Genomic DNA, 57,671 nt, shown 5'->3' with positions numbered 1-57,671 from the left:
GCCGCCTCCGGGATCACCGGATTGACCTTGCCGGGCATGATCGAACTGCCCGGCTGCAGCGCCGGCAGCTCGATCTCGCCGAGCCCGGCCAGCGGGCCCGAGTTCATCCAGCGCAGGTCGTTGGCGATCTTGATCAGGGCCACGGCCAGGGCATTGAGCTGCCCGGACAGCTCCACCGCGTCGTCCTGCGCGGCGATCCCCTCGAACTTGTCGTCGGCGGAAACGAACGTGGTCGGGGTGAGCCGGGACAGCTCGCGCGCCATCTTCCTGCCGAACTTCGGGTCGGCATTGATGCCGGTACCGATCGCCGTGCCGCCGATCGGCAACCGGCGCAGGCGCCCGAGCGCATCGGTGATGCGCGCCTGCGCCGACGCCAGCTGCGACGACCAGGCGCCGAATTCCTGGGCGACGGTCATCGGCATCGCGTCCATCAGGTGGGTGCGCCCGGTCTTGACCACCTTGCCGAAGCTGCGCGCGCGACGATCGATGGCCTTGCGCAGGTGCGCCAGCGCCGGCAGCAGGTCCTCGACCACGGCCAGCTGCGCGGACACGCGGATCGCGGTGGGGATCACGTCGTTGGAACTCTGGCCGAGGTTGACGTGGTCGTTGGGGTGGACCTTCGCCCCGGCCCGCGAGGCGAGCCTGGCGATCACCTCGTTGGCGTTCATGTTCGACGAGGTGCCGGAGCCGGTCTGGTAGATGTCGATCGGGAATTGCGCGTCGTGGCGGCCCGAGGCCACCTCCATCGCGGCGGCGTGGATCGCCTTCGCGGTGGTCTCGGGCAGCAGGCCGAGCTCGCCGTTGACGGTCGCGGCCGCGGCCTTGACCAGGCCCAGCGCGCGGATGAAGCCGCGCGGCATCGGTTGCCCGGACACCGGGAAGTTCTGCACCGCCCGCTGGGTCTGCGCGCCCCACAGGGCGTCGGCCGGCACCTGCAGTTCGCCCATGCTGTCGTGCTCGACCCGGAACCGGGCGTTCGTGGCCGGCGTCTTCGACTTGCCCATCGCTCGGGACTCCTCTCGCGCGGACGGCTGCATGCGCGCCCGTTCTCCGTGCAGGATAGCGGCGCAGCCGTGGCGGCGCTGCGAGCGTGGCCCAGGCAGATGCGGACGCGCCGCGGGAATCGCATCGCGCGCGACCTGCCCATCGATCGCACACGCCGCGCGCAGGCCCGCGTGTCGCGGCGTGCCCCACCGCTCCGCAGCCTCTAGAATATGGGCCCCGCCCGCGTCCGCCAGGCCTCCATGCCCGCCACCGCACTGCAAGACGCCACCCTGCTCGCCCTCTCGCCGCTCGATGGACGCTATGCCGGCAAGGTCGACGCGCTGCGCCCGATCTTCTCCGAATACGGCCTGATCCATGCCCGCGTGCGGGTCGAGGTGGAGTGGCTGATCGCGCTGGCCGCGGAACCGGCGATCACCGGGCTGCCCGCCTTCGACCCGACCCAGACGGCGGCGCTGCAGGCCCTGTGGCAGGGCTTCTCGGTGGCCGACGCGGCGCGGGTCAAGGAGATCGAACGTACCACCAACCACGACGTCAAGGCGGTCGAGTACTTCATCAAGGAGCGGCTGAAGGACGAGGCGTCGCTGGCGCAGGCGCTGGAGTTCGTGCATTTCGCCTGCACCAGCGAGGACATCAACAACCTCGCCTACGCGCTGATGCTCGGCCAGGCCCGCCAGCAGGTGCTGCTGCCGAAGCTAGATGCGCTCATCGGCAAGCTGCGCGGCATGGCCCACGAACATGCCGCGCTGCCGATGCTGGCGCGGACCCACGGCCAGAGCGCCTCGCCGACCACGGTCGGCAAGGAGATCGCGAACGTCGTCGCGCGCCTGCAGCGCCAGGGCGAGCAGCTGGCCGCGGTCTCCATCACCGGCAAGGTCAACGGCGCGGTCGGCAACTACAACGCCCACGTCGCCAGCTATCCGGATGTCGACTGGCCGGCGTTCGCCCGGCGCTTCGTCGAATCGCTCGGCATCGAGTTCAATCCCTGGACCACCCAGATCGAGCCGCACGACTGCATCGCCGAGCTGTGCGACGCGCACAAGCGCATCGGCACCATCGCGATCGACCTGTGCCGCGACGTCTGGGGCTACATCTCGCTGGGGTACTTCCGGCAGTCGGTGGTGGCCGGCGAAGTCGGCAGCTCGACCATGCCGCACAAGGTCAACCCGATCGACTTCGAGAACGCGGAAGGCAACTTCGGCATCGCCAACGCGCTGTTCGAGCACTTCGCCGCGAAGCTGCCGGTGAGCCGCTGGCAGCGCGACCTCACCGATTCCACCGTGCTGCGCGCGCTCGGCACCGCGTTCGGGCACGCGCTGATCGGTTTCGACGCGCTGCTGCGGGGGCTGGACAAGCTCAGTCCCAACCAGGAGCGGCTGGCCGCCGACCTCGACGCCGCCTGGGAGGTCCTGGCCGAGGCCGTGCAGACGGTGATGCGGCGCGAGGGCCTGCCCAATCCCTACGAACAGCTCAAGGCCCTGACCCGCGGCCAGGGCATCACCGAACAGTCGATGCGGCGCTTCATCGAATCGCTGGAGCTGCCCGCCGACGACCGGCGCCGGCTGCTGGCGATGACGCCGGCCGACTACACCGGCCTGGCCGCGAGGCTGGCCGGCGAGGTCTGAGCGTGCGGCTGCTGCTCAACATCGACGTTCCCGACCTCGCCGCCGCGGAGGCGTTCTACGTCGCCGCGTTCGGCCTCGCACCGGCGCGCAGGTTCGGCGACGCGGTGGTCGAGCTGACCGGCGCCGAGGCGCCGGTGTACCTGCTGCGCAAGGCCGCCGGCAGCGAGGGGGCCGGCGGCCGCCTCCGCGACTATGGGCGGCACTGGACCCCGCTGCACTGCGACGTCGTGGTCGACGACCTCGATGCCGCCCTGGCGCGCGCGCCTGCCGCCGGCGCGACCTGTGAAGGCGAGGTGCGCGAGGCGGCCTGGGGCCGTATCGTCCAGCTCGCGGACCCGTTCGGGCACGGCTGGTGCCTGCTGCAATTCCTCGGCCGCGGCTACGACGAGATCGCCACATGAACACCCGCTCCCTTTTGCTCCCCGCCGCCGCCTGGCTGCTGCTCGCCGCGTGCACGCCCGCCGCCCCGCCCACCGGCGTGGCGCACGCGTCCGCAACCGCCCCGACGGCAGGCTCGGTCGTCGAACCACCTGCCACGCGCTGCAACGACAGGTCCGGCTGGAACGATCCGGCCGCACCGCTGCGGGTCCACGGCAACACCTGGTACGTCGGCACCTGCGGCATCAGCGCCCTGCTGGTGACTTCTCCCGACGGCCACGTGCTGGTCGACGGCGCCACCCCGAAGGCCGGCGGGCTGATCGTGGACAACATCCGCAAGCTCGGCTTCGATCCCGGCGACGTGAAGGCGATCGTGCTGTCGCACGAGCATTTCGACCACGCCGGCGGGCTGGCGGCGCTGCAGGAGGCGAGCGGCGCGCCGGTCTTCGCCCTGGCGCCCGCGGTGGCCACGCTGCGGCGCGGGACCAGCGACCGTACCGATCCGCAGTTCCTCGCGCTCGAATCGTTCCCGCCGGTCGCCGACGTGCGCGTCGTGGCGCAGGACGGCGTGGTCCGCGCCGGCTCCGTCGAACTGCAGGCGATCCCGACGCCCGGGCACACGCCCGGCGGCACCAGCTGGACCTGGCGCTCCTGCGAAGGCGAGGACTGCCTGCAGGTGGTCTACGCCGACAGCCTGACCGCGATCTCCGACGACGAATTCCGCTACGACGACGACGCGGCGCACCCGGGCTACCTGGCGGCGTTCCGGGACACGCTGGCGCGCGTGGCCGCGCTTCCCTGCGACATCCTGGTCACTCCGCACCCCTCGGCCAGCGGACTGTGGGATCGCATCGGGCCGGATGCGCAGCGGCCGCTGGTCGACGACGGCGCCTGCCTGGCCTACGCGCAGGCGGGGGCCGAACGCCTCGAAAAGCGGTTGGCCGACGAGGCCGCCAGGGCCGCGGCCACGACGCCGTGAACGCCCTCCCGATCGAGGTCCGCGGCAGCGACGGGCAGATGCTCGGCATGCCGCCGGCGCGGTTCCTGCGCGACTACTGGCAGAAGCGGCCGCTGCTGGTGCGCGACGCATTCCCCGGCTTCGCCTCGCCGATCGCGCCGGAGGATCTGGCCGGCCTGGCCTGCGAGGAGTTCGCGCTGTCGCGCCTGGTGCGCCACGACCGCGAACGTGACGCCTGGCAGGTACAGCACGGGCCGTTCCCCGAAGCCCTGTTCCCGACCCTGGGCGAGCGCGACTGGACCCTGCTGGTGCAGGACGTGGACAAGTGGGACGCCGACGTCGCCGCGCTGCTGCCTCGCTTCGACTTCCTGCCGCGCTGGCGGATCGACGACATCATGGTCAGCTTCGCCGCCACCGGCGGCTCGGTCGGCGCCCACGTCGACCAGTACGACGTGTTCCTGCTGCAGGCTTATGGCCATCGCCGCTGGCAGGTCGACGCGGGGGACGCGCCTCCACTGGCGTTCCGCGACGACGTGGAACTCCGGCTGCTGCGGCAGTTCGACCCGACCCACGACTGGGTGCTCGGCCCCGGCGACATGCTCTACCTGCCGCCGGGCGTGCCGCACCACGGCGTGGCCGAGGATCCCTGCCTCACCTTCTCGGTCGGCATGCGCGCGCCGTCCGCGGCCGAGCTGATGGGCGACTACATCGACACGCTGGCCGCGGATGCCGACGAGGCGATCCGCTACGGCGATCCCGACCTCGCCCCGGCGAAGGATCCGAACGAGATCGACGCCGAGGCCATGCGTCGCGTGGTCGAGGCGCTGAACGTGCTGCGCTTCGGCGATCCCGACCGGCTCGGCGACTGGTTCGGCCGCTTCATCACCGGCTACCGGAACGCGGAAGTGGCGTCGGACGAGGGACAGGCACGCTCACGGATCGAAATCGAGTGGTCGCTCGACCACGACGGCGCGGTGCTGCACCGGCATCCGTTCTCGCGCACGGCCTGGCGGCGCGCGGCCAGCGGCGCGCGGCTGTACGTGTCGGGGCAGGACCATCCCCTGCCCGTGCGCGACGCACAACGCATCGCCGCCGGCGAACGCCTCGACGGCAGGGCCTACGCGGCGCTTTCGGCGGCCGGGCGCGACGCGGTGTACGCCCTGCTCCAGGCCGGCCACTACCGCCTGCTGCCGCCGGAGGACGCTTGACCGACCCCGCCGGCCCGTTCCAGGTCGCTGTCGTCGACTACGCCACGGCGCTCGAGGACTTGCGCGCGGTACGCGATGCGGTGTTCGTGCAGGAACAGCGGGTACCACGGGAACTGGAGCGCGACGACCTCGACCCGCGCTGCCGCCACGTGCTGGCGCGCGATCCCGCCGGCATCGCGATCGGCACCGCCCGCATCAGCCCGGAAGGCAGGATCGGCCGCATGGCGGTACTGGCCGACTGGCGCGCCCGCGGCGTCGGCAGCGCGCTGCTCCACGCGCTGCTGCGGGTGGCGCGAGAGGACGGCCTGCACCAGGTGACGCTGCACGCGCAGGCCGGGGCGATCGATTTCTACCGCGTCCACGGCTTCGCCCCGGTGGGCGAACGCTTCGTGGAAGCCGGCATCGAGCACCTGGCCATGCGGTTCCGGCTCGACCATCCGGTCGCGATCGAGGATCGTGCCACCGCGGTCGCGACCACGGCCGCGATCGTCCTGGTCGCGCGCCGGCGGCTGTGGATCTACAGCCGCGAACTCGACCCGGGCCTGTACGACCAGCCACGCGTGATCGAAGCCCTGCGCAGCTTCGGCACCGCCGGCGTCGGGGGCGAGGCGCGCATCCTGCTGCAGGACGCCGCCGCCGCGCAGCGTGCCCATGCGCCCCTGATCGGGCTCGCACAGCGCCTGCCCAGCGTGTTCGCCCTGCGCGAGGTCGAGGATCCGGTGGACCGGACCTACCCTTCCGCCTTCATCGCCAGCGACGCCGGCGGCTACTACTTCCGCCCGCTGGGCCATCGCTTCGACGGCGAGGCGGAAAGCCACGCGCGCGCCCGCGCACGACAACTCGCGGAAGGCTTCGACCGGGTATGGGAGCGCGCCAGGCCCTGCAGCGAACTGCGCGCGCTCGGGCTGTGACCGCCGCCGCAGCCGCCTGTCCGCCCGCCGAACGCGGGGCCTGCATCCGCCCAAAGCATGATGCATCGCGACAAACGCAACGGCTATAATGCGCGACTCCCCATATGCCCGCTGCCGGACGCCGAATTCCCGTTCCGGATCAGTCGCTTGCCTCCCTAATTGAGTCCGATGTGCCCGACGTGGACAGTCTCCTGAAGCAGTTTGCGCAGTCCTCCCAGCTCGGCGCCAACGCCGCCTACATCGAGGACCTCTACGAGCAGTACCTGGTTTCTCCAGACAGCGTCGGGCCGAAGTGGAAGGCATGGTTCGACGGCTTCCAGGGACGCGAGGCCGGCGACGTCCCGCATTCCCCGGTGGCCGCGGCCGTGGCCGAGGCCGGCAGGCGTGCGGCGCGCGGCGCAAAGTCCGGCGACACCGGCGGCAGCGACGAACGCGAACGCAACGTCGGCCGGCTGATCACCGCCTACCGCTCGCGCGGCCATCTGGGCGCGAAGCTCGACCCGCTGGCGCTGACCCCGCCGATGAACCCGCCCGACCTCGGCCTGCCGTTCCACAACCTGTCCGAAGCCGACCTCGATGGCGAGTTCAGCACCGGCGGCGTGGCCGGGCAGCCGCGGATGAAGCTGCGCGACCTGCTGGCGCGGCTCAAGGCCACATACACCGGGCCGATCGGCGCCGAGTTCATGCACATCCCCGAGGTCGAGCAGCGCCAGTGGCTGTACCAGCGCCTGGAGACCGCGGCGGGCGACTACGACCTGAGCGCCGCGACCCGTACCCGCGTGCTGGAGCGGCTGACCGCCGCGGAAGGGCTGGAGCGCTACCTGCACACCAAGTACGTCGGCCAGAAGCGCTTCTCGCTCGAGGGCGGAGATTCGCTGATCCCGCTGCTCGACAGCGTGATCCGCCAGTCCGGGCTCGACAAGGTCAAGGACATCGTCATCGGCATGGCCCACCGCGGCCGCCTCAACGTGCTGGTCAACACCCTGGGCAAGAGCCCGCGCAAGCTGTTCGACGAGTTCGAGGGCAAGTTCGAACACGACGAACGCGCCCACGCCGGCGACGTGAAGTACCACATGGGCTTCTCCGCCGACATCGCCACCCCGGGCGCGCCGGTGCACATCGCCCTGGCGTTCAATCCCTCGCACCTGGAGATCGTCGACCCGGTGGTCGCCGGCAGCGCGCGCTCGCGCCAGGAACGCCGCGGCGACGAGGAGCGCCGCCAGGTGCTGCCGATCCTGATCCACGGCGACGCCGCGTTCGCCGGCCAGGGCGTGGTGATGGAGCTGCTGCAGATGTCGCAGGCGCGCGGCTTCGCCGTCGGCGGCACGCTGCACGTGATCATCAACAACCAGGTCGGCTTCACCACCAGCAACAAGGAAGACGCGCGTTCCACGCTGTACTGCACCGACGTGGCGAAGATGGTCGGCGCGCCCGTGTTCCACGTCAACGCCGACGATCCCGACGCGGTGGTGTTCGTGGCCAGGATGGCCTACGAGTTCCGCCAGCAGTTCCGCAAGGACGTGGTGGTCGACCTGGTCTGCTACCGCCGCCACGGCCACAACGAGGCCGACGAGCCGGCGGCCACCCAGCCGCTGATGTACCAGACCATCCGCAAGCACCCGAGCACGCGCGAACTCTACGCCGCGCGGCTGGCGGAGGCCGGGGTGGTCACGGCCGAGGCGGCGAAGGCGATGATGGACGGCCTGCGCGACAAGCTCGACGCCGGCGAGGTCACCACCGAGCTCGCAGGGTCCAAGCCCGAGGACTACGAACTGACGATCGACTGGTCGAAGTACCTGACCGGCACGCTGTACGACAAGGTCGACACCCGGGTGAAGAAGGCCACGCTCAGGCAGCTCGCCGAGGCCATCAACACCATTCCCGCCGGCGTGCACCTGCACCCGCGCGTGGCCAAGATCTACGAGGACCGGCGCAGGATGACCGCCGGCGAGGTCGGAGGCGACTGGGGCTTCGCCGAGAACCTGGCCTACGCCACCCTGCTCTCCGAAGGCCACGGCCTGCGCCTGGTTGGCCAGGACGCCGGTCGCGGCACGTTCTTCCACCGCCACGCGATCCTGCACGACCAGAAGACCGACAGCTATTACCTGCCGCTGCGGCAGCTCGCCGAAAGCCCGGAGCAGTGCACGATCATCGACTCGCTGCTCAGCGAGGAAGCGGTGATGGCGTTCGAGTACGGCTTCTCGACCACCGACCCCAACACGCTCGACATCTGGGAAGGCCAGTTCGGCGACTTCGCCAACGGCGCGCAGGTGGTGATCGACCAGTTCATCGCCTCGGGCGAGGCCAAGTGGGGTCGCATTTCCGGGCTGACCCTGCTGCTGCCGCACGGCTACGAAGGCCAGGGCCCGGAGCACAGCTCGGCGCGCCTGGAGCGCTTCCTGCAGCTCTGCGCGCTGGAGAACATGCTGGTGTGCGTGCCGACCACGCCCGCGCAATGCTTCCACATGCTGCGCCGGCAGATGAAGATGGCCACGCGCAAGCCGCTGATCGTGATGAGCCCGAAGTCGCTGCTGCGCCACAAGCTGGCCGTCTCCACGCTGGACGAACTGGCCGACGGCGAGTTCCAGCACCTCATTCCCGATGCCTCGGTCGATCCGAAGAAGACCAGGCGCGTGGTGCTGTGCTCGGGCAAGGTCTACTACGACCTGCTCGAGGACGCGCAGAAGCGCGAACTCAGGGACGTGGCCATCGTCCGCATCGAACAGCTCTATCCGTTCCCGCGCGAGCTGCTGGCCGCCGAGCTGAAGAAATACGGCAAGGCCGCCGACGTGGTCTGGTGCCAGGAGGAGCCGCAGAACCAGGGCGCCTGGTACCAGATCAAGCACCACCTGCAGGGCTGCCTCGCCAAGGGCCAGGCCCTGAGCTACGCCGGCCGTAGCCGCTCGCCGTCGCCGGCCGTCGGCCATTTCGCCGACCACGTCGAGGAACAGCTGAAACTGGTCGCCGACGCGCTGGTCAATCCGCCCGGCGACCAGATCGCCGAATAACACCGCCCCGCCTTCAACGCCCCAAGGACGCCATCCCATGGCCACCGAAGTCAAAGTTCCGGTTCTCCCCGAATCCGTCTCCGACGCCACCATCGCCGGCTGGCACAAGAAGGCGGGGGACGCGGTCAAGCGCGACGAGAACCTCGTGGACCTGGAGACCGACAAGGTCGTGCTCGAGGTCCCCTCGCCGGTCGACGGCGTGCTCAAGGAGATCAAGTACAAGGAAGGCGACACGGTGACCAGCCAGCAGGTGCTGGCGATCATCGAGGAAGGCGCGGCCGCGGCCGAGCCCGCTCCGGCCGCGAAGGCGAAGGACGACAAGCCCGCCGCCGGCGCCGAGGAAGTGCAGGCCAAGCAGGGCGCTGCCAAGGCCGAAGCCGCCGCTCCCGCCTCGACCAAGCCGGCGCCGGTGTCCGGCGACACCGGCGGTACCGGCGAACTCCCGCCCGGCGCCCGCTTCACCGCGCAGAAGGAAGGCATCGACCCGGCCCAGGTCGAAGGCACCGGCCGCCGCGGCGCGGTGACCAAGGAAGACCTGGTCAACTACGCCGCCGGCAGGACCTCGGGCGTTTCGGGCGGCGCGCGCCCGGAACAGCGCGTGCCGATGACCCGCATCCGCAAGCGCATCGCCGAGCGGCTGATGCAGTCGAAGGAATCGATCGCGATGCTGACCTCGTTCAACGAGGTCAACCTGGGCAAGGTGATGGCGCTGCGCAAGGAACTGGGCGAGCAGTTCCAGAAGGACACCGGCGTCAAGCTCGGCTTCATGAGCTTCTTCGCCAAGGCCGCGGCCAACGCGCTGCAGCGCTACCCGGTGGTCAACGCCTCGGTCGACGGCGACGACGTGGTCTACCACGGCTACGCCGACATCTCGGTGGCGATCTCCACCGACCGCGGCCTGGTCACGCCGGTGCTGCGCAACGTCGAGCGCATGTCGTTCGCCGACGTCGAGAAGGGCATCGGCGACTACGCCAGGGCGGCGCGCGAGGGCGGGCTCAAGCTCGAGGACCTGCAGGGCGGCACCTTCACCATCACCAACGGCGGCACCTTCGGCTCGCTGTTCTCCACGCCGATCGTGAACCCGCCGCAGAGCGCGATCCTGGGCATGCACGCGATCAAGGAGCGCGCGATCGTCGAGGACGGCAAGGTGATCGCCGCGCCGATGATGTACATCGCGCTGAGCTACGACCACCGCATCATCGACGGCAAGGACGCGGTGCTGTTCCTGGTCGACATCAAGAACCAGCTGGAGAACCCGGGCCGCATGGTGCTGGGGCTGTAGGCCCCAGCAGCCATGCCGGGATTCGGAATTCGGGATTGGGGATTCGGCAAAGCCGGTCCGCTTCCCGAATCCCCAATCCCCAATCCCGAATCCCGTTGTGAGCGAATGAAATGAGCGAACAATTCGACATCGTCGTCATCGGAGCCGGCCCCGCCGGCTACCACGCCGCCATCCGTGCCGCGCAGCTGGGCATGAAGGTCGCCTGCATCGACGCCGCGCTGGGCAAGGACGGCAAGCCCGCGCTCGGCGGCACCTGCCTGCGCGTGGGCTGCATCCCGTCCAAGGCGCTGCTCGATTCCTCGCGCCAGTTCTGGAACATGGGCCACCTTTTCGGCGACCACGGCATCAGCTTCAAGGACGCGAAGATCGATGTCGGTGCGATGGTCGGTCGCAAGGACAGGATCGTGAAGCAGTTCACCGGCGGCATCGCGACGCTGTTCAAGGCGAACAAGGTCACGCCCTACTATGGCTTCGCCACGCTCCATCCCGAGCGCCTGGTCAAGGTGAAGCAGCACGACGGGTCCGAGGTCGAGCTGACCGGCACCAACGTGATCATCGCCGCGGGCTCGGATTCGATCGAACTGCCGTTCGCGAAGTTCGACGGCGAGGCCATCGTCGACAACGTCGGCGCGCTCGACTTCACCGAGGTGCCGAAGCGGCTGGCCGTGATCGGCGCCGGCGTGATCGGTCTGGAACTGGGCAGCGTGTGGAAGCGGCTCGGCGCCGAGGTCACCATCCTCGAGGCGCTGCCGGACTTCCTCGCCGTGGCCGATGCGGAGGTTGCGAAGGCCGCGCTGAAGGAATTCCGCAAGCAGGGCCTCGACATCAGGCTCGGCGCCAAGGTCTCGAAGTCCGTTGTGACCGGCAAGGGCAAGAAGAAGGAAGTCGTCGTCAGCTACGCCGACAAGGACGGCGAGCAGTCGATCACCGTCGACAGGCTGCTGGTTGCCGTTGGCCGCAAGGCCGCTTCCAAGGGGCTGCTGGCCGACGGTACCGGCGTGAAGCTCGACGACCGCGGACGGATCGAGGTCGACGAACACTGCCACACCGGCGTCGACGGCGTCTGGGCGGTCGGCGACTGCGTGCGCGGCCCGATGCTGGCGCACAAGGGGTTCGAGGAAGGCATCGCCGTGGCCGAGCTGATCGCCGGCCTGCCCGGCCACGTCAACTTCGACACGATCCCGTGGGTCATCTACACCGAACCGGAGATCGCCTGGGTCGGCAGGACCGAACAGCAGCTCAAGGAAGATGGCGTGCCGTACAGGGCCGGCAGCTTCCCGTTCGCCGCGATCGGCCGTGCGGTGGCGATGGGCGAGCCGGCGGGCTTCGTCAAGGTGCTCGCGCATGCCGAGACCGATCGCGTGCTGGGGATGCACCTGGTCGGCGTCGGCGTGTCGGAACTGGTGCACGAAGGCGTGCTGACCATGGAGTTCAAGGGCTCGGCCGACGATCTCGCGCGCATCTGCCATGCGCACCCGACGCTGTCCGAAGCGATCCACGACGCCGCGATGGCGGTCGACAAGCGGGCGATCCACAAGGCCAACTGACCGCCACGGACGCAGGCGCTTGCAACGCCTGCGTCCGCATCGCGCGAATCACGCACGGCGCCGTTTGCGCCGTGCGATCGACCCGGTGCGGCGGTGGCGCCGGGCGAAGCCGCTGTCAGACCCCTTCGCTACGCACGGCCCATCCGCCCGCCATCCCGATGGCCCGTAATCTGTCCGGGCCCTTGCTTCGGAACCCCCGACGAATGCCGTTGCCGCGCATCCTCCTGCCAGCCCTGATCGCCCTCACCTGCTGCTTCGCGACAGCCATGAGCCACGCCACGACCGGAACCACGCCCGCCACCGAAGACGCGCCCGCGCACGTCCGCTGCGCGCAGTTGCGCACGGGCATGAACTACCGCGAGGCGATGGCGATCATGGGGCGGGCGCCGGACAGCACGCTGTCGGGCCATTCGGCGGCCGGTCCCGGCGACGATCCGCCGGCCGGAAGCTTTGCGATCGATTTCTGGCACGACCACGATGCCGACGGCCGCCGCCTCACCACGTCGATGCGCTACCGCGGCGGCGTGGTCGAGGAAGTGGACTGCGGCAGGCCCGATCCCGCTCCCGCCGCGGCAAAACCGGACGGACGATGACCATGCGCTCGATCTGCGTGTACTGCGGCTCCAGTACCGGCAACCGTCCGGCCTATGCCGAGCGCGCCGTGGCCCTGGGCGACCGCATCGCCAAACAGGGCCTGACGATGGTCTACGGCGGCGGCAACGTCGGCCTGATGGGGATCGTCGCCGATGCCGTGCTGCAGGCGGGCGGCGAAGTGGTCGGCGTGATTCCGGAACAACTGGTCTCGTGGGAAGTCGCGCACAAGGGCCTGACCCGGCTCGAGGTGGTCGGTTCGATGCACGAGCGCAAGATGCGCATGTTCGACCTGTCCGATGCCTTCGTCGCCCTGCCCGGCGGATTCGGCACGCTCGACGAGATGTTCGAGATGCTGACCTGGCGCCAGCTCGGCATCGGCAACAAGCCCTGTGCGTTCCTCGATGTCGAAGACTTCTTCGAGCCCCTGATCGGCATGATCGACCGCATGGTCGCCGAGCGCTTCCTGCATGCCGCCCAGCGCGCGGACCTGTGGCACGGCGACGACATCGACGCCATGCTGGCCTGGATGCGCGATTACTCTCCGTCGAGCGCGAGCAAGTGGCTCGACGAGAAGCACGCAATGGCGCGTCGCTAGCCGCGACAGCCTGACGCCATGCATCTGCGCCGCCTGCGTGCATGTGTCCACTGCGGCGGCGTGGCGCGTCGACTGGGCTCCTGTGTGACAATGCGCAGCATCAGCAAGGGATGACCGGCGCGCGTGCGCAGTCGAGAGGCTCGCCGAGCCTGTGCTGACCGAAGGACACACGGACATGACGATTCCCGCCAGCTTCGACGCCTTCCGCATCCACGACGACGCGGACGGCTACCGCGGCGGCGTCGAACAGGTGTCGATCGACGACCTGTCCGCGGGCGAGATCGTGGTCAAGGTCGCGTTCTCCTCGGTCAACTTCAAGGATGCGCTGGCGGGCACCGGCAAGGGCAGGATCCTGCGCGAGTTCCCGCTGGTCGGTGGCATCGACGTCGCCGGGCACGTGGTGTCCTCCACCGACCCCAGGTTCCGCGAGGGCGACGAAGTGCTGGTGACCGGCAGCGGCCTGGGCGAGACGCGGGACGGCGGCTACGCGCAGTACGCCCGGCTCGAATCGAAGTGGGCGGTACCGTTGCCGATCGGGCTGTCGCTGCGCGAGAGCATGATCCTCGGTACCGCCGGATTCACAGCCGCGCTCGCGCTGTTGCGCATGCAGGAGAACCGGCAATCGCCATCGCTCGGTCCGCTCGCCGTCACCGGCGCGACCGGCGGCGTCGGTTCGCTCGCGATCGACATCTTCAGCCGTGCCGGCTACGCCGTGCACGCGGTCAGCGGCAAGCCGGAGCACGCCGGATACCTGAAGTCGATCGGCGCGCGCGAAGTGCTCGGCCGCGACGCGCTGGCGACGAAGCGCCCGCTGGAATCGGTGCGGTTCGGCGGCGGCCTCGACAACGTCGGTGGTCCGATGCTCGCCAGCCTGCTCGCGCAGACGCGGCCCTACGGCAATGTCGCCAGCGCCGGGCTGGCCGCCAGCGCCGACCTGCCCGCCTCGGTAATGCCCTTCATCATCCGCGGCGTTTCGCTGCTGGGCGTCGCTTCCGCCGGCACCGCCCGCGACATCCGCGACGAGGTCTGGCGCCTGCTGGCGTCCGACTGGAAACCGCGCCACCTGGACCGCATCTGCACCCGCGAAACCACGCTGGCCGGCCTGCACACGGTGTTCGAAGGCATGCTCGGCGGCGGATCGGTCGGCAGGACCCTGGTCACATTCCCCTAGCGCGGGCGTTGGCAACGCGCCCCCGACCGCTACAATCCGCCCATCCACCAGGGGAACAGGCATGGCGCGCATCCTCATCGTCGACGACTCGCCCTCGCAACTGATGGGCATCCGTCGCATCGTCGAGAAGCTGGGGCACGAAGCGGTGACCGCGGAGGATGGCGCGGCGGGCGTGCGGGTGGCGAAGGAGACGTTGCCGGACCTGATCCTGATGGACGTGGTGATGCCGAACCTCAACGGCTTCCAGGCCACCCGCACCATCAAGCGCGATGCCGCCACCGGGCACATCCCGGTGATCCTGGTGACCACGAAGGACCAGGAGACCGACCGCATCTGGGGCATCCGCCAGGGCGCGCAGGGCTACCTGACCAAACCTTTCAGCGAAGCCGACCTCACCGAGGCGATCGTCTCGACCATCGGCCACGGCAGCGTGCCGCCCACCGAGCCCGAGGCCGGCTGAGCCGCGCCACCCGCGGACCCACCGTTCTCCCGTTCGACCGGCGGCCGCGGGGCGAACCGGCCCCGCCGCCGTGGCCGGAGCAACGGCGCCTGCCCGCGGTCAGTCGCGTCGCCAGTCCGCGGCGAATGCGTCCCGCAGCTTCTCGTAGGCCTCGCGCTGCCCGTCAGCGCGCGGCGGCGGCGCCTGCACCTCCAGTTCGACCAGCTGGTCGCCGGCCGCGGCCCCGCCCGGACCTGGCAGGCCGCGGCCACGGAGCCGCAGCTTGCGCCCGGCCTCGGAACCCTGCGGGATCTTCAGCTCGACCCTTCCGCCCAGGGTCGGAACGCTGACCGTGGCGCCCAGCGCCGCCTCCCACGGGGCGACCGGCAGGGTGTAGATGATGTTGCGGCCGTCGACCTCGAACTGCGGATGCGCGGCGTACTCGACCTCCAGCAGCAGGTCGCCGCCGCGGGCGCCCTGCCGCGCCAGCCGGATCACCTGACCCGGACGCACGCCCCTGGGCACCCGCACGTCGAACGACTTGCCGTCGATGCCGATGCGCACGCTGTCGCCACGGTGGGCGTTTTCGAGCGAGACCGCGAGCCTGGCGCGCGTGTCGCCCATGCCCTGCGCGCGCGCCGACGCCTGCGGGCCGGGCCCGCCGCCGCCCTGGCGCCTGAACAGGCTTTCGAAGAAATCGCTGAAGCCGCCGCCCGCGCCGCCGCCGGCGAACACTTCGTCGAAGTCGAACCCGCCCTGGCCGCCGCCGAATCCGGCCGGCGGCACCTCGTCGCCCGGACGGTAGCCGCCGGCGCGCAACTGGTCGTAGGCCTTGCGCCTGGCCGGGTCGCGCAAGGCCTCGTATGCCTCGTTGAGGGCCTTGAACTTGTCCTCGGCGCCGGCTTCCTTGCTGACGTCGGGATGGTACTTGCGCGCCAGCCGGCGATAGGCGGACTTGATTTCGGCATCGCCCGCATTCGGCTCCACGCCGAGCACGCTGTAGTAATCCTTGAACTGCATGGTCGCTCCACGACGACGGCCCGCGATGCGGGCCGTCGCCAGTTTACCGGTGGAAGCGCGCGACGGTCAGTGCGCGGTCGGGTTCCCGACCTGGATCCGGCGCGGGGTGGTCTCGGGCTTCTTCGGGATCACGATCTCGAGCACGCCGTTGCGGCCGTTGGCGGATACGCCGTCGGCATCGGCGCTGTCGGGCAGCGCGAAGCGGCGGTGGAAGCTGCCGTAGCGGCGCTCGACGCGCGAGTAACGCTCGGTCTCGGTATTCGATTCGCCCTTGCGCTCGCCCTTGATCGAGAGGATGCCCTTGTCCATCTGGACCTCGATGTCCTGCGGGTCGATCCCGGGCAGGTCGGCGTAGATGACGAAGCGCTCGGCTTCTTCCTTGATGTCGACCCGCGGCACCCACTGCGCGGTCACCACGGCCGAGGCGTCGGTGTCCTGCTCGCCGAGGAAGCGGTCGAACACCTGCTTGATCTCTTCGTGCAGCGCCAGTTCCGAGGGGCGCTGGCGGTAACGGACGATGCTCATGTCTGCGACTCCTGAATTGCGGTTGCGGCGGCGCGCTGCCGCCATGTCCGCGATGTGCGAGCAGCCTGCGGGTTTTCAAGCCCCCTCCCCGGGCCCGGCGTGAGACGATAGCCGTCGTTCACCTACCGGCAAGGCATGCACCCCATGACCATCCAGATCGGCGACCGAATCCCCGAAGTGGTGCTCAAGTACATCGACGACGGCGTCCAGGCGGTCGACACCCCCACCCTGTTCGAAGGCCGGAGGATGGTGCTGTTCGCGGTCCCGGGCGCATTCACCCCCACCTGCTCGGAGCGCCACCTGCCGGGCTTCGTCGAGCACTTCGACGAGTTCAGCCAGCGCGGCGTGCACGTGGCCTGCATCGCGGTGAACGACCCGTTCGTGATGCAGGCCTGGGGCGAAAGCCAGCACGTGCCGAAGGGCCTGCGCATGCTGTCCGACGGCAACGCCGACCTGACCCGGGCCCTGGGCCTGGAGATGGACGCCAGCGGCTACGGCATGGGCGTGCGCAGCAAGCGCTTCGCGCTTTACGCCGAGGACGGCATCGTCAAGCAGCTGTTCGTCGAGGCCCCGGGCGAGTTCCGGGTCTCGAGCGCGGAGCACATGCTGGCGCACCTGCCGGACTGAAGGAGGCGCGCCAGCGGCGGCGCGATGTGCGCGTATCCCTTCCCCACATTGCGCCTGTCGCGTGCGCGGCGCCGCAGGCCGACCGTCACGATGCCCGGGGCACGACGTGCGGCGTCTTCGCCTGCGCGCCGTCGCGGTCGACGACCCACCGGCAATCGGCTCAGCGCAGCACGCGGAATTCCACCGATGCCCAGGCGCCACTGTCGGCGAGCGCGGTGAGTCGCTGCGCGCCGGGCCGCTCGAAGGTGTGCTGGAACGCGTTGCCGCCGCGCGTCTGGCCGATCCATCGCCCGTCGAGCAGCCACTGCACCGGCGCGTCGGAACCGATCGCACGCAGCGACAGGCGGATGCCGCGCTCGCTGCCTGGCGCCCTGGCCAGGGTCGCACCGTCGACGAGGCCCTCGATGCGCAACTCGCCGGCCGCATCGCGTCCGTCGTCGGCGCAGTCCGGCGACAGCGGCGGTGGTCGCGAAGCCCGCCGCGTCGAGACGGGCAACCAAGGCGAGGCCAGCGCCGGCCAGCGGGCGATCGCGGTCGCCTTCGGCACATGCGGACGGCTGCAGTCGGCGGACAGGCGCAGGCCTGTGCCCGCGTCCACGTCGAAGCGTTCCAGCCCGGCGCTCCACGAGCGTGCGTCGCGCTCGGCGAAGGTCGGCGGGATCGCACCGCCGAGCACCCAGGCATCGAAGCGGCGCTGGCACAAGGCAGGCGGCTGCGCATCGGCCGCGGTACCGAGCGGCCAGCACACCGCCTGCCGCGAAACCTCCGCCGGCGGCGGCGCGGGCGCGTCGCCGCCGGGCGCGCGCGGCAGACTGTCGACCACTTCGAACAGCAGCGGCAGCGCGGTGATCGCACCGTACTGGCCGGGAAGCGGCGTGCCGTCGGGCCGACCGACCCAGACGCCGACGGTATGCCGCCGCGTGCCGCCGATCGCCCAGGCATCGCGGAATCCGTAGCTGGTGCCGGTCTTCCAGGAGACCCGCGGCCGGCGCCCGGCATCGAACATGCCCTCGCGCTCGCCAGGTCGCAGGTTCGACTCGAGGATCTCGCGCACGATCCACGCCGCGCCGGGCGAGAGCAGCCGGCGGTCGATCCGCGGATCCTCCGGCGAGTAGCGCACGCGGCCCGCGATGCCGTCGCGATGCAGCGCGGCGTGCGCCCCCACCAGGTCCTCCAGCCGGGCGCCGGTGCCGCCGAGGATCAGCGTCAGATTCGGCGTCGCGCCGCGCGGGAACTTCAGCGAGATGCCGGCGTTGTCCAGGCGTGCGGCGAAGCGCGCGGGACCGACCCGGGCGAGCAGGTCCACCGCCGGCACGTTGAGCGAGAGCCGCAGCGCGGTCGCGACCCCGACCGGCCCGTTGAAAGCGGCATCGAAGTTGCCCGGTCGGTAACCGCCGAACGACTGCGGCGCGTCGACCAGCAGGCTCTCGGAGTGGACCAGGCCGTCGTCGAGCGCCATGCCGTACAGGAACGGCTTGAGCGTCGAACCCGGCGAGCGCCAGGCCCGCACCATGTCGACATGGCCCAGGCGCGCGCGGTCGTGCAGGTCGAGCGAGCCGACGTAGGCGCGCGCTTCCATCGTCGCGTTGTCAACCACCAGCAGCGCGGCCGACGTGCGTTCGGGCAGGCCGGAGAAATAGGCGGCCACGCGATCCTCCAGCGTGCGCTGCAGGTCGGCATCCAGGGTCGAGACGATGCGCGCACGGCGCGGCTGCGCGGCGCGCAGGCGCTGCGCCAGCAGGGGCGCGGACATCGGCGGGCGCAGCCGCCGCGACACCACGGTCTCGATCATCGCGTCGTCCACCTGCGCCTGCGTCCACACGCCCAGGGTGGCCATGCGCCCGAGCACCTTGTCGCGCGCAGCGCGCGCCACGTCGGGATGACGATCCGGCCGCAGCCGGCTCGGCGCCTGCGGCAGCACCGCGAGCAGCGCGGCTTCCGCATGCGACAGGCGCGCCGCCGGCTTGCCCAGGTAGGCCCAACTCGCCGCTTCCACGCCCTCGATGGTGCCACCGAACGGTGCGCGCTCCAGGTACAGCGACAGGATCTCGTCCTTCGACAGGTGCGCCTCGAGCTGCAGCGCGCGCAGCACCTGCAGCGCCTTGCCGTGCAGCGTGCGCGTGGACGCACCGGGGTCGCGATCGAGGATGCGCGCGACCTGCATGGTCAGTGTTGACCCGCCCGAGACGATGCCGTCGCCACTCGCCCACTGCCACGCCGCGCGCAGCATGGCGAACGGATTCACTCCGGGGTGACTGCGGAACCAGCGGTCCTCGTAGCCGAGCAAGGCCTCGAGGTACAACGGCGACACACCCTCCGGCGTCGCCGGATGGCGCCACACGCCGTCGCCATCGGCGAACGCGCGCAAGGGAGTGCCGTCGGCGGCGACCACGAGGGTGCTGGTATCGCGCGCGAGCGGCAGCTGCGGCGGAAACGCGAGGTCGAGCGCGAGCAGCGACGCCAGCACCGCGACCATCCCCCAGCGCAGCCAGGGCAACCCGCGACGCCAACGGGACGCGCCAGCCTGCTGCGCACCGGAAGCCCGTGATGTCAGGGACATCGCCCGGCAGAAAACCCGAATGGAGATCGCCTGCGCGGCGACGCCAGCGCAGGCGGGACCCGCTGCTTCCCGGAACGCGCCGAATTGCCGATCACGAGTTCCGAATCTCGGCCGCTCACGGCTGCACCACCGTGATCGTCCCCGGCACCGCCCTTCCCACCCCGCGGATCTCCGGCCGGTACATGTCCTCCGCCATCGGCGGCGGCACCGTATACGTGCCCGGCGTCACCGCGCGGACCAGATAGAACACCCGCGCCGCGCGGCCCGGATCGAGGTCGAGTGCGGCGACGTAACGGTCGTCGCGGAACTCCTCGTATTCGACGTCGGCGGCATCGGACCGGTCGTTGATCCCGATGCCCGCGACCACCACGTCCGCCCACTGCTTCGCATCGCCGAGGTTGAAGTTCTCGATCTCCAGCCCGGCCGGCAGCAGATCGGTCAGCAACGCGTCGGGCATCGCCACGTCGCTGGTGATCGACAGCGCGACGATCAGCGCCTCGCCCTCCTTCAGCGGCGCCGGCGTCCACGGCTTGCCTTCGGTGGTGTACAGCGCGCGTTCGACCTTGATCCGGCTGGCATCGACCGCCGGCGCCGTGGTCGGCACACCGGCCACGTCGATGCTGACGAACAACGGGGGCTCGCCTTCCGGGTCGAAGCGCACGCCCTTGGCCAGCGTCTCCGAATCGTAGGCGCGTCCGACCACGCGTGCCGCCGGCACCGGCTGGCTCACGCCGCCTTCCACCAGCGTGCCGGACACCTGCTTGCCCTGGGCCGACGCCAGCGCCTTGCCCAGCCTCGCCAGCGCGATCTGCTCCTGAGTGCTCAGGTACAGCCAGCCGCGGTTGCGACGCACGTCCAGCTCGCGGCCGACCTCGATCGCCCTGGCGTCGTACGCGGCGCGCACCTGCCCGCGTTCGCGGGTCAGCGCCACCATCAGAGCCTGGTCGCGCAGCGGGCTGCCGTAGTCCCAGAGGTAGCCCGGCCGGTCGCCCTTGAACGCGAACGCGCCCTCTAGCGCCTTCTGGCCGCGCACCTTGTCGCCCTGCAGCGACAATGCCAGGCCCAGGTGCACCAGCGGCAATGCGGTCAGCGTGTTGCCGCGATCGTTGTCGTACAGCGCGCGCAGCGTGCCCAGCGGCGCACGGTTGACGCGCGCGAGCACGTAGCCGGCGTAGGCCTGGTAGGCGAAGCGCAGGTGCGAACGGTGGTCGCGACCGTAGAACTGGTTGCCACCTGCCAGCAGATCCTCGTTGAGCCGTTCCAGCGCCTTCTGCAACACCGCCTCGGGCACGTTGAAGCCTGCGTCGCGCGCGTCGAGCAGGAATTCGACGATGTACGGCGTCAGGCCCGGGTTGACGTAGCCGTCGTCGCCCCACATCGAGAAATGCCCCGAGCCGATCTGCATCGACGCCAGCCGGCCGAACGCGCCTTCCACGTACTGCCGGCGCTTGCCGGCGTCGACGTCGGCGATGCCCAGCATCTTCGCGGTCGGTTCGTCCAGCAGCAAGGCCGCGTAACCCTTGCTGGTGGTCTGCTCGGCGCAACCGTAGGGGTAGCCGAGCGCGCCGCGGATCGCGCTGGCGAACGGTATGGGCGGCAGCGCGCTGACCGTGAACTGCGCCACCACCGAGCCCGGCATCAGCCCGCTCGCCAGTGAACCGTCGAGCGTCACCGGTACCGGCGACTGCAGCACCCGGGTGCTCGAACGCAGCACGGACGGCCACGCCGGGCGCACCGGCAGGTCGTAACTGCGGTCGACCTTGAAGCCGTTGCCGTCCACCCGCACGCGCACCTTGGCCACCGTGTACCCCGTGTTCGCGGACAGCGGGAAGCTGAGCGTCGACTTGCCGTCGACCGCGAGCTTCGCCTTGCGCACGCCCTCGGCGATCGACACCGGGCCGACGCCGTCCACGCGGACGTCGAAATCCCCGGCCTTGCCGGTGAAATTGGTGAGATCCAGCGTGACCGTGGCGCGGTCGCCCGGCGCCATCACCCGCGGCATGCTCGCCTCGGCCACGATCGGCGCGCGCGAGATCGTCTCGACGTCGCGGCTGCCGTAGCTGTCCGCGGAGTACACCAGGGCCGACACCCGCAGCGTGCCGTTGAAGTCCGGCACCTGCAGCGTGAGTTTCGCGTTGCCCTGCGCGTCGAGCCTGACCGGGCCTGCGAACAGGTCGACCGTCTGCACCCGAGCGGTCGGCCGCCTGGCCTGGGGCAGCGCCGCCAGCGCCATGTCGCCGCCGAAGCGCAGCCGCGCGGTCCCGCCCTCGTGGCTCTCGATCACGCGGCCGTAGATGTCCCGGGCATCGACGCCGAGCCGGCGCTGCGCGAAGAAGTGGCGACGCGCGTCGGGCACCGGATAGCGCGTGATGTTGAGGATGCCGACATCGACCGCGGACACCGTGGCGTAGGCCTCCTTGCCCGCCAGTTGCGGCGCGCTCAGCACCACCTGCATCGGGCCTTCCGGGCGCATCCGCTGCGGCGCCTTGAGGCCGACGGCGATGCGGCGGTCGCGGCGGTCCATCGGCACGTGAGCCACGCCCACCGCGCGCGCCGGCGTGACCTTGCTGGCCGCACTGCCGCCACGGAACACCAGCGCGGTGACGTAGACGTCGTGGCGCTCCCAGTCGGCCGTCACCGGAATCTCGAAGCTGGCACCGGCCCTGGCCTCGATCGCCTGCACGTACAGCATGCGGTCGCTCTCCACCATCAGCAGGCCCGGACCGGCGTGCGGCGGCGTGACGGTCACCTTGAGCTTGTCGCCGGCGCGGTAGCCGGTCCTGTCGAGCGCGATCTTGACCTTGTCCGGGCGCGCGTCGAGGCCACGGTTCTCGTCGCCCCAGCCCCAGCCGGCACGGAACGGATAGCGCGTGACCAGCTTCGTCGCCGGGTCGAGCACGTCGACGCGGTACTCGCCCCACTCCACCGGAAAATTGAGGCGTATCGCGGTCTCGCCGACATCCACCGTGCGCGTCTCGACGTTCTCGAAGCGACTGCTGTACTCGTAATCCCAGCCGCCGTCCTCGTCGTGGCGCCAGTGGTAGTCGCGGTGCTCGCGCACCAGGGTCACCTGCAGGCCCTTGCCCGGGCGCGGCTTGCCGTCGCTGCCGACGCGCAGCAGTTCGAACCCGGGGTTTGCGTTGGCATCCGCGCCGTCCTTGTCGTCGAACTGCGGGCGCACGCCCACGAGCGCGTCGGCCGGCCACAGCACGCGTTCGAGCGTGCGGTTGACGCTGCGGCCACCGGTCTCGTACAGGCTGCCCGACACCACCGCGGCAACCGGCGTGGTCCCCTTCACTTCTTCCGGCAGCGCGATGTCCTGCGTCAGGCGGCCCTGTGCATCGAGCGTCGCGTCGACGACGTCCTTCGCCTCCTTCGGCAGGTCGATCGTGGGATCGCCGAAGAACCAGCCCGGCATGCCCTCGACCGGATGCTGTTCCACAGCGACCGCGAGCTTGGCGGTGAAGCGGTTGCCCGAGGCAGGCGCGCCGTACAGGTAGGCGCCGATGGCCTGCAGCTTCAACGGCTGTCCGGGCCTGAGCACGGCATCGGCCGATTCCAGGTCGAGCTTCATCCGCTCGGGCAGGAATTCCTCGATCCGCAGGGTCATGCCCTGCACCGCCTCCCTGCTGGAGGGATCGGTGCGGAACTCGACCTGCCAGCGACCGGTCGGCGCGTCCACCGGCACCTGTTTCTCGAAGCCGAAGTATCCGAGCGCGCCGGGTTGCAGGCGGGTTTCGAAGAAAGTCTTGCCGTCGGGCTGCTTGAGGCGCACGAACAGGGTCTGCGCCTTGCCGTCCTTCGCCACCACCGGTTTGCCGTCGTTGTCGCGCAGCAGCGCCGACACGCGCACGGTCTCGCCAGGCCGGTACAGGTCGCGCCCCGACCAGGCGAACACGTCGAACCAGGCGTTCTCGCGGCCGGACACGGCGAACTCGGACAGGTCCAGCGCCGGCTGGTTGAACGGCAGCATCGACACGTCGTTGCCGCGGCTGGCGACCAGCACGTGCGCGGCGTCGAGCGTGTAGTCGACCAGCGCATTGCCGTGGGAATCGGTTTCGGCCTTGTAGATGGTTTCGCCGCGAGCGTCCAGGATCCGCAGCTCGGCACTGGCCAGCGCGCTGCCGTCGCGCAGCGATGCGGTGTGCACGAACAGCTTGTCCTTGTAGGCGCGCGCATGCAGGCCGATGTCGCTCACCGTGAAGAAAGCGGTCTCGAACTGGTCCTGGAACGAACCGGCCTTCTTCATCACCGCGAAGTACAGGCCCGGCTGCTGCAGCTCGGCGATGTCCTGCAATGGCAGGTAGGTCAGCACGCGTTCGTTGCGCTCGCCGCCGAGCACGAAGCGGTTGACGTAGACCGGCTCGGCCAGATCCGACATCGGCGCCTTGTCGCCCCATCGGCTGTCGAGTTCCCAGCTGCCGCGGCGGCCGCCGCGCTGGTACTCGGCGAAGAACTTCGGCAGCGACGACTCCTTCACCCGCAGGAACTCGACGTCGACTTCGGTGACGTTGACCGACACCACCGGCAGGCCGCGAGACTCTTTCGCCGGCAGCACGCTGCCCTGCGATGCGAATCCCACGACCGGGTCGAGTTCACCGGTGTACACCTTCTCCTCGCGGTCCTGGCCGAGGCTGCTGCCGTCGGCCGCGGTCAGCTCGCCCGAGATGCGCAGGGTGTAGTGGGCGTCGGCCTCGACGTGCGGATAGCGCAGGACCTTGCCGTCGTCCGACAGGCTCCAGCCGCTCGGCTCGGCGACCGGTTCGGCGAAGGTGACCAGCCTGTCAAAGTCCTGGGTGCCGACCAGCGGCCGTGAGAACTCCAGCGCGATGGCCAGCGCATCCTCCGACTGGTCCGGCCAGGCGCGGACCAGGCCGAAGCCTTCGATCGCGTCGCGTTCGCCACGGATCGCCTCCCCACTGACCGCCGGAAGCTGGCCGGTCTCGTCGCGCTTGCAGCCTGCGATCCCCATCAGGGCCACGGCCAGCAACATCGCGCCGAACCAGTTCCCGTTACGCATCGGTCGTTCCACTGTCGAGTTCCCCGGATCCGTTGTCGTCCAAATTACAGAGGGCGGCCCGCAAGCGCCACCGTTCCCGCTGCAGTCGTAGAACGGCGCGGGAGTGGATCAGGGGTCAGGGAGGTGGTGCGCGGCATTGCCCACCGATGGTGGAAGCCGCCTTTCCTCCCGGCCGACGCGCGACCGGCGCGCAGGCTTCGAAATCGGAAGCGCAGCGATCGCCGGGGACAAGCGCAGGCGTGACCGGGCCGCAACGCGGCGGGCCTCGTCGCCGCCCCGATGCAAAACGAACCGGATCGGGTCTCGCCGAGCGGGATCAGGCTGGCGGGGCCTCCACGCGCGAAGGCCCTGCCATGCAACTCACGCGTCCGGCCGCAAGTCCTCCGCAGCGTGGACGGCATCGGCCGTCCCCACGGCTTCGCCTTCCTCGAGCGACGCATCGACGCGCTCGATCGCCTGCAGGCTCTCGTCCGCCGCCAGCCGGATCAGGGTCACGCCCTGGGTATTGCGGCCGACCTGGGAGATCTCGCTGGCGCGCGTGCGCACCAGGGTGCCGCCGTCGGAGATCAGCAGCACCTCGTGATGGTCGGACAGCTGGATCGCGCCCACCAGCCTGCCGTTGCGCGCCGTGGTCTGCAGCGCGATCACGCCCTGGGTGCCGCGCCCCTTCTTCGGGTATTCCCCGAGCGGGGTGCGCTTGCCGTAGCCGCGCTCGCTGGCGGTGAGGACGTCGCCCGCGCCATCGACCACCACCAGGCTGCGCACTTCCTCGCCCTCGGCCAGGCGGATGCCGCGCACGCCGGTGGCGGTACGGCCCATGGCGCGCACGGACGCCTCGTCGAAACGCACCGCCTTGCCGTTGCTGGCGAACAGCATGATGTCGCGGCTGCCGTCGGTCAGCGCGGCATTCACCAGCGCGTCGCCCTCGTCGAGGTTGATCGCGATCTTGCCGCGCGCCAGCCGGTAGGCGAACTCGGTCAGCGGCGTCTTCTTCACCGTGCCGTGGCGGGTCGCGAAGAACACGAACTTGTCGGCCGCGTACTCGCGCACCGGCACCACCGCCTGCACCTTCTCGCCTTCTTCCAGCGCGATCCAGTTGATGATCGGGCGGCCACGCGCATTCGGCCCGGCGTCGGGCAGCTGGTGCACCGGCAGCCAGAACACGCGCCCGGCACTGGTGAACGTGAGCAGCGTGTCGTGGGTGTTGACCAGCCACAACTGGTCGATGAAATCCTCGTCCTTGGTCGATGCCGCGTTGCGCCCGCGTCCGCCGCGCTTCTGCGCGCGGTAGGCGGTGGCCGGCTGGCGCTTGGCGTAGCCCGCATGCGAAAGCGTGACCACCACGTCTTCCGGCGCGATCAGGTCGAGGATGTCGAGGTCCTCCTCGCTGGCGCGGATCTCGCTGCGGCGCGCGTCGCCGAACTCTTCCTTGACATTGCGCAGTTCGGTGCGGATCACCTCCAGCAGCACTTCCGGGTCCTCGAGGATCTCGATCAGGCCGCGGATGGCGTCGAGCAACTGGCGGTATTCCTCGGTCAGCTTCTCCTGCTCCAGCCCGGTCAGGCGGTGCAGGCGCATCTCCAGGATCTGCTGCGCCTGCTGCTCGGTGAGCTGGTAGCCGTCCGCGAGCAGCCCGACGCCCGCCGGCAGGTCTTCCGGACGCGAGGCCTCGGCGCCGGCCGCGCCGAGCAGGGCGCCGACCAGCCCCGGTTGCCACAGCCGCGCGAGCATGCGTTCGCGCGCGATCTGCGGATTGTCCGAGGTCTTGATCAGCTCGATCATCTCGTCGATGTTGGCGAGCGCGACCGTCAGGCCTTCGAGGATGTGGGCGCGGTTGCGCGCCTTGCGCAGTTCGAAGATCGTCCGGCGCGTGACCACCTCGCGGCGGTGGCGGACGAAGGCCTCGAGGATCTGCCGCAGGTTGAGCAGCTGCGGGCGGCCGTCGACCAGCGCCACCATGTTGATGCCGAACACCGATTCGAGCTGGGTCTGCGCGTAGAGGTTGTTGAGCACCACCTCGGCCGAGTCGCCGCGCTTGATCTCGATGTAGATGCGCATGCCGTCCTTGTCGGACTCGTCGCGCAGCTCGCTGATGCCGTCGAGCTTCTTCTCCTTCACCAGCTCGGCGATCTTCTCGATCAGCCGCGCCTTGTTCACCTGGTAGGGAATCTCGGTGACGATGATCGACTCGCGGCCGTTGTCGGCCACCTCGACGTCGCACTTGGCGCGGATGCGCACGCGGCCGCGGCCGGTGCGGTAGGCCAGATGGATGCCGCCGACGCCGTTGATGATGCCGCCGGTGGGGAAATCCGGCCCGGGGATGTATTCCATCAACCCGTCGATGTCGATGTCGGGGTTGTCGATCATCGCGATGAGCGCGTCGACCACCTCGCCCAGGTTGTGTGGCGGGATGTTGGTGGCCATGCCCACCGCGATGCCGGCCGAGCCGTTGACCAGCAGGTTCGGGAAGCGCGTCGGCATCACCGACGGCTCGAGTTCCTTCTCGTCGTAGTTGGGGGTGAAATCGACGGTTTCCTTGTCGATGTCGGCCATCAGCTCGTGGGTCAGACGCGCCATGCGCGCCTCGGTGTAGCGCATCGCCGCGGCGCTGTCGCCGTCGACCGAACCGAAGTTGCCCTGGCCGTCGACCAGCAGGTAGCGCAGCGAGAACGGCTGCGCCATGCGCACCAGGGTGTCGTACACCGACTGGTCGCCGTGCGGGTGGTATTTGCCGATCACGTCGCCGACGATGCGCGCGGACTTGTAGTACGGCTTGTTGCTGTGCGCGCCCAGCTCGTTCATCGCGTGCAGCACGCGACGGTGCACGGGCTTGAGGCCATCGCGGACGTCGGGCAGCGCGCGGCCGACGATCACGCTCATGGCGTAATCGAGGTAGCTGCGACGCATTTCGTCTTCGAGGTTGACCGGGATGATTTCCTGCGCGAGATCGGTCATCGAATTGCTTGCATCCTCGTGAAACGGGCGCCTCCGGGCGTGATCCGCGCCGGGGTCCGGAAACAGGGCGGCGGGGCCTCTCGACCCCGCCGTAGACAGTGTCCGGATGGTACCACGCGCAGCGCATGTTCGCCACTATTTTCCTGCACAGAATCAATCACTTGCGATGCAGCGGCGGGAGTTCGCGCCGGCATCTCGCGTAACCCTCGCGATGCACCTGCTGATGCGGCCGTCCGCATCCAAGCCCCATCGGGAAGACCGGGCTGGGCCGGCTCCCCTGGACTGCCATCAGGGCCCTTCCATAGCCGCGCCATCTGTGCATACACTATATGCACAGAATGAACAGCAGCATCCACATCTCGCAGACCGACGCCCGGCCGATGTACCTCCAGATCGTGGAGCAGGTCCGTGCGCGTATCGCGTCCGGCAACTGGCCGGCGGGCACGGAACTGCCGTCGATCCGGGCATTGGCCGCCGACATCAACGTCAGCGTGATCACCGTCAAGCGGGCGTACCTGGATCTGGAAGCCGAAGGCGTGATCGTCACCCGCCACGGCAAGGGGTCGTTCGTGGCGGAGAGCGGCAAGGGCAGCCCGGCGAGCGAACTGCTGGGCCGGAAACTCGACGAACACCTGCGGGCCGCTGCCGAGATCTCGCGCCAGCTCGGCCTGCCATCCGAAGAACTGCTCGCGCGCCTGCGCGCCGCCCAGCGCCCCCGGGGAACGAAATGACCGCCGAACACATCCGGATGCGTGGCGTCACCAAGGCATTCCGCTTCTTCACCCTCCAGGATATTTCTTTCGATCTCGAACCCGGGCAGGTCATGGGCCTGGTCGGCCCCAACGGTGCCGGCAAGAGCACCACGATCCGCATGGCGATGGGGCTGATGGCACCGGATGCGGGCGAGATCCGGGTGCTGGGCTGCGCCATGCCCGATGCGCAGGCGGTGGCCAAGCGCGACATCGGCTACGTCTCCGCTGCCATGCGCCTGATGCCCAATGCAACGCTGGGCCGGCACATGAGTCTGGTGTCGTCGATCTACCCCGGCTGGGATCCGGCCTACGCCGCCACCCTCCTCGGGCGCTTCAACCTGCGTCCGGAGCAGACGACGCAGACGCTCTCGCATGGCGAGCACACCAAGGCCGCCCTGCTGCTGGCACTAGCGAGGCGACCCCGCCTGCTCGTCCTCGACGAACCCACCAGCGGCCTCGACCCGGTGGCACGCCATGAACTGCTGACCGAGTTCATGGATGTCCTGCGCGACGAGAACCGCTCGATCCTGTTCTCCTCGCACAACACCCTGGACGTAGAACGCATCTCCGACCGCATCGCCTTCCTCGACCGCGGCCGGCTGCTGGGCAGCAGCGACAAGGAGGAATTCCTGGAACGCTGGCGCCGCATCCAGGTCCAGCTTCCGCCCGAAGCCGAACTGCCGGAACTGACGGACATCGTCAGCCATGTCAGCGACGGCCGGTTCCACACGCTGACCACCAACCGGTTCGACGAACGGCAGCTGGCGCAGCTGGGCACGGCTGTGCACGACGTGCAGCGCATGAGCCTGGAGGAAATCTTCATCGCCAACGTCATGCACCACCGGGAAGCCCGCGAGCAATGAACGCCATCACCCGCAAGCTCATCGCCAAGGAGCTGTACGTCCATCGCTCGATGATGCTGGTGGCGTCCGCTGCCGCCGTGTTCGCCGCCCTCGTCAGCGCGTTCGGCCGCACGGCCTTCAATGTCGGTGCGATCGCCTGGATCACCGCGGTCATCGCCGGCGGCGTCATGCTGGCCATCTACGGCATCCTCAACGAACGCAAGGAGCATTCGCTGGAGTTCGTGCTGAGCCTGCCGATCTCGATCCGCCAGTACGTCTTCGCCAAGACCTTCGGTCTGCTGCTGTGCTTCCTGGTGCCCTGGCTTGCGGCATCGGCATCCGCCGTCGCGCTGGTGCTGGCGTCGCCGGGCGTGCCCGACGGCCTCCTGCCCTACGTGATCGCGCTGTGCGGCTACCTGCTCGCCAATTTCACGGTGGTGCTGTGCGGCGCGCTGCACGCGCGCTCGGAAGGCCTCATGACCGCGGTGATCATCCTGACCAACATGTCGGTGAGCGTCTTCATGTTCGTCGTCGGCGCCCTGCCCGGGATCCGGAATCATCTGGAAAGCCCGACGCCGGTGTGGAACGGCACGGTCTTCAACGTCCTGCTGGTCGAAGCCGTCGTGATCGTCGTCGCCGTCACCCTGCCGCTGCTCACGTCCGCGCGCCGTCGCGACTTCCTCTGAAGGGGCACGCCATGCAACCTGTCGATCCGCAGCGCCTGCACGCGCTGGACGCCGTCCGCGGCTTCGCACTCCTGCTCGGCGTGGCCTTCCATGCCGCGCTGTCCTTCATGCCCGGATGGCCGCCCGGGCTCTGGGCCATGGCCGACAGTTCGCCCAGCGCGCTGCTGGGCGACGCGGCCTTCGTTTCCCATGTGTTCCGGATGACGCTGTTCTTCTTCATCGCCGGCTTCTTCGCGCGCCTGCTGCAGCACAGGCTGGGCAACGCCGCCTTCTGCAGGAACCGGCTGCTACGCATCGCCGTGCCTCTGGTGGCCGGCTGGGTGCTGCTCTATCCGCTGGTCTCGATGGTCTGGATCGCGGGCATCACCAAGGCCTTCGGCGGAAACCTGCCACCGATGCCGGAGGCGCCGAAGGTGTTCGGTGCGTTCCCGCTGATGCACCTTTGGTTCCTGTACCAGCTCCTGCAGTTCTACGCGATCGCGCTGTTGCTCGGGGCCGTGGCCGCAAGGGTCGATCCTCAGGGTAGGCTGCGCGGCGCGATGGACCGCCTGTTGTCTGCTGCACTGCGGGTGCCCGTCGTGGTGCTCCTCCTGCTTGCGGTGCCGGTCGCATCCGTGCTGATGGCGCTGCCGACCTGGTACTACTGGTCGGGTATTCCCACGCCCGACCAGAGCCTGGTTCCGCAGCTGGCGCCGCTGCTGGCTTATGGCGTCGCTTTCGCGTTCGGCTGGCTGGTGCAGCGCTCGCATACCGCGCTGGTCTCGCTGGCCAGGCACTGGCTGCCGAACCTGCTGGTCGGCGCCATCGCCGCCACCTGGATGCTGCTGAGCCTGCGTGTCTCGCCGATGGCGCCGCCGGGCCCGGCCAATCCGCTGGACCTGGTCGACGGCACCACGCTCACGAAGTCCGGCTTCGCGCTGATGCATGGCCTGGCGGCCTGGGGCCTGACGCTGGGCATCGCCGGCGCCGCGCTGCGCTTCCTCGCCGGGCACAGCCCGCTGCGCCGCTACATCGCCGACGCCTCGTACTGGGTGTACCTGGCGCACTTGCCGCTGGTCGCCGCGCTGCAGGTGTGGGTGGGGCAATGGCCACTGCACTGGAGCTTCAAGTATCCCTTCGTGCTCTTGCTGAGCCTGGCGCTGCTGTTCGCCAGCTACCACTGGCTGGTGCGGCCCACGCTGATCGGCCAGCTGCTCAACGGCCGCAGGATCGGACGCACGGATCCCACGCCCACGCCACCGTCTTCGCCCTCGCCCGCCCCGCCGCCGGGCACCGGCCGCGGCGGCAGCGAGCCGGTCGCCGCGCTGCGCGGCATCACCAAGACCTTCGGCGGCATCACGGCGCTCGACAACGTCTATCTCGAGGTCGGCAGCGGTGAACTGCTGGCCCTGCTCGGCCCCAACGGCGCCGGCAAGTCCACCGCGATCGCGCTGTGGCTGGGCCTGGTGGAAGCCGACGGCGGCGAGGTCGCCCTGCTCGGCGGCGTGCCTCAGGAAGCCGTACGACGACAGGGTCTCGGCGCCATGATGCAGGACGTCGAACTTCCGAAGGAACTGACTCCACGCGAACTGGTCGGTCTTGCCTCCAGCTATTACGTCGACCCACTGCCATTGGACGAAACGCTGCGACGTGCCGGCATCGCCACGTTCGCGGACCGGCACTACGGCAAGCTGTCGGGCGGACAGAAACGGCTGACGCAATTCGCGGTGGCCATCTGCGGACAGCCGCGCGTGCTGTTCCTCGACGAGCCCTCGGTCGGGCTGGACGTCCAGGCGCGGGAAGCGCTGTGGTCGAGCATCCGCCACCTGCTCGAGGCCGGCAGTTCCATCGTGCTCACCACGCACTACCTGGAGGAAGCCGAGGCGCTGGCCGACCGGGTCGCCGTGATCGCGAAAGGCCACCTGGTCGCCTCCGGCAGCGTGGACGACATGCGCGCGCTGGTGGCGCGTCGCCGGATCAGCTGCGAGTCGCGGCTCGGCGTCGCCGAAGTCGGCGCCTGGCCCGGCGTGCAGGACGCAAGGCGCGAGCGCGATCGCCTGCACCTGACGGCCAGCGATGCCGAGTCGGTCGTGCGGCGCCTGCTCGCAGAGGATCCGTCGCTGTCGCGGCTGGAAGTGCGCGAGGCGGGACTCAACGAAGCATTCAACGCACTCACGCGGGAGGCCGCATGAACGCCCATGTCCTCGACCAGCGCAGCGTCGCCGGGATGCCGTCGCCGCGTCAGCTGCTTGGTGCCTATCTCGAGGAGATCCGCTGCGAGGCGTTGCGGCTGCTGCGCAATCCGGGCCTTGCCTTCCCGGTGCTGGTGATGCCCGTCGCGCTGTACGCGCTCATCGCCCTGGTGGTGGCCGGCGACGCCACGGCCGACGATCCCCTGGTGGGTGTCTTCATGTTCTCCGCGTTCTCGGTCATGGCCATCAGCATGCCCGCCCTGTTCGGCATCGGTACATCGCTGGCCATGGAGCGCGAGATGGGGATGCTGCGACTCAGGCGCGCGCAACCGGCGCCCGGCGGATCCTGGCTGGTCGCGAAGATCGCCTGCGGGATCGCCTTCGGCCTGCTGGCCTACCTGCCGATCCTCGCCACGGCACTGGCCGCGGACCGCCTGCCGCTGGACGCGATGCGCATCGTCGCCATGAGCGCCGCGCTCATCGCCTCCGCCGTCCCGTTCTGCGCGATGGGGCTGATGATCGGCACCCTGTTCCGTGGCAGCTCGGCGCCCGGTTACGCGAACCTGGTCTACCTGCCCGGCTGCTACCTCTCGGGAATGTTCTTCCCGTTGCCGGCATCCATGCACTGGCAGACACCGGTGTGGCCGCAGTTCCACGTCAACCAGCTGGCCATGCACGCTGCCGGGGTCGGGAAGTTCCAGTTCGAGTCCCTGCCCATGGCGGCAGCGGGCGCGGTGGGGTTCACGGTGCTGTTCAGCGCGGTGGCGATCTGGCGGCTGGCGCGCAAAGGCTGATCCGACCGTGGCGCACGCGGTCACCGGTGGCCGCGCATCTGCTTCGTGCCGGCGCTGCCTTGCATGGCCGCGCCCGCACGTTCGGGAGACATGGAACCCGGATCATCATCCGGCTGCGCCGCAGCGGGCGCGGGCTCAATCCGGGAACATTGCCCGCATCGACGCGGCATCTGGATGCTCCACGATGCCCTTCTCGGTGACGATGGCATCGATCAGGCCGTGCGGCGTCACGTCGAACACCGGATTCCACGCAGCCACGCCTTCCGCCACGGTTCGGGTGCCGGCGATCGCGAACAGCTCGGCCGGGTCGCGTTCCTCGATCTCGATCAGTTCGCCCGACGCGGTCTCCATGTCCACCGTCGACGAAGGCGCGACGACCATGAACTTCGCGCCGTGGTGGCGGGCCGAGATCGCGAGCTGGTAGGTGCCGATCTTGTTGGCGGTGTCGCCGTTGGCGCAGATGCGGTCGGCACCGACCACCACCCACTGCACCACGCCGGTCTTCATCAGGTGTGCGGCGGCGGAATCGGCGATCAGCGTCGCCGGGATGCCGTCCTGCATCAGTTCCCATGCGGTCAGGCGTGCGCCCTGCTGCCAGGGTCGCGTCTCGCCCGCGTACACACGCTCGATGTGGCCCTGCGCGACGCCGGCGCGGATCACGCCCAGCGCGGTGCCGAAGCCGGCGGTCGCCAGCGATCCGGTGTTGCAATGGGTCAGCACGCCGCTGCCGGGCGCGATCAGCGAGGCGCCGAGCATGCCCATGTTGCGGTTCGCGGCCAGGTCTTCGGTTTCGATCGCCAGCGCCTCGGCCTCGAGCGCGGCCCGCCAGTCCATGCCCTCGCCGGCCTGCGCGCGCAGCAGGGCCGCGCGCATCCGCGCCAGCGCCCAGGCGAGGTTGACCGCGGTGGGGCGCGCGGCGTTGAGGCGCTGCAACGCCGGTTCGAGCCGTGCCGCGGCATCCGCCGCGTCCGTCACCTCGATTGCGCGGGCCGCCAGCACCGCGCCCCAGGCGGCGGAAATGCCGATCGCAGGTGCGCCGCGCACGGCCAGCGCGTGGATCGCGTCGGCGACCGCGTCGCTGCTGGCGCAGGACAGATACTCGACGACGAACGGCAGCTTGCGCTGGTCGAGGAGTTCCAGCGCCTCGCCGGTCCAGCGGATCGGGCGGATGCGGTCGTAGCGCGCGTAGTCGATGGCGTCGGTCATGGCGCAGATTCTACCGGCGCCATAACGCTCCTGACGCCCAGGGCTCAGCGTACGCGGAACTCGGCGCGGCAACCGGCATCGACCCAGATCCCGCCACGATCCCAGCCCCAGTTCTGGCCGCGCACGCAGCGCGTCTCGGAGAGCTGGCGGACGAGATCGACGCCGCGGCCGACCTGCACGTCGCAGCGGCGATGCCGCCCCCGGTCGGATTCGCAGCGCACGACCTGCCCGTAGCCGGCGCCGGGACCCGACGGATGGCCGGGCGCGTATCCGCCGCCACGGCCGGTCACGAACTCGGCGCGACACCCCTGCGTTACCCAGACGCCGCTGTTGTCCCAACCCCAGTTGCGACCCTGCACGCATGCGGTGCGCGAGAGCTGGCGGGTGATGGACACCCCGCCGCGGGTATCGACGCGGCAATGCCGGGTCCGGCCTTCGTCCGACTCGCAGCGCACGGTGGAACCCGATCCATGACCGTACCCGCCCCCCGGGTAGCCGTCGCCCGGATAGCCTCCCGCACCTGGATAGCCGCCCTCGTAGCCACCGGAGGGATAGCCATAGCCGACGCAGCCTGTGAGCAAAGCCAGGGCCGCTGCGCCCAGTCCGATCCTGATCCCGCCCATCGCGCGCCTCCCGACGTGTCCCATGCGCGTTTACAGTGCGCGCCACCATGTGAACGACCGGACAAGCGAGCGGTCTACCGGTCGCGGACCGTAGCGGGATTCAGGCACGATTGAAGTCGAACGCCAGCACGTCGGCAATCCGCGTGGTGCCGAGCATCGTCATCAGCAGCCGGTCGACGCCGAGCGCGACGCCGGCACACGCCGGCAATTCCTGGGCCATCGCGTCGAGCAGCGCATCGTCGAGCGGTGGCAGCACCGCGCCGCGTCCGGAACGCACCGCCAGGTCGCGTTCGAAGCGCTGGCGCTGTTCGGCGGCGTCGGTCAGCTCGTGATAGCCGTTGGCGAGCTCCAGCGGGCCGAGGTACAGCTCGAAGCGCTCGGCCACCTCGACATCGCCGCGCCACACCACCTTCGCCAGCGCGCACTGCGACGCGGGATAGTCGTGCAGCACCAGCAACTGGTTGGGCGGGAAGCGCGGCTGGATGCGGTGGGTCATCAGCAGGTCGAGCCAGTCGTCGCGGGTCAGGCCGGCCGGATCGATGTCGATGCCGCCCGACACGGCTCGCAGCTCGTCGATGCCGGCGGTCATCGGATCGACGCCCAGCAGGTCGCGGTACAACGCGCGGAAGCTGGTGCGCGCGACCGACGCTTCGCGCCCCACCAGCGCGAGCGCGGCCTGCACCAGCTCGACGGTCTCGTCGGCCACGCGCAGGTGGTCGTGGCCGAGGCGATACCACTCCAGCATCGTGAACTCGGGATTGTGGCGGCCGCCCGCCTCGCCGTCGCGGAACACGCGCCCGAGTTCGTAGCAGTCGCCGATGCCGGCGGCGAGCAGGCGCTTGAGCGGGAACTCGGCCGAGGTGCGCAGCCAGCGCGTGCGCGGCGCGCCGTCGGTGCGGCCGGAGAATTCCAGCGCGAACGGGGCGATGTTCGGGTCGGTGTTGCCGGCGCGAGACAACACCGGGGTTTCGACTTCGAGCACATCGCGCGCGCGGAAGAAATCGCGCACCAGACGGTTCAGGCGCGCGCGCAGTCGCAACGCGTCGATAGTGGCGGAGGGTTGCCAGCTCATCGCGGCCCCGGCGGCGTGCCACATCTGCCCGTCATTCCCGGGCAGGCGGGAATCCATGCCGCGCAGGTTGCGCGCGACCGGCAGGTGGGCATTCCCGCCAGCTGCAACGTACCTGCAGGAGTCGCGGTAACGCCGAAGCGGCACGCCAGGCGATTCCTCGCGACGCCGGTCACGCGTGCTTCGCCAGGAACGCCAGCAACTGCGCCTCGTCCCAGGTCTCGATGCCGAGTTCCTGCGCCTTGGCCAGCTTGGAGCCGGCGTTCTCGCCGGCAACGACGAGATGCGTCTTCTTCGACACGCTGCCGGCGACCCGGGCACCCAGCGCCTCGAGCCGTTCGCCCGCCTCGTCCCGGGTCATCGAGTCCAGCGTGCCGGTGAGGACCACCGACTTGCCGTCGAGCGGCCCGGCATCGCGCATGGCCCGCGCCGGCGCGGCATCGAGCAGGCGGCGCATCGCCGCGTCGGCGGAGCGCAGGGCCGCCAGCGCCTCGCCATCGGCCAAGTAGGCGGCCAGGTTCTCCGCGCCGGCGGCCGACAGTCCCGCGCCGGTCCAGCCGCTGGCATTGGCGCGCAGCAGCGCGTCGAGCGTACCGTAGGTGTCGGCCAGGCGCTCGGCGCTCTTGCCGCCGAGCTTGTCGACCGGCAGGGCCTCGAGCAGGTGCGCCAGCCCGAGCCGTTCGCGCAGCGCGGCCGAGGGCGGCGCCTCGTCGCCGAAGGCAATGCCGGCCGCGAGCAGCGCATCGACCACGGCCGCGTTGCCGGGTTGTTCGAAGAAGGTGGCGATCGAACGCCCGACCTCGGCGCCGATGTCGGGCAGCGCCTGCAACAGCACCGCGGGCGTCGTGCGGATGAAGTCGAGCGACCCGAGCCACTGCGCCAGCGATTTCGCGGTGGTCTCGCCCAGGTGCGGGATGCCCAGCGCGAACAGGAAGCGCGGCAGCGTGGTCGCCTTGCTGGCGGCGATTCCCGCGACCAGGTTCTCGGCCCAGCGCGTGGCCAGCTTGCCCGGGAGGTCCACCGCCAGGTGCCTGCGCAGGAAGGCCGCGTTCTTCCAGTCGTGCGCGTCGTCGGCAAGCAGCGCCTGCCCGCGCGGATCGAGCACCAGCGCGCCGCGGCTGTCGGCCACGGCCTCGGCCAGATCGCCTGCCGTGGCCGCGTCCAGCGCGACCTTCATCCGCACCAGGTCCTCGACCGTGAGTGCGTACAGGTCCGCCGGGGAATGGACGAAGCCGAATTCCACCAGCGCCTCGGCCTGGCGGTCGCCCAGCCCCTCGATGTCCATCGCCCGGCGCGAGGCGAAATGGCGCACCGCCTCCTTGCGCTGCGCCGGGCACGCCAGCCCGCCGCTGCAGCGCCAGGCGGCCGCGCCCTCCTCGCGCACCAGCTCCGAACCGCACACCGGGCACTGCGATGGCATCGACCATGGCGCCGCGCCCTCGGGGCGGCGCTCTTCGATCACGCGCACGATCTCGGGAATCACGTCGCCGGCGCGGCGCACGATCACCGTATCGCCCTCGCGCACGTCCAGGCGCGCGATCTGGTCGGCATTGTGCAGGGTGGCATTGGTGACGGTGACCCCCGCCACCTGCACCGGTTCCAGGCGTGCCACCGGGGTAATCGCGCCGGTACGACCGACCTGCACTTCGATCGCGCGCAGCACGGTGGCCTGCTCCTGCGCCGGATACTTGTGCGCCAGCGCCCAGCGCGGCGCGCGCGAGACGAAGCCCATCTCGCGCTGCTGGTCGTAGTCGTCGAGCTTGTAGACCACGCCGTCGATGTCGTAGGGCAGCTTGTCGCGCTGCTCGCCGATCCGGCGGAAATAGGCGAGCAGGCCATCGAGCCCCGTGGCCGTGTCGACTTCGGGTGCGACCGGGAAGCCGAACCCGCGCAACAGCTGGAGGGTCTGCGAGTGGGTCTCCGGCAAGGCCAGCCCCACCACCTCGCCCACGCCGTAGGCGAAAAAGGCCAGCGGCCGGCGGCGCGTGACGGCCGGATCGAGCTGGCGCAGCGAGCCGGCCGCGCCGTTGCGCGGATTGGCCAGCAGCTTCTCGTTGCGTTCCAGGGCGACGGCATTCCACGCCTCGAACGCCTTGCGCGGCATGTAGATCTCGCCGCGCACTTCGAGCACCGCAGGCGGGGGCGCCTTGCCGGTGCGCAGCTTCAGCGGCACCGCGCGCACCTGGCGCAGGTTGGCGGTGACGTTCTCGCCGGTGGCGCCGTCGCCGCGGGTGGCGCCCTGGACGAACACGCCATCCTCGTAGCGCAGGCTGATCGCCAGCCCGTCGAGCTTGGGCTCGACCGAGAACACCGGCGCGGTGATGCCGAGGCGCTGCTCGATCCGGCGCTCGAAGTCGGCCACTTCGGCGTAGCGGGTGCGATCGTCCGCGTCCTCCGCCACGCCAGCGGTCTCGAAGGCGTTGGCGAGCGACAGCATGGGGATGGCGTGGCGCACTTCCGGAAACCCGCCCTCCGGGCGCGTACCGACGGTGCGGGTGGGCGAGTCGTCGCTCGCCAGTTCGGGGTGCTCGGCTTCCAGCGCCTCCAGCTCGCGCATCAGCGCGTCGTACTCGGCATCCGGGATCGAGGGATCGTCGAGGACGTAGTAGCGGTGGTTGGCGTCTTCGATGCGCGCGCGCAACTTGGCGACGCGGGCGGCGGCGGCATGATCGGGCATGGGGGAATTGTAGGGCGCGCCGGTCACCACCGCGTCATGCCTCGGGGTCACTGCGGTCGGGCCTGCTTTTGACCTCGACGCTGCTCTCGCTCGTGTCCAGCGACCTGACGGGCCCCGCCGCGACCGGCAGGCCTTTGCGGCGAATGTCCCCCGGCATCGGCCTGCGGCCGACGCCTCCTCCTTGATTTCGCCGCAAAGGCCTGCCGGCCACGGCGGGACTCGGCTGACGGATGGATCTGGGAGTGCAGGATCAAGTACTCCTTCGCCTGCCCCACCTGCGAACCGACACTCTCGCAAGCCGCACGGCCGGCAGCTACGTTGCGACCACAAGGCGTATTCCAAGGGGAACAGGGTGCCGGCGTCGCCCGACGCGGGATGCGGGTGCCCTTGGGTGCGAAATCAAGGAGGAGGCGACGGCCGAAGGTCGTTGCCGGGGGACATTCGTACCCAAGGGCACCCGCACCCGGCGCCCCGCCGCAATCCGGACGACGTGCTCTTGCGGCCCGACCTGCCACCAAGCCTCGACGGCAGACGATCAACGCAACGACACGCCACCAGGACACCGTGCGAGCGCTCGCGGCTTCCGCGAGACCTGCCTGACGCGACTGCAGTCCAACGCGGAACCGCGACACCCAGCGCGGTCAGTCTGGGGCCTCTACCAGCGCGGGCTGCGCGTGACCGGCGGGGCCTCGTGCTCGCGATCCCAGGCGCGCAGTTCGTCGCGCAGGCCGGCGATGCGCTGGCGGCCGAGCGCGTTGCGCTGCTCGTCCAGCACCACGCCGTCGAGGAGTTCGGCCATGCGCTGCGCGGCCGGCAGCATCGCGTCCCAGGCATCGAGCGCGCTGACGGGCGCCGGCAGGGTCAGGAAGAACGCGATCGCCGGCGTTTCCAGCGCCTGGATCTCCGACATCTCGAAGCTGCCCGGCCGGCGGATGTTGGCGACGCTGAAGATCGGTCCGCGCTCCGGGTGGCTTTCGACCAGCCGGTGGAACACGTTCATATGGCCGTAGGTGAGCCCCGCCTTCTCCGCGGCGACCACGATGTCGGGGCCGCGCAGCACCTGCCCGGCGCGGGCGGCGATGTAGAGGGTGACGATCTTGTCGAAGTCGTCGCTGACGCGCTTGCCCAGCTCGCTGTTGGGCGAGGCCGCGCCGACCGCACCGTCGAGCAGTTCCATCTCCGCCTGCACCGATTCCTCGCCCGCCGGCGCATCGGCCAACTCGCGCTCGATCTGCGCGCCGAGCGTCGGCTCCATGCGGTCGCCCTCGCCCTGCTGTTCTCCGCGTGGCACCCGGCGGCCCTGTCCCTGGCGCGGCCGGGTGCCGAAGTACCAGATCGCCAGCAGCAGGATCAGGCCCGCCACGAGGATGCCAATGCGCAGTTCGGTCATGCCGGTCCTCCGGGGATCGTGCGGGGCCTCACGCGGCGCCGGCCAGGCGTGCGGCCTCGGCCAGGTCGACGGACACCAGGCGGCTCACGCCCGGCTCGCGCATGGTAACGCCACTGAGCTGCTGCGCGGCTTCCATGGTCGCCTTGTTGTGGGTGACGAACAGGAACTGCACGTGCTCGCTCATCTCGCCGACCATCGCGGTGAAGCGGCCGACGTTGGCTTCGTCGAGCGGCGCGTCGACCTCGTCGAGCAGGCAGAACGGCGCCGGATTGAGCCGGAAGATCGCGAACACCAGCGCCACCGCGGTCATCGCCTTCTCGCCGCCCGAGAGCAGCGAGATGTTGGACACCCGCTTGCCCGGCGGACGCGCCATGATCGCCACGCCGGTGTCGAGCAGGTCCTCGCCGGTGAGCTCGAGATAGGCGTGGCCGCCGCCGAACAGGCGCGGATAGAGTTCCTGCACGCCGGAGTTGACCCGGTCGAAGGTGTCCTTGAAGCGGCCGCGGGTCTCGCGGTCGATCTTGCGGATCGCGTCCTCGAGCGTCTCCAGCGCGGTGGTGAGGTCGGTGTCCTGCGCGTCCAGGTACTCCTTGCGCTGCGCGGCCTCGGCATGCTCGGCGATCGCGGCGAGGTTGACCGGCTCCAGCCGGCGCAGCTTGGCGTCGAAGTCGCCGACCATCTTCTCCCAGGCCGCGGCCTCGGCTTCCTCGGGCAGGCTGGCGATCACCTCGTCGAGCACGAATCCGCCCTCGGCCACGGCCGCGGTGAGCTGCCCGGCCTGGATCGCCAGCGCCTGCTGGTCGAGGCGACGCTGCGCGATCGCCTCGCGCTGGGCCAGCGCCTGTTCCTCGCGCTCGTGGCGGGTGCGCTCGAAGGCGCGCAGGTCGTCGTCGATGCCTTCCAGGGCCGAGCGCGCGGCAGCCAGGGCTTTTTCCGCGAGCACGCGCTGCTCCAGCGCGGCCTGCCGCTGCTCTTCCAGGGCCACGACCGGCGCGTCCCCGTCCGAGAGCTGCGCGGCGAGTTCGCCCAACCGCGCATCGAGCTGGCCACGCTGGCCGCCCATGCGCTGCAGCGCCTGCGCCAGGGCCACGACCTGGGCGCGCTGCGATTCGAGCGTCAGCGCCAGCGCGTGCGCGGTGTCACGCGATTCGCGCGCGGCGGCGCGGGCGGCGTCGCGCGCCTCGGCCAGCGACCGGCGCTCGGATTCCAGCGCGTTGCGCACGGACTCCAGCTCGGCCATGCGACCGATCGCGTCTTCCAGCCTCGAGCGCGCCTCGCGCGCCTGGCGGGCGCTGTCGTCGATGGTCTCGACGAGTTGCGCGAGTTCGGTCTCGATCTTCTCGATGCGGGCGCGTGCGTTGTCCACCCTGCCCTGCTGGCTCTGCAACTGGCCGGCCAGTTCGGAGACGCCCCGATGGGCCGTGTACAGCGCGCGCTGCGCGTCCTCGCGCTGCTGCTCGGCCGCCAGCAGGCGGTCGCGCCAGGCGGCGATGCCGCGTTCGAGTTCGTGTTCGCGCTGCTGCAGCCCCTCGATCGTGCCGCGCAACTGCTTGATCTCGCGCTCGCGCAACAGCGCGCCCTGCTTGGCCGCGCCCGAACGCAGTACGCGCACCCAGCCCGCGCCGAGGCGCTCGCCGTTGCGGGTGATGACCGACTCGCCCGCGTCCAGCCGCGCCTGCAGCGCGCGCGCCTCCGACAGCGATTCGGCGACGTGCAGCCGCGACAGCAGGCGGCGGATCGCAAGCGGACCCTGCACCTTCGCTGCCAGCGAGGTCGACGCGAATGCCTCGTCCCCGGCCTGCGTTGAGACCAGCGCCAGCCGGCCCTCGCCGAGGTCGCCCAGGGCATCGACCAGCGCTTCCGGCGCCTCGACCAGCACGCCCTCGATCAGCTGGCCCAGCGCGCCCTCGACCGCGTTCTCCCAGCCCGGCTCGACCACCAGTTGCTCGCCCACGCGCGCGGCCGAGTCCAGGCCCTGCCGCCGCAGCCATTCCACCGCGGCGCCCTGCTCCTGGCCGAGCGCGGCGTGCTGCAGCGTCTCCAGCGACGACAGCCGGCCGCGCGCCTCCTGCGCCTGCTTGCGCACGTCGGAAAGCTCGTTCTGGGCGTTGCGCTGCTGGTCCTGCAGTTCGAGCGCGGCCTGCTTGCGCTGTTCGAGTTCCGCGTTCAGGCCGTCGAGCGCGGCCTTCTGCTCCTCGTGGCGCAAGGCGACGGTCTCGAACGCCTCGGCCAGCGCGCCCAGGTCGAGCGCGCCGCGCTCCGCCTCGAGCTGCTGGCGGCGGCGGTCGGCGTCGAGCGACTGCCGGTCGAGATAGTCCACCCGCGTGCGCTCGACATCGCCGGCGCGCGAGGCCTCGTTCTGCTCGCGCTGGTGCGCCTCCCAGCGCTGCTGCCAGTCGGCCAGCGCTTCCTCGGCGTTGCGCAGCGCCTCCTGGCGCACCCCGTCGTCCTCGCGCAGCGCCGCCAGCTGCGGCTCGGCCTCGTCGATCGCGGCCTGCAGCGTTTCCAGCCGCGCCTGGTCGCCGCTGATGTGCGAGCCGATCTCCTCCAGCGCGTGGCGCGTTTCCTCGCGCGCCTTGTGCAGGCGCTCGGCCATCTCGCGCTGGTGCGCGATCTGCTGCTCGACGCGCGCCAGCGTGCCGCCGACCTCGTAGCTTTCGGCCTGGGCCTTGTTGAGCGCGGCGCCGGCCTCGTCGCGGCGCACGCGGCCGGTTTCCAGTTCGCGTTCGGCTTCGCGCTGCTCGGCGATCAGTTGCTGCAGCCGGGTCTCCTCCTGCGACAGGCCCTCGCGCAGCGTCTGCAGCTGCGCGTCGAGCGCGCGGTACTCCAGCGCCTTCCACTCGGCGTCGCGGATCCTGCGCTCGGCCTGGATCGCGGTGTACTGCTCGGCCTGCTTCGCCTGGCGCGCGAGGTGCTGCAGCTGCTTGCCGACCTCCTCGCGCAGGTCGCCCAGGCGGTCGAGGTTCTCGCGGGTATGGCGGATGCGGGTCTCGGTTTCCTTGCGCCGCTCCTTGTAGCGGGAGATGCCCGCGGCCTCCTCCAGATAGACGCGCAGCTCCTCGGGCTTGGCGTCGATCACCTGGCTGATCATGCCCTGCTCGATGATCGAATAGCTGCGCGGCCCCAGGCCGGTGCCGAGGAACAGGTCGGTGATGTCGCGGCGCCGGCATTTCGCGCCATTGAGGTAGTAGCCGCTCTGGCCGTCGCGGCCGACGGTGCGCTTGACCGAGATCTCGTTGAACGCCGCGTATTCGCCGGCGATGGTGTGGTCGGAGTTGTCGAAGACCAGTTCCACCGTGGCCTGCGACACCGGCTTGCGCGCGGTCGAGCCGGCGAAGATCACGTCGGTGAGCGAATCGCCGCGCAGGCGGCTGGCCGAGCTCTCGCCCATCACCCAGCGCACCGCGTCGATGATGTTCGACTTGCCGCAGCCGTTCGGGCCGACCACGCCGGTCATGTTGGTCGGCAGGTGCAGCGTGGTGGGATCGACGAAGGATTTGAAACCGGACAGCTTGATCGTGGACAGGCGCATGCGGCGTTGTGGGCCCCGGGCCGCGCCTGCGGCGCGGCGTCATTATTCTGGAAAAGGAGGAGAAATGACGCTCAAGTCATTGAACAGGCTGGGATCGTGCCGATCCCACGCCCATCCGGAAGTGGCGAGTATAACGAGCCGCCCCGGGGCCCGTCGCGGCCGTGGAACCGCTCAGCCGGCCACTTCGGCCAGCCGCTCGAGGAAGCGCCGGCACCAGACGTGGATGTCGTAGCCGGTGATCGGCCGCATCATCGACTCCCAGCGTTCGCGCCGCTCGGACAGGGGCATGGTCGAGGCGCGCGCGATCGCGTCGGCGACGCCGTCGAGGTCGTAGGGATTGACCAGCAGCGCCGCGTCCAGCTCCGCCGCCGCACCGGCCAGCATCGACAGCACCAGCGCGCCCGGGTTTTCCGGATCCTGCGCGGCCACGTACTCCTTGGCCACCAGGTTCATGCCGTCGCGCAGCGGCGTGACCAGGGCCAGCGACGCCATCCGGTAGAAGCCGGTGAGCGTGGCATGCGCGAAGTTGCGGTTGACGTAGCGCAGCGGCGTCCAGTCCGGCTCGGCGTGGGTGCCGTTGATGTGCCCGGCCAGGCCCTCGAGCTGGTCGCGCAGGTGCTGGTACTCGGCCACGTCGCCACGCGAGACCGGCGCGATCTGCAGGAAGGTCAGGCGCCCGCGTTCGGCCGGATGGCGCTCGATGTAGCGGCCGAAGGCGCGGAAGCGCTCTGGAAGCCCCTTCGAATAGTCGAGCCGGTCCACCCCGATCGCCAGCTGGCGCCCGCTCAGGCTCTCGCGCAGCGCGCGCACCGCGGGCTTGCCGACGGCCGCCGCCGACTGCTCGGCGATGCGCGCGGCATCGATCCCGATCGGGAACGCGCCCACCGCGACGGTGCCGCCGCCGGGCAGTTTCACCGTGCCGTCGGGGGTGACCGTCGCGCCGCCGTAGATGCGCGCGTAGGTGCGGAAGCGGTCGGCGTCGCGGGTGGTCTGGAATCCGACCAGGTCGTAGGCGTAGAGCGTGCCGAACAGGCGCCCGTGCTCGGGCAGCGCCCCCAGCAGGTCAGCCGACGGCATCGGCACGTGCAGGAAGAAGCCGATCCTGCAGCCGATGCCACGCTCGCGCAGCAGCGCCGCCAGCGGGATCAGGTGGTAGTCGTGGATCCAGACCTCGTCGCTGTCGCGCAGCAGCGGCGCCAGCCGGTCGGCGAACAGGGCGTTGACCCGCCGGTAGCCGGCGCGGGTTTCGCGCGCGTAGTCGACCAGGTCCAGGCGCGAGTGCAGCAGCGGCCAGAGCGTGCGGTTGGCGAAGCCGTTGTAGTAGGCATCGTGGTCGGGCCGGTCCAGGTCCATGGTGACGTAGCGCACCTCGCCCTCGGCCTGCTCGTGCAGGCGGCCGCTGTCCTCGCGCACCACCTTGCCGCTCCAGCCGAACCACAGGCCGCCACGCGTGCCCAGCGCGGCCTCCAGGCCGACCGCGAGTCCGCCCGCGCGGGCCTCGCCGGGCACCGCGACGCGGTTGGACACCACCACCAGCCGGCTCACGACGCCTCCTGCCAGCTGCGCGAGAGCCGGGTCGCGGCGATGATCAGGCCCACGTGCGAATAGGTCTGCGGGAAATTGCCCCAGGCCTCGCCGTCCTCGAACGACAGGTCCTCGGACAGCAGGCCCAGGTGGTTGCGACGCGCCAGCAACCGTTCGAACATCGCCCGGGCCTCGTCGCTGCGGCCGGTCGCGGCCAGCGCGTCGATGTACCAGAAGGTGCAGATGGTGAAGCTGGTCTCGGGTTCGCCGAAATCGTCCGGCGCGATGTAGCGGAACAGCGCGTCGCCGCGCCGCAGGTCGCGGCCGATCGCGTCGACGGTGGCGATGTATCGCGGGTCGTCGGGCGCGAGGAACCCGATGTCCGCCAGCAGCAGCAGCGAGGCGTCGAGATAGTCGCTGTCGAACGAGGCGCTGAAGTGGTCGGCCTCCGGGCGCCATGCGCGCTCGATCACGGTGGCGTGGATCGTGTCTGCGCGCGACCGCCAGTACGTGGCGCGCTCCTCCAGCGTGAGCACCCCGGCGATCTTGGCCAGGCGGTCGCAGGCCGCCCAGCACATCGCCGCGGTGTAGGTATGGACCTCGGCGCGGCCGCGGAACTCCCAGAGCCCGGCGTCGGGCTGGTCGTGCAGCGCGAAGGCGTGCTCGCCCAGCGGCTCGAGCCGGGCGAACGCCGCGGCATCGCCCGGGTGCGCCAGGCGCTGGTCGAAGAACAGCTGGGTCGAGGCCAGCACCACGCTGCCGTAGACGTCGTGCTGCTTCTGCACCCAGGCCAGGTTGCCGCGCCGCACCGGGCCCATCCCGCGGTAGCCGGCAAGCGATTCGACCTCGTGCTCCTCGAGCTTCTCCTCGAAGCCGATGCCGTACAGCGGCTGCAGGCTGCCGTCGTGGGTGGCGATGTTGAAGATGTAGCGCAGGAACTCCTCCATGCTGCGGGTCGCGCCCAGCCGGTTGAGCGCGCGCACCACGAAGGCCGCGTCGCGCAGCCAGCAGTAGCGGTAGTCCCAGTTGCGCGGGGTATCGGGCGCCTCCGGGATCGAGGTGGTCATGGCCGCGATGATCGCGCCGCTGTCCTCGTACTGGCACAGCTTGAGCGTGATCGCGCTGCGGATCACCGCTTCCTGCCAGTCCAGCGGGATCGACAGGTAGCGCACCCATTCGCGCCAGTAGTGTTCGGTGCGGCCGAGCGCTTCCTCGACGTAGCCGGAGAGCGAGCGCAGCAGCGATTCGTCCGGGCCGAACACCAGGTGCACCGGTTCGCCAAGCACGAACGGCGTGCCTTCGCGCACGAAGCGGATCGGCACGTCGGTGGTCAGTCGCAGGGTGTAGCCCGGCAGCATCCAGCGCACGTGGTTGCTGCCCCAGGTCGACTCCGGCAGGCGCGCGCCCCAGTCGGCGAGCGGACGCGCGCGGACGCGGATGCGCGGCGTGCCGGCGAGCGGCGTGATCCGGCGGATGATCGAGACCGGGCGGTAGATGCGGCTGTTCTGCTTCCAGCGCGGGGCCAGGTCCAGCACTTCGACCGCGCCACCGTGGCGGTCGTGCAGCACCGTGCGCAGGATCGCGGTGTTGGTGACGTAGTGCTGTTCGCTGCGCTCGTAGTCCTCGAGTTCGACCGCCAGGTCACCGCCTTCGTGGTCGCGCGGCGACAGCAGGGCGCAGAACGCGGGATCGCCATCGAAGGCGGGCAGGCAGCTCCATACCACCCGGGCCTGGCGATCGATCAGCGCGCCGAAGCTGCCGTTGCCGATCACCCCCAGGTCGAGCGATGGCCGCACGTCGCCACCGCCGCTCACCGGGCCACCCCCAGCCATTCGAACACCGCGCCGATGTCCGCCAGCCGGTGCCCGGCGCGTGTGACCTCGCGATCGCCCACCAGCACGCTGATGCCGCCGTGGGCGTTGACGATGCCGAAGCCGTGCTCGTCGGTCAGGTCGTCGCCCACGAACGCCGGGGTACGCCCCCGGAACGGCGGTTCCGACAGGAACGCCTCGATCGCGGCGCCCTTGTCCGCGTGCTGCGGCCGCAGCTCGACCACGTGGTCGCCCGGCTGCAGGTGGTAGCCGGGCAGGCGCGTCAACGCCTGCATCGCGAACGCCTGCAGGTCGGCCGCGGCCTCGGGCATCGCCCGCCAGTGCAACGCCATCGCCTCTCCCTTGTCTTCCAGCAACGCCTGCGGATACCGCGTGAGCAGGGTCTTGGCCTGCATCTTCACCGCCTGCAGCGCCATCGGCGGGTTCTCCGGTGCCGGGACCGGTTCGTCCGCTGCCCGACGCTGCAGGCCGTGTAGCCCGGCTGCGGCGAACCGCCGGGGCGCGAACAGGCGGTCGAGGGTCTCGATGCGCCGGCCGCTGACCAGTGCCAGGGCACCGCCCAGCGATTCCGAGAGCAGGGCCAGGCGATCGACCAGGCGGGGCGGTACGCGCACCTGCTCGGGATGGTCGGCGAATGCCACCAGCGTGCCGTCGACGTCGAGGAACAACGCCCATCGGTCGGACAGCGGTGGAGGCGGCGGCAGGGTGGGAGCGCCGTCGTAGGTCATGGCGACATGATGGCCCGGATCGCGCCTACGCGCCATGAAGGCGTGCTCAGGCGCATGTCAACGCCAGGCCGCTCCCGGGATCGAACACATGCACGCGACCCGGCGCGAGGCGCAGCCACAACGCGCCGCCCGGGACCGGCATGTCGCCGGGCGGCAGGCGCGCGACCAGCGCATGTTCGCCCAGGCGCAGGTTGACGTAGACCTCGCTGCCGACCGGTTCGACCACGTCGACCGCGGCCTCGAACGCGCCACTCCCGGCCCCGCCAGCGGGCAGCAGATGTTCGGGACGCACGCCCACGCACAGCTCGCGCCCGTTCCAGCCCGCATCCAGCGCCGCGTCCGCCGGCAGCGGCAGGTGCGTCCCGTCGGCGAGCGCGAGCGACCAGCCCTGCCCGTGCAGCGCGCGGCCGCGCAGTACGTTCATGGCCGGGCTGCCGAGGAAGGTGGCGACGAACAGGTTCGCCGGGCGTTCGTACAGCGCCATCGGCGTGTCGATCTGCTGGATCTGCCCATCGCGCATCACCACGATGCGCTGGCCCAGGGTCATCGCCTCGACCTGGTCGTGGGTGACGTAGACCATGGTCGTCCCCAGCCGCTGGTGCAGCCGCGCGATCTCCACCCGCATGCCCGCGCGCAGCTTCGCGTCCAGGTTGGACAGCGGCTCGTCGAGCAGGAACACCTGCGGCTGCCGCACCAGCGCGCGCCCGAGCGCCACCCGCTGGCGCTGGCCGCCGGACAGCTGCGCCGGCCGCCGCGCGAGCACCCCGTCGAGTTCCAGCATCCGCGCCGCTTCGCCCACCCGCGAGGCCACCTCGCCTTTCGACAGGCCGCGCAGCTTCAGCGCGAAGCCGAGGTTCTCCGCAACGGTCATGTGCGGATACAACGCGTAGCTCTGGAACACCATCGCGATGTCCCGATCCTTCGGCGCGACGTCGTTGACCACGCGGTCGCCGATCCGGAGCGTACCCGAGGTGATGGTTTCCAGGCCGGCGAGCATCCGCAGCAGGGTGGTCTTGCCGCAGCCGGACGGCCCGACCAGCACCAGCCGCTCGCCGTCGCCGACCTCGAAGCTCGCGCCGGCGACGCCGACGTGCCCGTTGTCGTAGACCTTGCGCAGGTTGTCGAGCCGCACGCGCGCCATCGTTCCTCCAGTCGGCACCGGTCGCAGCGCTGCGAACCGCGGCGCGAATGCGTGCGCATTTGCGCGCTTCCGCGGTCCCGGCTGCGAATACACTGCACCGGATGATTGCGCTATTCTGGCATGTAATCGTTTCCATACCATGCTGCCGCGCCGACGCGAGGATTTCCTGCAATGAGCCCATCCGCAGACAAGGACTTCAGTTTCCCGAAAGGATTCCTCTGGGGCGCCGCCACCGCCGCGCACCAGATCGAGGGCTCGCCGCTCGCAGACGGCGCCGGCCCGAGCATCTGGACGCGTTTCGCGCACACCCCGGGCATGACCCTCAACGGCGACACCGGCGACGTCGCCTGCGACCACTACCGGCGCTGGAAGGACGACGTGCGGCTGATGCGCGAGCTGGGGCTGCAGGCCTACCGCTTCAGCGTGTCGTGGTCGCGGATCCTGCCCGAGGGCACGGGCCGGGTGAACCAGGCCGGGCTCGACTTCTACTCTCGCCTGGTCGACGAACTGCTGGCCAACGACATCGAGCCGCTGCTCACGCTCTACCACTGGGACCTGCCCGCCGCACTCGACGATCGCGGCGGCTGGCTCAACCGCGACTGCGCGGACTGGTTCGCCGAGTACGGCCGCGTGCTCTACCGCGCGCTCGACGGCCGGGTGAAGAAGTGGGTTACGCTCAACGAGCCCTGGGTGGTCACCGATGGCGGCTACCTGCACGGCGCCCTCGCCCCGGGCCATCGCAGCCGCTTCGAGGCGCCGATCGCCTCGCACAACCTGATGCGCGCCCACGGCGCGGCGGTTCAGGCCTATCGCGCCGAAGGCGCGCACGAGATCGGCCTGGTGGTGAACATCGAGCCGAAGTACCCCGCCAGCGATTCGGAGGCCGACGCGGCAGCCACCCGCCGCGCCCATGCCTACATGAACGAGCAGTACCTGCACCCGGCCCTGCTCGGCCGCTATCCGCCGGAACTCAAGGAGATCTTCGGCGACGCCTGGCCCGATTTCCCGGAAGAGGATTTCCGGCTGATCGTGCAGCCGCTGGATTTCGTCGGCATCAACTACTACACCCGCAGCGTCACCGCCGCAGACGCGAGCTACCCGCTCAAGGCCGGGGCGGTGCGCCAGCCGCTGGGCACCTATACCGAGACCGGCTGGGAGGTATTCCCGCAGGGCCTGACCGACCTGCTGCTGTGGTTCAAGCGGACCTACGGCGACCTGCCGGTCTACATCACCGAGAACGGCGCCGCGTTCTTCGACCCGGCCGTGGCCGAGGATGGGCGCGTGCGCGACCCGCTGCGGATTGATTACCTTCGAAAGCATCTGTCCGCGATCCACGACGCGATCGCCGCCGGCGTGGATATCCGCGGCTACATGGCCTGGTCGCTGCTCGACAACCTCGAGTGGTCGCTGGGCTATTCCAAGCGGTTCGGTATCATCCACGTCAACTACGGGACCCAGGAGCGGACCCCGAAGGACAGCGCCCGCTGGTACTCTGGCATCATAGAGAGCCACGGACGCGGCCTGTCCGATCCCCTTCCCTACTGACCAGAGCCATCCCCGGCGTCCATGCACGATTCACTCCTGCTGTTCGGCGCCACTGGCGACCTCGCACAACGCTACCTCTTCCCGTCGCTGCTGCACCTGCTGCGCGACCGCCTGCTGCCGGACGGCTTCCGCGTGGTCGCCATCGGCCGCACCGAACACGACGACGACGGCTTCCGCGCCTGGCTGCGCGAGCGCATCGCCGATGGCGACGCGCGCAATGGCGCGCTCGACGACCTGCTCGGTCGCATCCACTACCACCCGCTCAACCTCAACGACATCGACGGCATGGCCGCGACGCTGTCGCGCTACGCCGACCGTCCGGCGGTCAGCTACCTGTCGACGCCTCCGAACCTGTTCGAATCGGCCTGCCTGGGACTGAAGGCCGCCGGCCTGCTCGAGCCGCCGTCGCGGCTGGTGCTGGAGAAGCCGATCGGCCACGACCTGCCCTCGGCGCGCGAGATCGACGCCACGCTCAAGTCGGCGCTGGACGAATCGCGGATCTTCCGCATCGACCACTACCTGGGCAAGGCGCCGGTGCAGAACCTGCTGGCGCTGCGCTTCGGCAACACCCTGCTCGAAGCGGTGTGGGACAACCGCTGCATCGAGTCGGTCGACATCCTGGTCGCCGAGACCGCGGGCGTGGATGGCCGCGAGGGTTACTACGCCGATTACGGCGCGCTGCGCGACATGGTCCAGAACCACATGCTGCAGTTGCTGGCGCTGGTGGCGATGGAACCGCCGGCCGCGCTCGACGCCGACAGCATCCGCGACGAGAAGCGCAAGGTGCTGCGCGCGCTGCGCCCGATGACCGCAGCCGATGCCGCTGCCGACAGCATCCGCGGCCGCTACGGCGCGGGCGTGGTGGAAGGTTCGGCGGTGAAGGGTTTTACGGCTGACAGCGCTGTCGAAACTTTCGTCGGCCTGCGTGCCTGGATCGACAACTGGCGCTGGGCCGGCGTGCCGTTCCGGCTCGCCACCGGCAAGCGCCTGCCTTCGCGCACCACCGAGGTGCTGGTGAACTTCAAGCCGGTCACCCACTGGGTGTTCGATCGTCCCGACAGCAAGCACGCCACGCCCAACCGCCTGCGCATGCGCCTGCAGCCGGAGGAGACGATCGAGCTCGGGCTGATGGGCAGCCTGGCGGCGCCCGAATGGGGCGCGACCGAACTGATGCCGATGTCGCTGGACATGGCGATGCTGCCGCCCAAGCGCCGGATCGCCTACGAACGGTTGATGATCGACGCGCTCAAGGGCGACCAGACCCTGTTCGTGCGCGACGACGAGGTCGAGGCGCAGTGGCGCTGGATCGACAGCATCAGCGCGGCCTGGGCGCAGGCGGGAACCGCGGTCCAGGAATATCCCGCCGGTTCGTGGGGACCCGCGGCGGCGACGGCCTTCCTGCCGCGTACCGTCCACGGCCCGGCGGGCAGGCGCGGATGAGCGGCGCGGCGCGGATCCTGCTGGCGGACATCGGCGGCACCAATGCCCGTTTCGCGCTGGCCGATCCGGCGCTCGCCTCGCCGCTGATCCTGGACAGCATGCAGCGTTACCCGGTCGTCGACTTCCCTTCGCTCGCCGACGCCGCGCGCCACTACCTGCGCGAAACCGGCCAGGAGGAATCCGGCATCCGCGCGGGGATCTTCGCGGTCGCCGGCCACGTCGACGGCGATGTCGCACGCATCACCAACCATCCCTGGGTGATCTCCAGGCAGCGCACCCAGGCGCAGCTCGGTTTCGAGCGCGTCACCCTGATCAACGACTTCGCCGCCCAGGCGATGGCGATCCCGCTGCTGCAGGCCGGCGACGTGGTCCCGGTCGGCGGCGCGACATGGACCCCCGAAGCGGCGCCGCAACACCGCACCTACGCGATCCTGGGCCCGGGCACCGGGCTGGGCGTCGGTGCCCTGATCATCCGCGAGGGGCGCCAGTATCCGCTCGAGACCGAGGGCGGGCACGTGAGCTTCCCGCCCGGCACGCCGGAGGAACTGGCGATCCTCGACCGCCTGTCCGCGCAGTTCGGGCGGGTGTCGAACGAGCGCCTGGTCTGCGGCCCCGGCCTGGTCAACATCCATCGCGCGCTCAGCGAGCTCGCCGGCGAGGATCCCGGGCCGATGCAGCCGGCCGACGTCACCGCGCGCGCGCAGGCCGGCGATCCGCGCTGCATGCGCGCGGTCGACGTGTTCTGCGCGGTGTTCGGCGCGATCGCCGGCGACCTGGTGCTCACCCTCGGCGCCTGGGACGCGGTCTTCCTTACCGGCGGCGTGGTGCCGAAGATGCTCGACGCCCTGCAGCATTCGGGCTTCCGGCAGCGCTTCGAGCACAAGGGCCGGTTCTCGCCGGCGATGGCGCGGGTGCCGTCGCTGGCGGTCATGCACCCCAATGCCGGCCTGCTCGGCACGGCCGCGATCGCGCGCCGCGAAGCGCTGGACGCCGCGCCGGCATGACCGGCCACGGCCCGCAGCAGGATTCCACCGGACAGGGCGAAGGCTCGCGCGTGCGCATGCACAGCTACGAGTCGCAGACCCAGTGGACCTGGGCCGCGGCGGTCGCGATCTCCTCGGTACTCGCACGCGACCTGCAGCAGCAGCCGCGCGCACGACTGCTGCTGTCGGGCGGAAGCACGCCCGCGCCGGTGTACGAGGCGCTGTCGAAGGCGCCGCTGGACTGGGACCGGGTCGACGTGGCCCTGGTCGACGAACGCTGGCTGCTGCCCGACGATCCCGACAGCAACTCGCGTCTGATCCGCGAATCGCTGTTGCGCAACAACGCGGCGGCCGCGCGTTTCGAGAACATCACCCGCCCCGGCCGCAGCATCGAGGAAGCGGTCAGCGCCGCCAACCTGCATGCACAGGCGCCCGCCGGCGTGGTGGTGCTCGGCATGGGCGAGGACGGCCATACCGCCTCGCTGTTCCCGCGCATGCAACACCTCGACGCCGCGCTCGACTCGCGCGCGGCGTATGTGCCGGTCGACGCCACCGGCTGTCCGGGCGCCGGCAAGTTCCTGCGCCGCATCAGCCTGACCCCGGCCGGGCTCGCGCCCGCGCACACGCGCCTGCTGCTGATCCGCGGCGAGAGCAAGCGCAAGCTGCTCGACCGCGTGCTGGACGGCGACGATGCGCACGAGTATCCCGCGCGCATCGCGTTCCTGACGCCCGGCGCGCCGCTGCACATCCACTGGTGTCCGTGACCCTGCGGTCGCGACGCCATCGACACGCCTCATCGCCAGAACGCCAATGAGCCTGCATCCCGTACTTCACGACGTCACCGAGCGCATCCGCCGCCGCAGCCGCGCCTCGCGCGCGGCCTACCTCGCCGGCATCGAGGCCATGCACCAGGCCGGGCCGAACCGCTCGCGCCTGAGCTGCGGCAACCTCGCGCACGGCTTCGCCGCCTGCGGGCCGACCGACAAGTCGCGCCTGCGCGGCGGTGCCACGCCGAACCTGGGCATCGTCACCGCCTACAACGACATGCTCTCGGCGCACCAGCCCTACGAGACCTATCCGCAGCTGATCCGCGAACACGCGCGCAGCCTCGGTGCCACCGCCCAGGTCGCCGGCGGCGTGCCGGCGATGTGCGACGGCGTCACCCAGGGCCGCGCGGGCATGGAACTGTCGCTGTTCTCGCGCGACGTGATCGCGCAGGCCACCGCCATCGGTCTGTCGCACGACATGTTCGACAGCACCGTGCACCTGGGCATCTGCGACAAGATCGTGCCGGGCCTGCTGATCGGCGCGCTCGCCTTCGGCCACCTGCCCGCGATCTTCATCCCGGCGGGGCCGATGACGCCCGGCATTCCGAACAAGCAGAAGGCGGAAGTGCGCGAACGCTATGCCGCCGGCGAGGCCACGCGCGACGAGCTGCTCGAAGCCGAGGCCGCGTCCTACCACGCGCCCGGCACCTGCACCTTCTACGGCACCGCGAATTCCAACCAGGTGCTGCTCGAGGCGATGGGCGTGCAGCTGCCCGGCTCGTTCGCCAATCCCGGCACCTCGCTGCGCGACGCGCTCACCCGCGCCGCGACCGAACGCGCGCTGCGCATCAGCGCACTCGGCGACGACTACCGTCCGCTCGGGCGGGTGATCGACGAACGTGCGATCGTCAACGCGGTGGTGGCGCTGATGGCCACCGGCGGTTCCACCAACCACACCATCCACTGGCCGGCGGTCGCGCGCGCGGCGGGCATCGTCCTGACATGGGACGACATGGACAAGCTGTCGCAGGTGGTGCCGCTGCTGGCGCGCGTGTATCCCAACGGCGAGGCGGACGTGAACCGCTTCCACGCCGCCGGCGGCATCGGCTTCGTGTTCCGCGAACTGCTCGACGCCGGGTTGATGCACGCCGACGTCGAGACCGTGCTACCCGGCGGCATGCGCGCCTGGTGCGACGAGCCGACCCTGACCGACGGCACGCTCGGCTTCGCGCCGACGGTGGCCACGAGCGGCGACGAGACCGTGGTGCGGCCGGCATCCGCGCCGTTCGAGGCGCAGGGCGGCCTGCGCCTGCTGCGCGGCAACCTCGGCCGCTCGCTGATCAAGCTCTCGGCGGTGAAGCCCGAGTTCCGCACGATCGAGGCGCCGGCGGTGGTGGTCGACGATCCGCGCGCGCTCAACAAGCTGCATGCCAGCGGCCTGCTGCCGCAGGATTTCGTCGCCGTGGTGCGCTACCAGGGCCCGAAGGCGAACGGCATGCCGGAGCTGCATTCGCTGGCGCCGCTGCTGGGCATGCTGCAGAACCAGGGACGTCGCGTCGCGCTGGTCACCGACGGGCGCCTGTCCGGCGCCTCGGGCAAGATTCCCGCCGCCATCCACCTGACTCCGGAAGCCGCGCGCGGCGGCCCGCTCGCCAGGCTGCGCGAGGGCGACATCGTCCGCCTCGACGGCGAGGCCGGCACGCTCGAAGCGCTGGTCGCAGCCGACGAATGGGCCGCGCGCGAACTCGCACCGAGCACCGCGCACTGTGCCTGGGACATCGGCCGCAACCTGTTCGCCTTCAATCGCGCGATGGTGTCGCCGGCCGACCAGGGCGCGCTGTCGATCTCCTGCGGCCCGCCCGCGCGCGACGGCGGCCAGTGGGACTACGATTCCGAGTACGAACTCGGCAACGATCCGCACATGGCGGCCGAGGCGCCGCACGAGTCCAAAGATGCGTGATTGGTGATTGGTGATTGGGGATTCGAAAGAGCGAGACCCGCCCCCTGCGCACGACTTCACTCGTCGGAACCCCTCATCCAGGCAGCCTTCCCCGCGCAGGGTATCCCCGGATCGACACACCGATCGAAGACCACCAGTTTTCCGAATCACCAATCACCAATCACGAATCCACCAATCACGAATCACCACCCATGACCATCGAAGCCCTCCAGAACCGCGCCGAACAGTTCCTGCGCGATGCCGGCATCCTGCCGGTGATCACCGTCGACAGCGTCGACCAGGGACGCCGCATCGCCGAAGCGCTGCTGGAAGGCGGCCTGACCTCGCTGGAACTCACGCTGCGCACGCCCGCCGCCCTGGAGACGCTGGCGGCGCTGAAGAAGGAACTGCCCGGCATCGTCATCGGCGCCGGCACCGTGCTCGATGAAACGCACATCCGCCAGTCGATCGATACCGGTGCGGATTTCCTGGTCACCCCCGGCACTCCACCGGCGCTCGCCGAAGCGCTGGCCAGGGCGGCGATTCCCGCCGTGCCGGGCGGCGCCACGCCCACCGAATTCCTGCAGCTGATGGCGCATGGCTTCCGTTGCTGCAAGCTGTTCCCGGCCAACGCCGTCGGCGGGCTGGCGATGCTCAAGGGACTGGCCGGGCCGATCGCATCGCTGAAGCTTTGCCCGACCGGCGGGATCAGCGAGGCCAATGCGGGCGAATTCCTGGCCCAGCCGAACGTGCTGTGCATCGGCGGTTCGTGGATGGTGCCGAAGGAGTGGCTGGCCGCCCGCGAGTGGAGCAAGGTGCGCGACAGCGCCGCGAAAGCCGCTTCCATCATCGCCGGGGCGCGCGCCTCCCGCTGAACCACGACAGGACCGCGCCCGGGCGCCCGCCGTGATGCCTGCAGATCAGGCGGGCACGAGCTTCGCGCCCGTCCGCCGCCACCAGGCGGCATGCAGCACGTACCACGCCGCCAGCAGCCAGCCGAGCTGCCATTCCAGCGCGTTCTCGATCCGGTCCTTCAGGCTTTCGTCCGCGACCAGCGCACTCGCCGCGACGTTGCCCACGCCCAGCAGCAACATCATCGCGCTGACCACCACCATCGCCGGAACCAGGCGCCCGTCGCCATGCGCCTGTGCGCGCAGGCCACGCAGGAAGCGCAACTGTGCGAGGTAGCCGAAGCCGAAAAAGCAGACCACGCCGTAGCGGCGCAGGAAGCGATAGGTGTCGCCGTCGGTGCCGAGGAAGGTCGCATACACCGCCAGCGCCGCCGCGGCGATCGCCCCGAGCCAGGCCACGTCGCGATATCCGCGCCCCAGCCAGCGCGATGCCAGCCACCAGTGCAGGCCCAGCAGCAGGGCGCAGGGCAGCACCAGCAATCGGAACAGATGGTTGCCGAGGCCATGACGCGCGGCGCGGCTGATCGAGGTGCATCCCTCGAGCACCGGCACGCAGGCTTCGATGTGGCCGTCACGGATCGACAGCCACAGCGCGAGGTGCGCGGCGAAGGTGAACGTCACCGCGACCGCGAGCGGCAGCGGCCAGAGCGGGAATGCGTCGGATGGGGGGCGGAGCATGCCGTCGCGTCGATGTCCTGCGCGGGAGATGGCGTGTGCCGGAAGCGGGGATGGCGCGATCGGCTGCCGGAAGCGCAAGCTTAGCGCGTCGCGCAATCCCGGAGGCTCGTCTGCGCTGCGCCGCCCTGCCCTAGTCTCCTTCCCCGCCTTCGGCTGCCGCGGCGATGCGGATCCGCGCCGGCAGGGCGGTCACCCGCAACTCGCGGCCGTTCCATTCGGCCGCACCCGATTCGATGTCCGTTTCGCTCGGCGCGCCCGCAAACGGCCACGGCAGCACCAGTCCGCCCGGCGGCAACCGCAGGCCGGAATCGTCGACCTCGAGCAGCAATGCGCCGTCATCGCGGCGCAGGCTGTAGGCCAGCGGCCCGGAGGCGGTACGCAGTCCCGCGATGCCGACGCCATTGCCGTCCAGCCAGTCGACCGGCACGCCCGCCGCCAGCACCAGGCTGTCGTCGCGCTCGCGCGGATAGGCGAACATGTCGAGCGCTGACCGCACGAAATCCGAACCGACCCAGGCATGTGGCAGGTCGCCGAGGAAGAACGGCTTGCGCGGCGTCCGCGAGACCACCTCGCCCCACTGGTTCCAGGCCTGCGGCGCGCGGTCGGCGAAGAAGTAGTCGACCACCTCCTTCGCCCGCCCGCGCCAGCCCAGCCGCACGAATGCCGCCACGTTGCGCCATTCGTAGGGCGTGTAGTCCTTCCATTCCAGGCGCCCGTCGCGGCGGTCGAGGAAACGCGTCCAGTACTGCTCGAACGTGTTGTGCAGCAGGTCCTGCGGCAGGCGCTCCTGCTCACCGCCGGGCGCGAGCGCGATGGTGGTCGAGGTCGGGTCGAAATCGCCCAGTTCGGCCGCGCCGGGCAGGAAATCGATGTCGTGCAGGTCCGCCGCGGCGCGCAGCGAATCCATCAGGTCGCCATGGAACTGGTCGCGCGAGGCGGTCATGCGTTCGACGTCCTCCGCCCTGCCGAGCGCCTGCGCGACCTCCACCGCATCCTTGTAGCCGCGCAGCGCCCAG

The 57,671-nt window shown here is 70.4% G+C and carries 42 protein-coding genes (2 of these 42 running past the window's edge); 24 read left to right on the top strand and 18 right to left on the bottom strand.

Translation table 11 applies throughout. From position 1 onward, the window contains the following. Positions 1–1,004, bottom strand: partial view of a class II fumarate hydratase gene (locus FZO89_RS15890; RefSeq protein WP_149104401.1) — the 5' portion only. Its footprint begins 421 nt before the window's first position; 1,004 of the gene's 1,425 nt are visible here — the first part of the coding sequence; the start codon lies at positions 1,002–1,004; its stop codon lies beyond the left edge, outside the window. Between the two features lie 255 nt (positions 1,005–1,259). On the opposite strand from FZO89_RS15890, the gene purB reads away from it, so the two are divergent. From purB to pilH, 12 genes are all read left to right on the top strand, one after another. Continuing rightward, positions 1,260–2,627, top strand: coding sequence for an adenylosuccinate lyase (gene purB / locus FZO89_RS15885; protein WP_149104661.1), 1,368 nt, complete (start codon positions 1,260–1,262; stop codon positions 2,625–2,627). A 2-nt stretch (positions 2,628–2,629) separates the two neighbouring features. After that, positions 2,630–3,028: a VOC family protein gene (locus tag FZO89_RS15880; protein WP_149104400.1), complete on the top strand. Its 399-nt coding sequence runs from the start codon at positions 2,630–2,632 to the stop codon at positions 3,026–3,028. Further along, positions 3,025–3,984 (top strand): subclass B3 metallo-beta-lactamase, encoded by a 960-nt coding sequence (gene bla, locus FZO89_RS15875; RefSeq protein ID WP_222928162.1) that lies wholly within the window; start codon positions 3,025–3,027, stop codon positions 3,982–3,984. Before FZO89_RS15880 ends, bla begins: the two co-directional genes overlap by 4 nt. Positions 3,985–4,022: 38 nt before the next feature. Next, positions 4,023–5,171, top strand: coding sequence for a ribosomal protein uL16 3-hydroxylase (locus tag FZO89_RS15870; protein WP_149104659.1), 1,149 nt, complete (start codon positions 4,023–4,025; stop codon positions 5,169–5,171). Then, positions 5,168–6,082: a GNAT family N-acetyltransferase gene (locus FZO89_RS15865; protein ID WP_262378742.1), complete on the top strand. Its 915-nt coding sequence runs from the start codon at positions 5,168–5,170 to the stop codon at positions 6,080–6,082. The genes FZO89_RS15870 and FZO89_RS15865 overlap by 4 nt, the downstream gene beginning before the upstream one ends. Positions 6,083–6,261: 179 nt before the next feature. Beyond that, positions 6,262–9,090: a 2-oxoglutarate dehydrogenase E1 component gene (locus tag FZO89_RS15860; protein ID WP_149104399.1), complete on the top strand. Its 2,829-nt coding sequence runs from the start codon at positions 6,262–6,264 to the stop codon at positions 9,088–9,090. 37 nt (positions 9,091–9,127) lie between these two features. Further along, positions 9,128–10,372 carry a dihydrolipoyllysine-residue succinyltransferase gene (gene sucB / locus FZO89_RS15855; protein ID WP_149104398.1) on the top strand — a complete coding sequence of 415 codons (1,245 nt, stop codon included), beginning with the start codon at positions 9,128–9,130 and terminating at the stop codon, positions 10,370–10,372. 110 nt (positions 10,373–10,482) lie between these two features. Next, positions 10,483–11,919 (top strand): dihydrolipoyl dehydrogenase, encoded by a 1,437-nt coding sequence (gene lpdA, locus FZO89_RS15850; RefSeq protein ID WP_149104397.1) that lies wholly within the window; start codon positions 10,483–10,485, stop codon positions 11,917–11,919. Between the two features lie 158 nt (positions 11,920–12,077). Then, on the top strand, positions 12,078–12,512 hold the full coding sequence (locus FZO89_RS15845) for a hypothetical protein (RefSeq protein ID WP_149104396.1): 435 nt from the start codon (positions 12,078–12,080) through the stop codon (positions 12,510–12,512). Between the two features lie 2 nt (positions 12,513–12,514). Next, the gene (locus FZO89_RS15840) at positions 12,515–13,108 is read left to right on the top strand and encodes an LOG family protein (protein ID WP_149104657.1); all 594 of its coding nucleotides are present in this window, start codon (positions 12,515–12,517) and stop codon (positions 13,106–13,108) included. Between the two features lie 175 nt (positions 13,109–13,283). Further along, positions 13,284–14,279: a YhdH/YhfP family quinone oxidoreductase gene (locus FZO89_RS15835; protein WP_149104395.1), complete on the top strand. Its 996-nt coding sequence runs from the start codon at positions 13,284–13,286 to the stop codon at positions 14,277–14,279. 61 nt (positions 14,280–14,340) lie between these two features. Beyond that, entirely contained in the window at positions 14,341–14,739 is a 399-nt protein-coding gene (gene pilH, locus FZO89_RS15830; protein WP_149104394.1) for a twitching motility response regulator PilH, read from the top strand. A 99-nt stretch (positions 14,740–14,838) separates the two neighbouring features. Here the strand turns inward: pilH and FZO89_RS15825 are convergent, their stop codons facing one another. Both FZO89_RS15825 and FZO89_RS15820 read right to left on the bottom strand, forming a co-directional pair. Next, positions 14,839–15,738 (bottom strand): DnaJ C-terminal domain-containing protein, encoded by a 900-nt coding sequence (locus FZO89_RS15825; RefSeq protein WP_149104393.1) that lies wholly within the window; start codon positions 15,736–15,738, stop codon positions 14,839–14,841. A gap of 66 nt (positions 15,739–15,804) precedes the next feature. Further along, entirely contained in the window at positions 15,805–16,263 is a 459-nt protein-coding gene (locus tag FZO89_RS15820) for an Hsp20/alpha crystallin family protein (protein WP_149104392.1), read from the bottom strand. A gap of 144 nt (positions 16,264–16,407) precedes the next feature. On the opposite strand from FZO89_RS15820, the gene FZO89_RS15815 reads away from it, so the two are divergent. Then, positions 16,408–16,890, top strand: a complete 483-nt coding sequence (locus tag FZO89_RS15815; protein WP_149104391.1) for a peroxiredoxin — start codon at positions 16,408–16,410, stop codon at positions 16,888–16,890. A 160-nt stretch (positions 16,891–17,050) separates the two neighbouring features. On the opposite strand, the gene pbpC is transcribed toward FZO89_RS15815, so the two are convergent. From pbpC to gyrA, 3 genes are all read right to left on the bottom strand, one after another. Continuing rightward, positions 17,051–19,450, bottom strand: coding sequence for a penicillin-binding protein 1C (gene pbpC / locus FZO89_RS15810; RefSeq protein WP_149104390.1), 2,400 nt, complete (start codon positions 19,448–19,450; stop codon positions 17,051–17,053). 115 nt (positions 19,451–19,565) lie between these two features. Next, positions 19,566–24,470: an alpha-2-macroglobulin family protein gene (locus FZO89_RS15805; protein ID WP_149104389.1), complete on the bottom strand. Its 4,905-nt coding sequence runs from the start codon at positions 24,468–24,470 to the stop codon at positions 19,566–19,568. 360 nt (positions 24,471–24,830) lie between these two features. Beyond that, the gene (gyrA, locus tag FZO89_RS15800; RefSeq protein ID WP_149104388.1) at positions 24,831–27,425 is read right to left on the bottom strand and encodes a DNA gyrase subunit A; all 2,595 of its coding nucleotides are present in this window, start codon (positions 27,423–27,425) and stop codon (positions 24,831–24,833) included. Positions 27,426–27,763: 338 nt separating this feature from the next. On the opposite strand from gyrA, the gene FZO89_RS15795 reads away from it, so the two are divergent. The 5 genes from FZO89_RS15795 to FZO89_RS15775 are packed head-to-tail and all read left to right on the top strand — an operon-like array spanning position 27,764 to position 32,670. Further along, positions 27,764–28,156, top strand: coding sequence for a GntR family transcriptional regulator (locus FZO89_RS15795; RefSeq protein WP_149104387.1), 393 nt, complete (start codon positions 27,764–27,766; stop codon positions 28,154–28,156). Then, on the top strand, positions 28,153–29,040 hold the full coding sequence (locus FZO89_RS15790) for an ABC transporter ATP-binding protein (protein ID WP_149104386.1): 888 nt from the start codon (positions 28,153–28,155) through the stop codon (positions 29,038–29,040). Before FZO89_RS15795 ends, FZO89_RS15790 begins: the two co-directional genes overlap by 4 nt. After that, complete coding sequence (locus FZO89_RS15785; RefSeq protein WP_149104385.1) at positions 29,037–29,705, top strand: ABC transporter permease; 669 nt, start codon at positions 29,037–29,039, stop codon at positions 29,703–29,705. Before FZO89_RS15790 ends, FZO89_RS15785 begins: the two co-directional genes overlap by 4 nt. Before the next feature lie 11 nt (positions 29,706–29,716). Continuing rightward, entirely contained in the window at positions 29,717–31,876 is a 2,160-nt protein-coding gene (locus FZO89_RS19020) for an acyltransferase family protein (protein ID WP_149104384.1), read from the top strand. Further along, positions 31,873–32,670, top strand: a complete 798-nt coding sequence (locus FZO89_RS15775) for an ABC transporter permease (protein ID WP_149104383.1) — start codon at positions 31,873–31,875, stop codon at positions 32,668–32,670. The genes FZO89_RS19020 and FZO89_RS15775 overlap by 4 nt, the downstream gene beginning before the upstream one ends. A gap of 135 nt (positions 32,671–32,805) precedes the next feature. Here FZO89_RS15775 and mtnA read toward each other — a convergent pair whose 3' ends face one another. From mtnA to FZO89_RS15725, 10 genes are all read right to left on the bottom strand, one after another. Further along, the gene (gene mtnA / locus FZO89_RS15770) at positions 32,806–33,876 is read right to left on the bottom strand and encodes an S-methyl-5-thioribose-1-phosphate isomerase (RefSeq protein WP_149104382.1); all 1,071 of its coding nucleotides are present in this window, start codon (positions 33,874–33,876) and stop codon (positions 32,806–32,808) included. Positions 33,877–33,920: 44 nt separating this feature from the next. Then, the gene (locus FZO89_RS15765) at positions 33,921–34,499 is read right to left on the bottom strand and encodes a DUF3011 domain-containing protein (protein WP_187471223.1); all 579 of its coding nucleotides are present in this window, start codon (positions 34,497–34,499) and stop codon (positions 33,921–33,923) included. A gap of 100 nt (positions 34,500–34,599) precedes the next feature. After that, positions 34,600–35,571, bottom strand: a complete 972-nt coding sequence (gene epmA / locus FZO89_RS15760) for an EF-P lysine aminoacylase EpmA (RefSeq protein ID WP_187471240.1) — start codon at positions 35,569–35,571, stop codon at positions 34,600–34,602. Positions 35,572–35,740: 169 nt separating this feature from the next. Then, the gene (ligA, locus tag FZO89_RS15755; RefSeq protein WP_149104380.1) at positions 35,741–38,245 is read right to left on the bottom strand and encodes an NAD-dependent DNA ligase LigA; all 2,505 of its coding nucleotides are present in this window, start codon (positions 38,243–38,245) and stop codon (positions 35,741–35,743) included. 655 nt (positions 38,246–38,900) lie between these two features. Continuing rightward, positions 38,901–39,635: a cell division protein ZipA gene (zipA, locus tag FZO89_RS15750; protein WP_149104379.1), complete on the bottom strand. Its 735-nt coding sequence runs from the start codon at positions 39,633–39,635 to the stop codon at positions 38,901–38,903. 28 nt (positions 39,636–39,663) lie between these two features. After that, positions 39,664–43,167, bottom strand: coding sequence for a chromosome segregation protein SMC (gene smc / locus FZO89_RS15745; RefSeq protein ID WP_149104378.1), 3,504 nt, complete (start codon positions 43,165–43,167; stop codon positions 39,664–39,666). A 171-nt stretch (positions 43,168–43,338) separates the two neighbouring features. Then, positions 43,339–44,712, bottom strand: a complete 1,374-nt coding sequence (gene otsA, locus FZO89_RS15740) for an alpha,alpha-trehalose-phosphate synthase (UDP-forming) (RefSeq protein WP_149104377.1) — start codon at positions 44,710–44,712, stop codon at positions 43,339–43,341. Further along, complete coding sequence (locus tag FZO89_RS15735) at positions 44,709–46,523, bottom strand: glycoside hydrolase family 15 protein (protein ID WP_149104376.1); 1,815 nt, start codon at positions 46,521–46,523, stop codon at positions 44,709–44,711. Before FZO89_RS15735 ends, otsA begins: the two co-directional genes overlap by 4 nt. Next, the gene (otsB, locus tag FZO89_RS15730) at positions 46,502–47,251 is read right to left on the bottom strand and encodes a trehalose-phosphatase (RefSeq protein WP_149104375.1); all 750 of its coding nucleotides are present in this window, start codon (positions 47,249–47,251) and stop codon (positions 46,502–46,504) included. Before otsB ends, FZO89_RS15735 begins: the two co-directional genes overlap by 22 nt. Positions 47,252–47,297: 46 nt before the next feature. After that, positions 47,298–48,392 (bottom strand): ABC transporter ATP-binding protein, encoded by a 1,095-nt coding sequence (locus FZO89_RS15725; RefSeq protein ID WP_149104374.1) that lies wholly within the window; start codon positions 48,390–48,392, stop codon positions 47,298–47,300. Between the two features lie 171 nt (positions 48,393–48,563). Between FZO89_RS15725 and FZO89_RS15720 the strand changes: the two genes are divergently transcribed. The 6 genes from FZO89_RS15720 (at position 48,564) to eda (ending at position 55,941) form a co-directional block, all read left to right on the top strand. Next, positions 48,564–49,937, top strand: coding sequence for a GH1 family beta-glucosidase (locus FZO89_RS15720; RefSeq protein WP_149104373.1), 1,374 nt, complete (start codon positions 48,564–48,566; stop codon positions 49,935–49,937). Positions 49,938–49,958: 21 nt separating this feature from the next. Next, the gene (gene zwf / locus FZO89_RS15715) at positions 49,959–51,377 is read left to right on the top strand and encodes a glucose-6-phosphate dehydrogenase (protein ID WP_149104372.1); all 1,419 of its coding nucleotides are present in this window, start codon (positions 49,959–49,961) and stop codon (positions 51,375–51,377) included. Beyond that, a complete protein-coding gene (gene glk / locus FZO89_RS15710; RefSeq protein ID WP_149104371.1) occupies positions 51,374–52,381 on the top strand; it encodes a glucokinase in 1,008 nt (335 codons plus the stop codon). The genes zwf and glk overlap by 4 nt, the downstream gene beginning before the upstream one ends. After that, positions 52,378–53,124, top strand: a complete 747-nt coding sequence (gene pgl, locus FZO89_RS15705) for a 6-phosphogluconolactonase (RefSeq protein WP_425480481.1) — start codon at positions 52,378–52,380, stop codon at positions 53,122–53,124. The genes glk and pgl overlap by 4 nt, the downstream gene beginning before the upstream one ends. Before the next feature lie 46 nt (positions 53,125–53,170). Next, positions 53,171–55,087 carry a phosphogluconate dehydratase gene (gene edd, locus FZO89_RS15700; protein WP_149104370.1) on the top strand — a complete coding sequence of 639 codons (1,917 nt, stop codon included), beginning with the start codon at positions 53,171–53,173 and terminating at the stop codon, positions 55,085–55,087. A gap of 191 nt (positions 55,088–55,278) precedes the next feature. Next, positions 55,279–55,941: a bifunctional 4-hydroxy-2-oxoglutarate aldolase/2-dehydro-3-deoxy-phosphogluconate aldolase gene (eda, locus tag FZO89_RS15695; RefSeq protein ID WP_149104369.1), complete on the top strand. Its 663-nt coding sequence runs from the start codon at positions 55,279–55,281 to the stop codon at positions 55,939–55,941. A gap of 45 nt (positions 55,942–55,986) precedes the next feature. On the opposite strand, the gene FZO89_RS15690 is transcribed toward eda, so the two are convergent. Together FZO89_RS15690 and FZO89_RS15685 are read right to left on the bottom strand one after the other, a co-directional pair. Next, the gene (locus FZO89_RS15690) at positions 55,987–56,655 is read right to left on the bottom strand and encodes a hypothetical protein (RefSeq protein ID WP_149104368.1); all 669 of its coding nucleotides are present in this window, start codon (positions 56,653–56,655) and stop codon (positions 55,987–55,989) included. A gap of 130 nt (positions 56,656–56,785) precedes the next feature. Further along, on the bottom strand, positions 56,786–57,671 hold the final stretch of the coding sequence (locus tag FZO89_RS15685) for a discoidin domain-containing protein (protein WP_262378741.1). 2,363 nt of this gene lie beyond the right edge of the window; the window shows 886 of its 3,249 coding nt (coding positions 2,364–3,249); its start codon lies beyond the right edge, outside the window — the gene reads right to left on this strand; its stop codon occupies positions 56,786–56,788.

Source organism: Luteimonas viscosa, from assembly GCF_008244685.1.
GTDB classification, from domain to species: Bacteria; Pseudomonadota; Gammaproteobacteria; order Xanthomonadales; family Xanthomonadaceae; genus Luteimonas; species Luteimonas viscosa.
This window is presented reverse-complemented; position numbering and strand designations above follow the sequence as displayed.

Excerpts from the sequence above, each read along its gene's own strand:
- bla (WP_222928162.1), top strand. The coding sequence starts at position 3,025 with ATGAACACCCGCTCCCTTTTGCTCCCCGCCGCCGCCTGGCTGCTGCTC.
- FZO89_RS15870 (WP_149104659.1), top strand. The coding sequence starts at position 4,023 with ATGCTCGGCATGCCGCCGGCGCGGTTCCTGCGCGACTACTGGCAGAAG.
- sucB (WP_149104398.1), top strand. The coding sequence starts at position 9,128 with ATGGCCACCGAAGTCAAAGTTCCGGTTCTCCCCGAATCCGTCTCCGAC.
- lpdA (WP_149104397.1), top strand. The coding sequence starts at position 10,483 with ATGAGCGAACAATTCGACATCGTCGTCATCGGAGCCGGCCCCGCCGGC.
- FZO89_RS15845 (WP_149104396.1), top strand. The coding sequence starts at position 12,078 with ATGGCCCGTAATCTGTCCGGGCCCTTGCTTCGGAACCCCCGACGAATG.
- FZO89_RS15840 (WP_149104657.1), top strand. The coding sequence starts at position 12,515 with ATGCGCTCGATCTGCGTGTACTGCGGCTCCAGTACCGGCAACCGTCCG.
- FZO89_RS15835 (WP_149104395.1), top strand. The coding sequence starts at position 13,284 with ATGACGATTCCCGCCAGCTTCGACGCCTTCCGCATCCACGACGACGCG.
- pilH (WP_149104394.1), top strand. The coding sequence starts at position 14,341 with ATGGCGCGCATCCTCATCGTCGACGACTCGCCCTCGCAACTGATGGGC.
- FZO89_RS15825 (WP_149104393.1), bottom strand. The coding sequence starts at position 15,738 with ATGCAGTTCAAGGATTACTACAGCGTGCTCGGCGTGGAGCCGAATGCG.
- FZO89_RS15820 (WP_149104392.1), bottom strand. The coding sequence starts at position 16,263 with ATGAGCATCGTCCGTTACCGCCAGCGCCCCTCGGAACTGGCGCTGCAC.
- FZO89_RS15815 (WP_149104391.1), top strand. The coding sequence starts at position 16,408 with ATGACCATCCAGATCGGCGACCGAATCCCCGAAGTGGTGCTCAAGTAC.
- pbpC (WP_149104390.1), bottom strand. The coding sequence starts at position 19,450 with ATGTCCCTGACATCACGGGCTTCCGGTGCGCAGCAGGCTGGCGCGTCC.
- FZO89_RS15805 (WP_149104389.1), bottom strand. The coding sequence starts at position 24,470 with ATGCGTAACGGGAACTGGTTCGGCGCGATGTTGCTGGCCGTGGCCCTG.
- gyrA (WP_149104388.1), bottom strand. The coding sequence starts at position 27,425 with ATGACCGATCTCGCGCAGGAAATCATCCCGGTCAACCTCGAAGACGAA.
- FZO89_RS15795 (WP_149104387.1), top strand. The coding sequence starts at position 27,764 with ATGAACAGCAGCATCCACATCTCGCAGACCGACGCCCGGCCGATGTAC.
- FZO89_RS15790 (WP_149104386.1), top strand. The coding sequence starts at position 28,153 with ATGACCGCCGAACACATCCGGATGCGTGGCGTCACCAAGGCATTCCGC.
- FZO89_RS15785 (WP_149104385.1), top strand. The coding sequence starts at position 29,037 with ATGAACGCCATCACCCGCAAGCTCATCGCCAAGGAGCTGTACGTCCAT.
- FZO89_RS19020 (WP_149104384.1), top strand. The coding sequence starts at position 29,717 with ATGCAACCTGTCGATCCGCAGCGCCTGCACGCGCTGGACGCCGTCCGC.
- FZO89_RS15775 (WP_149104383.1), top strand. The coding sequence starts at position 31,873 with ATGAACGCCCATGTCCTCGACCAGCGCAGCGTCGCCGGGATGCCGTCG.
- mtnA (WP_149104382.1), bottom strand. The coding sequence starts at position 33,876 with ATGACCGACGCCATCGACTACGCGCGCTACGACCGCATCCGCCCGATC.
- FZO89_RS15765 (WP_187471223.1), bottom strand. The coding sequence starts at position 34,499 with ATGGGCGGGATCAGGATCGGACTGGGCGCAGCGGCCCTGGCTTTGCTC.
- epmA (WP_187471240.1), bottom strand. The coding sequence starts at position 35,571 with ATGAGCTGGCAACCCTCCGCCACTATCGACGCGTTGCGACTGCGCGCG.
- ligA (WP_149104380.1), bottom strand. The coding sequence starts at position 38,245 with ATGCCCGATCATGCCGCCGCCGCCCGCGTCGCCAAGTTGCGCGCGCGC.
- zipA (WP_149104379.1), bottom strand. The coding sequence starts at position 39,635 with ATGACCGAACTGCGCATTGGCATCCTCGTGGCGGGCCTGATCCTGCTG.
- smc (WP_149104378.1), bottom strand. The coding sequence starts at position 43,167 with ATGCGCCTGTCCACGATCAAGCTGTCCGGTTTCAAATCCTTCGTCGAT.
- FZO89_RS15735 (WP_149104376.1), bottom strand. The coding sequence starts at position 46,523 with ATGGCTGGGGGTGGCCCGGTGAGCGGCGGTGGCGACGTGCGGCCATCG.
- otsB (WP_149104375.1), bottom strand. The coding sequence starts at position 47,251 with ATGACCTACGACGGCGCTCCCACCCTGCCGCCGCCTCCACCGCTGTCC.
- FZO89_RS15725 (WP_149104374.1), bottom strand. The coding sequence starts at position 48,392 with ATGGCGCGCGTGCGGCTCGACAACCTGCGCAAGGTCTACGACAACGGG.
- FZO89_RS15720 (WP_149104373.1), top strand. The coding sequence starts at position 48,564 with ATGAGCCCATCCGCAGACAAGGACTTCAGTTTCCCGAAAGGATTCCTC.
- zwf (WP_149104372.1), top strand. The coding sequence starts at position 49,959 with ATGCACGATTCACTCCTGCTGTTCGGCGCCACTGGCGACCTCGCACAA.
- glk (WP_149104371.1), top strand. The coding sequence starts at position 51,374 with ATGAGCGGCGCGGCGCGGATCCTGCTGGCGGACATCGGCGGCACCAAT.
- pgl (WP_425480481.1), top strand. The coding sequence starts at position 52,378 with ATGACCGGCCACGGCCCGCAGCAGGATTCCACCGGACAGGGCGAAGGC.
- edd (WP_149104370.1), top strand. The coding sequence starts at position 53,171 with ATGAGCCTGCATCCCGTACTTCACGACGTCACCGAGCGCATCCGCCGC.
- eda (WP_149104369.1), top strand. The coding sequence starts at position 55,279 with ATGACCATCGAAGCCCTCCAGAACCGCGCCGAACAGTTCCTGCGCGAT.
- FZO89_RS15690 (WP_149104368.1), bottom strand. The coding sequence starts at position 56,655 with ATGCTCCGCCCCCCATCCGACGCATTCCCGCTCTGGCCGCTGCCGCTC.